The following is a 57,671-nucleotide window of genomic DNA, read 5'->3' as shown; positions in this document are numbered from 1 at the left end:
ACTCATCCGAATAGGGACCAAAAGGATGGTCCATTGGCTTTTTGGAAATATCCGGCCAGTCCTTTGACAAGTCCTTGGAAGGCCTTTCCATGCTATTTACATAAGCTGCTACATCCCATGCTTCTTCGTCCGTAAGCATTGGGTTTTCAAAAGTTGCGCCTAGAGGCATGTTTGCTCTCACATATCCTGCAAATCTCGAAAGTCTAAAGAGACCTGCCCCGGAATTGTAGCTATTCTTACCCCAAAGTGGGGGATAAGTATAGCCTGTTCCATCTGGCTTAGCTATTCCTTCTCCATTTGGCTGATGGCAAACTGCGCACTGACTGTCATACACCAATTTTCCCTTGGAAGGATCTGCTGCACGGTCTAGTAATGGCACCTCGTAAAGCCCCACACCTTGAGGAGATTCTCCCTTTGGTACATCTTTTCCCAACCAATTAATGTAGGCCACCATAGCTTTCATTTCTCTGGAATCTCTGGACAAGGCTTGTCCATTCAAGCTTCTTTCAAAACAATCGTTGATCCGCTTTTGAACATCTTCAGATTGGCCGGATCGTGCTCTGACTTTAGGGTAGGTTGATGCAACGGCGCTATAGTTGTTTCCCAAAGGAGCTCTTCCAGCTTGCAAATGGCAATTCTGACAGTTCATTCCATTTGAAATCGCCTTGACTTTCCCATTTGGACCAAGATATTCTGAGGTGTTTGCAATTAATTCCCGGCCATATTTGATCTCATCTCCGTTTGGATCAGAATCCAAACTTGCCAAATCTGGAGCCTTCCACATACCCGAAGGATCAGCAAGAGCTTTTACCACAGGAACGGCTGCGACGGCCTGAGGGGCTGTAACTTCCTCTTCGCTTAAACTTGGCAGTTGAACTCCCGAATAGGATAAAAATAAAACCAATCCGATCACTCCTATCAAGGCCACGGAAAGACCCAAAAGGGCTACCATGAGCGTGATCAATTTGACAAAAGGCTGCATCATTTGATTCATAGTCGTATAGCAATGTACAAAAGTGCATTAAAATTAAGGCCTAAAGCTGTGACTAGAATCACAGGAAAATCAGGAATTATCTAATTTCACCTTAGCAGAAAAGACCATTCTGTCACCAACCTTCCCTTCCAAAAAGCCAAATTCCTCATCTTTAAAAAGCTTTAATTCTACCTGATCTCCCGACAAGCATTCCGCCAAATAGTTGATTGAAATTTCTTGAGGAAACCAATCTTGGGCTGCCAATGCATTTTCAACCCATCGGATGTAGCTGGTATTATTGACATGGTGGTACAAGTCCAAATCCGAATTTCTGACTTGAATTTTTTCCTCAGAAATGAGTTCACCTGAAAGTGAAATTTTGCCCGGCTGCCAATCCGGCTTTTTGCTAGGATCAAAAAGTTCGGCTGGCAAAACAATTTCTGGTCTGAGAATTTTTTTCGTTTCAGAATGAAGCAATAACCAAGAGGACATGGCTCTAGCCAAAACCTCCTCTTTTTCATTCCAAATCAAAAACTCCCGAAAAGCAAACAACTTTTCAGTTCCTCGTCCACCCGTAAAAATCCTGATCTTATCTCCCCATTTTGGGAATTTTTGGACCTTTATTTCCAGTCTGGAAAGCACCCACATTTGCTGGGTTTCCATCAGGTTTCTTCCAAAATCCCCAGAATCCGCATGTCTCCAGGCAATTTCCTGAAGCAAATCAGCAAGGGAAGTCAGGCAGATATTTCCATTGGGATGAACCTGGAAAGATCCCACCTCAAACTCTTTGGTAAACTGAAACTCCTCCGGTAAAATCATTCTACAGAATTAATCGGCTGGGGTTCAAATACCTTTTTCCTAATGCTAGTCAAAAGGAAAATCCCCAAACCATTGATTGCAATAAGCGCAAAGGAAACTTTCAAATCAAACAAATCTGCCACAAATCCAATCAAAGGAGGACCCAGCAAAAATCCGAAAAACGAAATGGTAGAGACCAAGGCTAGTGCTACACTTGGAGGGTAAAGTTTGGAACGGCCAGCAATGCTATAAGAAACGGGAATGATGGAAGCAACTCCAAAACCGACCAGTAAAAACCCAAGTGCTGCTGAATAAATACCCGGCCAAATCACAGAAATCAAAAGCCCCAAGAAAATCAACACTCCACTTACCCGTAAAACAGGAACTCTTCCAAATCGATGAGTGGATTTATCCGTCATAAATCGACCGGAGGCCATAGCTCCCATAAAACACACATAGCCAAGAGCCACTAAGCCAGGTTCTGCCAAGACTATCTTTTTGAAATAAACCCCACTCCAATCAAACATGCAGCCTTCTGTCATCATTCCGAGGAAAGCTATCAGTCCAATTCGCAGCAGCAAATCATCCGGTCTTTTCAAGACCAATCCTCCTTCATCCGATTGATTTTTGTCGTTTAGTACAAATTTTTGAGAAAGAAGAACGATCACGAAAGAGATCAGCATAATTAGGCCATAATGCCCTGCAGGTGAGATATTCAACAAAATCATTCCTGCCCCAAATCCAGCTCCAGTAAATCCAGCCATACTCCATAATCCATGGAAAGAAGCCAAAATGCTTTTCCCCATTTGATCCTCCAATCCCAAGGCTTGGGTATTGAGCGAGATGTTCATAATATTCCCGAACATGCCAAAAAGGATAAGGATTGGAACTAGCATCCAGGTGGTCGTGGCCAAGCCAATCAAAGGCAAGGTACAGGCATAAGCGAAACTGATAATTAAGATCACCACCCTACTTCCATATTGATGCACTGACCAACCGGCAATGGGTAATCCGAGCATAGAACCTATGGGGAGGCAAAGTAAAATAGTCCCCAATTGGCCTTCAGAAAGCTGAAATTTTGCTTGGATGTCAGGAATCCTTGCCGCCCAACTTGAGAAGCAAAGCCCCATAAAGAAAAACATCGCGCCGAGAGCAACTCTCCTTTTGGAAAGGTAATTCATTGGTTTAATAGGCTGGAAAATCAGGCGAATTTAGGAAGTTTGATCCGGAATTGGAGAAAGAATAAAAAAGGAGAAACTATTCCCCATTGCTCCTAGTTAAACCCCAAACACTTCACATGGAATTTATTATCGTTGGAGTCATTATAGCCTCCATTATCCTTTTGATCAGATTTATAGTCAAAAAGGTCTTTAATTAAAAAAAGCCACCTTCTTACGAAAGTGGCTTTCAATTTTATATCAGAACTTAGTTCGGAAGCTTATGGGCATATTTCCCATAAACCCATGTTCCCGCCAAAGCTGATATTAAGGTCACTAAAACTACCGTATATCCACTGCCAATTTGGGCAAACAAAGGACCTGGACATGCTCCGGTAAGTGCCCAACCCAATCCGAAAATAAATCCTCCGATCACCTGACCTTTTTTGAATACTTTATCAGGAATTTCGATGGTCTCACCGTGGATAGTCTTAACATTAAGTCTTTTGATCAATTGCACTGAAATAATTCCGGTGACAACTGCCGACCCAATTACTCCATACATGTGGAAAGATTGAAGACGGAACATTTCCTGTATTCTAAACCAAGAAATAATTTCTGCCTTAACAAATACGATCCCGAAGATTAGGCCAATAACAAGATACTTTAACAGCTCAAGGCCTTTATCGTGATCTTCTCTCAGATTAGGTGCTGCACAATGTGGATCCTGCACCTCTATTTTCTTTTCTGCTACTTTAGTCATTTTATCAAAAGTTTAGAATCCAACCATTTTCATTAAAGGCTCCATCAAAACGTGGGTCATTAAGAAGCCACCGATCATGAAAAACGTGGTAGCTACTACTGATTGCCACTGCAAGGAGCTAATACCCATAATGGCATGTCCGGAAGTACATCCTCCTGCATATCGGGTACCAAATCCTACCAAAAATCCTCCAAAAACGAAGAATAGAAGGCCTTTTGCGTTTGTCATATTTTCCCAGGAGAAAATATCCGCCGGCATCAAATCCGAGAAATCGGTAATTCCCAAAGCGGCAAGATCAGCTTGTGTTGCCTCAGAAACAACGATTGTTTCTGGGTTGGCGAGAAAATTTGTGGCAATGAAACCGCCAATGGCTACCCCAAGCACAAATAGTAAATTCCAGATTTCCTTTTTCCAATTGTAGGTAAAGAAAGGAATCCCTGCAGGAACGCAAGCCGCACAGATATGTCTGAGCGAGGATGAAATCCCGAAGGTTTTGTTTCCTAAAATCAATAGTGCTGGGACGGTAAGTCCAATCATGGGACCTGCTACATACCAGGGCCAAGGTTGTTTAATCCATTCAATGAATTGCTCCATATATACTTAACTTAATTAGTTGCTATTAAAATCTGTAGTCTAAAATCAAACTGACGTTAGTCATGTTTACCCGATTGATTACATATTCCCGAGGAAGGTCCTGATCGGTATTTTCCCCTTTGTGAGCTACCAAAAGCTGAAGATCCAAACCTTTGAAAAACCCGTCAAATTTATAATCAATCAATCCTGTGAAATGATAATAATGGGGCAAGCCATATTTATTCAGTTTCACATTTTCCAATTTTGGAGTTGAGGCATGCCCCGCTCCTATTGCGACTTTCAATTGATCATGAATCGTTTTTTCATACATCAAGTTGAAAGCATGAACTCCTCCCAATCCTTCAAACCTTTCTCTTTGCATACTCACAAAGAATTGTTCTCTACCCCACTCTCTGGGGAAAAGAAATCGTCCCTGATCTGAAATCCCCAGATAATTAACAGTTAACTGATTATTATCCCAAAGAATTCCCGATCTCAAACCCACACCAAAGGTTTTCTCCCCAGGTAAAATATACGCTTTTTCCGGTTCTGGATTTCCTCCATCTCCTACTGCACTTTGATAAAAGCCCTGAACCCCAAATATTGCTTTGTGGTTGACTCCCAGAGGAATCTTTGTCGTAGCTTCTGCAAAACTGATGGCGAACATCCCTTCGGCTAGGTAATTCCAAGATTTCAAATTCAATCTTTCATCCTGATATTCTACCCCAAGAATTCCAATCCCTTTGGAATGGAGATGATGGGTATAGATTTCATCCGAACCAGTCGGGTTTCTACCTGTGGAATAAAAACCAACAGATTCTTCTACGGGCACCCATTCCAAAGACCCACGAGAGATCAAATGAGTGATCCAAGTCCCTGTCAATTTCCAATTACCTGGACGATAACTCCCCGATACGCCGCTGAATAGATTGGGTCTCATTCTATTGTCTGATGCATTCAACAAAGGACTTTCGATGTGATGACGCCCAATCCAAGCGAAGAATTTCTCCTTTTCATAGGAGAGGAAAAATTCTTCCAGTCGGTCCATATCGTGGTTATTTTCCGGATGATGGACATCATACAGAGTTAATTCATACCGATTTCTAAGGCCTGTCTCAGGATCTAGAATAGTAATATTGTTTTCAAAATGTCTAAAAACAAAGAACCCACTAAACCCTATCCCCAAACCTTTCCATCTCGGACTGAAGTAACCCAAACCAGCCCCTGTACCCCAAGTAGAATAGTCTAAAAGACCAGGCTCATTTCCGGTGTACATGAAGAATGATCTCAGATGAAATTCAAAATGCCCTGAATTCAAGATTTTACCGAACATCTTTTTGTTCGAAAGAGTATCTGGATCGTGTTCAGCATGGTGTTGCGCCAGTACTACTGAGGAATTGGTATTCAACCAGACTAATCCGACAATTAGCCAGATGACTTTAGGTACAAATTTCATTAGGAAAGATTTTTAATCTGGTGACTTTAATCACATCGGATTTCCATAAACTAAAAATGGCAAGTCTTTCGACCTGCCATTTTCTAAGCGACTTTTCTACTGGATTATTAAAGCAAAGTAGTAGGACAAACGTAGTCGGACACTTTGAATTTCCCTGATTCTTTGATGGCCTTAAATCCACCTGCAACGTCGATCAAATTGTCATAGCCTCTTGCTCTAAGGATGGAATTGAAGACCATGGATCTATATCCACCAGCACAATGTACATAATACGTTTTATCCTTATTTACTTTTAGCATGCTGTCATTGATGTAATCCAAAGGTGCGTTTTCTGCATCCATTACATGCTCAGAAAGGTATTCTGAATTCTTTCTCACATCCAAAATGTGGATGTTCGGATCAGATTCCTTGATTTTGGCTAATTCATCAACCGAAATTGAAGTAATTGAATCCACCTCATGGCCTGATTCTTTCCAAGCTTTGAAGCTTCCTTTCAAATAGCCGATAGAATAGTCATATCCAACTCTGGCCAATCTGGTAATTACTTCTTCTTCTCTTCCTTCTTCTGCCACAACCAAGATTTCTTGCTTCAAGTCAGGAATCATTGCTCCTACCCATACTGCAAAACTTCCGTCGATTCCGATATTGATTGAATTTGGAATAAATCCTTTGGCAAAAGTCTGAGCATCTCTTGTATCCAAAATCAAAGCACCAGTCTCATTTGCAGCAGCTTCAAATTCGGCTGGAGTTAAAGGTTTAACACCTCTTTCCAAAACCTCATCTATGCTATCATACCCCTGAATGTTCATCAGAACGTTCTGTGGGAAATAAGCAGGAGGAGGAGTCAATCCAGTCAAAACTTCTTTAATAAACTCTTCTTTGCTCATCGGCTGAAGGGCGTAATTGGTTTTCTTTTGATTTCCTAAGGTGTCTGAAGTTTCTTTGCTCATATTTTTACCACAAGCAGAACCAGCTCCGTGCGCAGGATATACAATCAAATCATCAGACAATGGCATCAGCTTATTTCTCAAGGAATCGTACAGATGAGCTGCCAATTTTTCCTGAGTCAAGTCCTTCACGACTTTTTGAGCTAGATCTGGTCGGCCTACGTCTCCGATAAACAAAGTATCTCCTGTGAAAATCGCCTCTTCTTTACCTTCCTCATTGATCAAAAGATAACAAACTGACTCCATGGTGTGGCCTGGAGTATGGACAACTCTGATTTTGGCTTTTCCCAATTGAAACTCTTGGTTGTCTTCAGCGACTATCGCATCAAAGCCCATTTTCATACCGGTAGGTCCATAAACAATCTTAGCTCCAGTTTTGGCAGCCAAATCCTTATGTCCAGACACAAAATCCGCATGGAAATGCGTTTCAAAAACATATTTGATTTTAGCATTTCTGCGCTCAGCTTTTTCGATATAAGGCTGAACCTCTCTTAGCGGATCAATGATTGCCGCTTCTCCATCAGATTCTAGATAGTAAGCTCCCTGAGCCAAGCATCCGGTATAAATTTGTTCTATTTTCATATCTATATTTTTTTAAGGTCTTTAATATATTCTTGTAAAATTACCTTTCAAGAAAAGGCAATAAAATGACTTTTGTCACAATCAAATCAAGCTTTCGCCAGAAGATTTGATTCAATGATTTGGATCAGCTGGTGCGACGGAACTACTCCCGATTGTCTCCAGACCACATTTCCTTTGTGAAATAAGATCAAGGTTGGGACTCCCCTCACTTGAAATTTACTGGCTGCCAATGGATTTCTGTCTACATCGACTTTGATGATTTTGACTTTATCCCCAAGTTTTTGCGCAGTATCTTCCAAAATCGGTTGCATCATTTTACAAGGTCCGCACCAAACCGCAAAGAAATCCACCAATACCGGTGTGTCTCCGTCGATTAGTTCCTGAAAGGTTTTAGGTTGTGCACTCATGGTTAAAGATTTTAATATGAGTACAAATTTAGCATACCCAAAACCCATAATACAGTAATTTTTGTCACACCGGGAAATCAGTCCAGTAAACCCGAAGTTTTAAAAAGTGCTAAAAACCCCTGACTTGGAGTAAAATTTTATATTTTCGTCCCTCTAAATTTACCGATTTAATGCTCAATTATAAGCAGATCAATAACCTAACCGGATGGGTAGTTTTTGCAGTCGCCACTTTGGTATATATCCTTACTGTAGAACAAACAGCTAGTTTTTGGGATCCGGGAGAATTCATCGCAGTTTCATACAAGCTTCAAGTTCCTCACCCTCCTGGGGCACCATTCATGCTTTTGGTGTACAAGATGTTTGGATTTCTGGCCATGGGGGATGGCTTGCAAGTGGCATATTGGATGAATATCGGAAGTGCTTTATTCTCAGGATTCACCATTCTTTTCTTGTTTTGGTCGATTACACTTTTCGGAAAAAGGATTTTCTCTATCGAGGAAGGCAAGGAATCCAAAGCCCAAACCATTGCGTTGATGGGTGCTGGCTTGGTTGGATCTATGGTTTACACTTTTTCTGACAGTTTCTGGTTTTCTGCTGTGGAAGCAGAAGTTTATGCCATGTCTTCTTTTTTCACGGCTATCGTGATTTGGGCATTCCTGAAGTGGGAGGTTATCAAAGATCCAAAAGAGGAAAACAGATGGATGATTTTTATTGCCTATTTGGTGGGTCTTTCTATTGGAGTTCACTTGCTGAACTTGGTGACTTTGCCGGCTTTGGCTTTGATTTATTATTTCAAAAAGTATCCTGACCCAAGCTTCAAAGGAGCAATTTATGCCATGTTTCTGGGAGGGGTTGCCTTGATTATCATCAACAATTTGATCATTCCGGGACTCCCAAGTTTGGCGGGTTCTATGGAGATTTTCTTTGTGAACAGTCTTGGACTTCCTTTCGGGGCAGGAATCGTGGTGTTTATTATCCTTTTCTTAGGAGCCTTGATTTTTGGAATTCGTTATTCTCTCCAAAAAGAAAAAGCTCTGCTCAATACCATTCTCCTTTCATTGACTTTCATCTTGATCGGGTATTCCAGTTACACCTTGATTATTATCCGAGCCAACCAAGACCCCATTATCAATGAAAATGCTCCAAAGGACATCATAAGTTATGTTTCCTATCTGAAGCGTGAGCAATATGGGTACAGACCACTTCTTCATGGGCAGTATTTCACTGCCCAATTGGTAGATCAAGAAGAAGGAGCTCCGATTTATATGAAGGGAAAAGACAAATACGAAGTCGTAGATTACGAACTCAAAAACACCTACGACCCTTCAAAAACCACAATTCTTCCAAGAATTTACTCTACTCAGGAAAATCACAAGCGAATCTATCGCCAAAAGCTTGGACTTAGAGAAGGACAAGATCCGACCTTTGGTGACAATATCTACTTCATGCTCAGCCATCAGTTGGGTCACATGTATTGGAGATATTTCATGTGGAATTTTTCAGGCCGAGAAAGTGATTTCATGGATGCACCATGGGTAAGCTTATTGGATTCATTTGGAGATAAATACCCGGATTACATCAAGGACAATAAGGGGCATAACACCTATTTCATGCTTCCTTTGATTTTGGGTCTGATTGGCTTGTTTTTCCAGGCTAAAAAGGATCCCAAATATTTTTATGTAAATCTCATGCTCTTCCTGATGATGGGCGTGGTATTGGTTCTTTACCTCAACTCACCTCCTGTAGAACCTAGAGAGCGTGATTATATCTATGTGGGTAGCTTTTATGCTTTTGCCATTTGGATTGGCCTAGGAACTTTGGCAATCGCCCATGCTTTAGGAAAAGCAACCAAAAATCTGGGAACAGGCGGCATAATTGCCACTCTTTTGACCTTGCCTGTGGCTGGCTTGATGGGAGCTCAAAACTGGAATGATCACAACCGCCAGGGAAGATATTTCTCAGTAGATTCTGCCAGAAATTTCCTTGCCTCCTGCGCTCCAAATGCCATTTTGTTTACCGGAGGAGATAATGACACCTTCCCTCTTTGGTATGTTCAGGAAGTTGAAAACTTCCGAACTGATGTTCGGGTAATTGTTCTCAGCTACTTCGATACCGATTGGTATGTAGAGCAAATGACCAAGCAGGCTGATGAATCTGCTCCACTACCTTTCTCCTTGGTTAGTGAACGCTATCAAAAAGGAACCAATGATGTCCTTTATGTAATGGAGCGTGAAAACCTCAATGCCATTTCTGCAAAGGAATATCTTAGACTTTTAAACACTGGTTCTGATCTTCTTAAAATGCAAACCGGAGGAAAAAGCGTAGTGAACATGGTTCCAGCCAGAAATTTGATTTTGGAAGTGGACAGCACCTTTATCAACAATGATGAAATCGTTCCTCCACAATTCAAATCTTTGTTCGCTCCTCAAATGAACCTTCAGGTCAAAGGAAATTACCTAACCAAAGGCAATTTGATGTTGATTGACTTGATCGTGAGCAACAATTGGGAAAGACCGATTTACTTCAACAACACTTCCCTTTCTACCATTGGAATCAATATCGAAGATCACGTGGTGATGGAGGGGATGACATACAGACTTCTTCCTGTTAGAAAGCCTGATTATGTACGAGACGAATTGGTCAATACTGACATAGCCTATAAAAACTACATGGAGAATTTTGCCTTCCGGGGCATGGATAATCCTGATGCTTACTATGACGAGGAATACAGAAGATTCACCTCCAATCACCGAAGTGCGCTCAATAGCATCGCTATGGCACTTTTGGATGAGGACAAAATGGAAGAAGCTGCAAACCTTCTAAACAGAGGCTTGGAAGCCATTCCACATGAGTCAGTCCCATACGATTTGAGCAGTGGACAGTCTGTTCCTTTATTCTTTGAAGTGGGTGAAGATGAAAAAGCACTGGATATCATCGACAAAATCTCCAAACGGTCTTTGGACATGATTGAGTTTTATACCAAAGAAGATCGGGGCTATGACCGAGACATGATGATCTCTATCGAAATGGTCAAATACTTTATCCCATTACTGGAGGAAAGAGGTTATCAGGAAGAAGCTCAGGCTTTAAAACTCCGACTCGAATCCCTAATCGGACAAGAAAGTCAGTCACCAGGGATTTTGAAAAGGGTAGATTAAACAAGAAAAGTCAGGGTTTCCTGACTTTTTTTATGGAAATTATAGGAAATAGAATTCTACCCAGCCATGAAAAATCTATTCTACTTCCTAGCAATCATGCTTTTGGTTTCCTGCCAAAAGACTGAAAATGAGAATAATCTTCACTTATTTCTCGAAGGACAACTCTTAAACTCACATTCAAAAGCGGAATGGTTTGTCCCGATGAATGATGCTTTAAAAGGGTTGTCTTTAGAGCAAGCGAATTGGAAAGATTCTTCAGAAAATCATTCCATAGCTCAGCTTGCTTCCCATCTGCTATTTTGGAATAAAAGACTTCTTTACTCCTATCAGGGACAAAATGTGGAAGAATTCGAAGGAGACAATAGGGAAACTTTTGCTCAACTTGACAGCTTAACTTGGTCAACTACCCTAAAAGAGCTAGACCAAGTTATGATCGATTGGGAAGCTGAGGTTGCAAGTGCAGAAGACAAACAATTGGCTGATTGGACTACTACTATTGCCAATATTTCAGCGCATAACGCCTACCACACCGGACAGATTATTTACATCCGAAAGATGAAAGGCTGGTGGGATTCGTCCCAAGGGGTTCAATAGACTATTTTTTCCAAAGGATATAGAAAAGATCCAAGCCTCTAGAAGGATCTTCCACCACAGGATAATCTTCGTGGGTAATATCCAAAACCGAATTTCCTTGCTGCTTATGAAGCTTGTTTCGGTTTAGTCTATTTAGAATTTCATAAGGCATTCTAAGAATCGATGCAGGCAGTTTGTGCTGCAAATCAAAAATATCGAAGCGCATAATCTTCTGAACTGAAGCTCGATTTGCCTCATGGTAAGCCCAAACTTTCTCATTTCCTCCGATTCCTTTTGCCTCCACTCGGTCAAAAATTCCAGCTGATAAGTCAATCAATTCCTTTGGAATATATTCTCTTACATGCCAAGGATTTCTGGAAAGCGTATGGGTATTGTTTGGAGTTGAAATGATTGCTTTTCCACCCGGCTTTAGCATTCGGTAGATTTCCTGAAGAAAAAGTCGGTCATTTTCGATATGCTCGATGACCTGAAAACTCACAATGGTATCGAAAGAATTATCAGCAAATCCTTCAAATGGGGGTATTACAGCCTGTCGGAAATCCACTCCTGGAAATTTTCCCTGAAGCATAGAGATCACCTCACCGATTTTATCCAAGCCAATATAGCTATCTGCCAAAGGTAAAAGTTCTTCCACTCCTCTTCCTTCTCCACAACCCACTTCCAGCAAATCCCCTGAAACCCAGGGCTTCGCAGCAATGTAGGCTTTCAATAAGCGTTGATGGATCGGATTGTCACTTTGCAACTTGTCAGAAGCGATTTCCGTGGTATAGGTAGCCATTTGAAATTTTAGTATTTTGGCAAAAGTAAGGCTAATTTTTAAAACCTGAATCGCTTCCCAATGAATCACAAATCACCCTTAAGAATAATTATACTATCTTTTTTCTCTTTGCTTTCCATTTCCACTTTTGGACAAAAGTCGCTCAGCGAAACAGATCAAGCACTTAGGTATTCCTTGTACTCGAGGTTGGGGCTGAAAATCATTCCGGTGAAAGTTTCTGATTCTCAATACAAACTTCAATTAGTTGTCGAAAAAATTGAAGAAAAGCCAGAGTTCAATGCCTACAGTTTTTCCTTTGCAGTGCTTAATTCCTATGATGAACAGATTACTTCCGATAAAATCAATTTACTGACCAGCGCCGATCTGAAAGCAGACACCGAAAGGCATTGGTATTTTGAAAAAACTGTAGATATCCCTTCTTCTCAAACCACAGCTATAGCCTATTTATCAGCTTTGGATACCCGACAGGGCGATGAATATGTATACCATATAGATTTGAAAAGCAAATTTGTAGAGGAGGTGCCGAACTTTGGAGCCTACTTTGCCAACGAGGTAGCATTTGATCAAACCTTTATCAATACCAATGAGTCCCTTCTTTTCAAATCTTCCGGAGGGCCTTCTATCCAGAGCTTTTTCTATCCCATGGTATTTGATGTGCCATTCCCTCCTATGGAAACCCGTCCGGCTGATGTTCCAAAAGAACTTTCAGTGGTTAATGAAGGAGACTTTTTATCCAACCTTCCCAAAAAATTTGAGAAGGAAGGGTATTATTTCTTTCAAACTGATACGACAGCCGCCTCAGGATTACTCCTAAAATCAAGCCATGAAGCCTTCCCGAAAGTGAAGGATTGGGATGAAATGGTTCAAATGGTGACTTACATTTCTACTAGAAAAGAGCACGAAACCTTGCTTTTAGCTGAAGATAAAAAGAGGGCTTTAGATCAGTATTGGATCAATCTGACCCGAAGTCCAGAGCTAGCTCAGCAGCTGATCCGGAACTATTTCAAGATGGTTGAATTTGCCAATATCCTTTTCACGGACTTTAAAGAAGGATGGAAAACCGATCGTGGCATGGTCTATATTGTGATGGGACCTCCTCAAGAAGTCAACTTTTTCGAAGATCGTGAAGTGTGGTCTTATGCCGGGATGGATGCCAGCTCGAAAATTAAGTTTACTTTTGTCCGGGCAAAAACAATTTTGACCCCACATTTCTACACCTTGAACCGATCAAGAGCCTACCAGCCGATTTGGTTCAAAAACATTTCCCAATGGAGAAGCGGAAGGATGGCTTTCTGATAGACAAAGGAGCCCACGAAAAGGATTATATTTTTGGCACAAGAGCGATCATGGAGGCTATTCATGCCAGCAAAGAAATTGACAAAGTTTTAGTCCAGAAAGAACTCAACAATGACCTGATCAAAGAATTACTTCAGCTTTGCAAAAGCTCTAATATCCCTGTGGTCAGAGTTCCGGATGCCAAACTGAACAGAATCACCAGAAAAAACCATCAGGGAGTCGTCGCTCAAATGTCGGCGATAGAATACGCTTCCCTGGATAATGTAATTGACAATTGCTACGCGATTGGAAAGGCTCCGTTTATTTTGGTTTTGGACCATATCACCGATGTGAGAAACTTTGGAGCTATTGCCCGAACAGCTGAATGCGCCGGAGTTGATGCCATTGTAATCCCGGAAAGAGGCAGTGCCCAGATCAATTCTGATGCGGTGAAAACCTCTGCTGGAGCCTTGAATTTCATGCCTGTTGCTCGCGTTAAAAATCTTTTTTATGCTTGCCGAGATCTTCAAAAAATGGGCTTAAGCTTAATTGCAGTTACAGAAAAAACCGAAAGTCTGATGTATGAGGCGGATTTCTCTTCTCCTACTGCCCTTGTTTTAGGTTCTGAGGAAGATGGAATTTCTCAGGAAATCATGGGAATTGCTGACGCGAAAGTTAAAATCCCGATGATCGGGAAAATTGAAAGCTTGAACGTTTCTGTCTCGGCAGGTGTGGCGATTTACGAAGTAATCAGACAGCGAAAATAAATTCAGACTTTGTTTGATTTGGAAATCAAACAAAGTCCTCTCCTTTTTTCTTAGCTCCGGCTACGAATTCCCTAAACTTCTCCTCCCCGTCTAATTTGCAGATCAAAAGGACGTTTTCTGATTCATTGACTAGGTAGTTGTCAAGTCCTTGCACCACAACCAATTTGTCAGAATCTGTTTTGATATAGGAATTAGTGGTCTCGAATAAAAGAGCATTTGCTTCCACGGCATTGTTATATTCATCCTTTTCCTTGAGTTCATGAAGGCTAAGCCATGAACCCAAATCAGACCAGCCAAAATCTCCCAAAATCACATAGACTTTGTCTGATTTTTCCATGATCCCATAATCGATGGAAATATTTTTGACCTGGGTATAAGCTCGATTGATAAAATCACCTTCGCTTTCCTTCCCAAAATGGTTTTTTCCTTCTTCAAAAACCTCGGCTACATCAGGCAAGTATTTATGAAAAGCATGCAACAGGCTTTTTGCCTTCCAGACGAACATCCCAGAATTCCACACGAAGTCTCCGCTTTCCAAAAAGGTTTTTGCCAGCTTTAAATTGGGCTTTTCTGTAAAAGTTTTGACCTTTTTTGTGCCATCAGCCTCTTCTTTTTCATGGAATTGAATGTATCCATAGCCAGTTTCAGGGCGATTCGGTTGAATTCCTATAGTAATCAGTTTTTTATCAGATTTGGAAGCTTTGACGGCCTTTTGGATGGTGTCAATAAATTTTTGCTCCTGAAGAATCAAATGATCCGCTGGAGTCACTACTAAGCTTGCATCAGGATCTAGTTGATGAATTCTAAAAACAGCATAAGCAATGCAAGCAGCAGTATTTTTTCGAAGTGGTTCGGTCAAAATCTGCTCAGGTTTCAAATCCGGTAATTGCTCAGAAACCAAATCAAAATAACCTTGGCTGGTTACAACCAAAAACTGCTCAGGATCTGCAATTATTCTAAACCTATCGTAAGTGCTCTGAAGAAGGGTTCTTCCTGTGCCCAATACATCTAAAAATTGTTTCGGTTTATGATTCCTGCTGTATGGCCAAAAACGGGATCCAATTCCCCCTGCCATAATGACGATATAGGGTTTTTCTTGCATGATTAAATTATACGATGCCTTCTTTCATCAGATCGTGAATATGAACAAATCCGGCAATTTTTTCCCCATTCATTGCTACCAGCTGAGTTATATTATGATTACGCATCAAATTTAAAGCTCGAATGGCAAACTCATCAGCAGAGATGGTTTTGGGGTGTATTGTCATGATATCCTTTGCTTTTAAATTTTGAATATCCAGCGATTTTTGGAGCATTCTTCTTAAGTCTCCGTCCGTGATAATTCCTTTCAGATTTTCTGAATCATCAATGACGGCGGTGGCTCCAAGTCTTTTCCCAGAAATTTCTACGATGACTTCAGCTAGTGAGGCATTTTCAGATACCACTGGCAATTGACTTTTTGAAAGCACATCTCCAACTTTGAGATACAATTGTTTCCCCAAAGATCCCCCTGGATGGTACTTTGCAAAGTCATCTGAAGTAAATCCCCTTGCTTCCAAAAGACATACTGCCAAAGCATCACCCATTGCCAAGTGAACTGTTGTGCTGGTAGTTGGGGCTAAATTATGAGGACAAGCTTCTTCCCCAATGGTTGCATTGAGCACAAAATCTGCATGTTCTGCCAAGTAAGATTGGGTATTTGAAACTAAAGCCACTAAGACTGAGCCTAGCTTTTTCAGCAAAGGGACAAGGACTTTAATTTCTGGGGTATTGCCAGATTTGGAAATACAAATCACGACATCATCCTCCTGCACCATTCCCAAATCTCCATGAATAGCATCGGCAGCATGCATGAAAAGAGCAGGTGTGCCTGTAGAATTTAGGGTGGCAACTATTTTATTGGCGATAATCGCACTCTTACCCACACCTGTTAAAACTACCCTTCCTTTTGAAGATAAAATCTTCTCAACACAAGCTTCAAAATCGCCATCAATGTAATCCACAAGTTTAAGGATTGCATTTGCTTCATTTTCCAAAACCCGAGCGGCTGTATTTCTAATATTTTTAGCTAAATTCAATTTTACCTTCGTTAATCACTAATTTTGTACAAAGGTAAAAAACTAATCGTTCATTCCTGTTCACAGGTTTTGTTCACCCTTAAAGCCCTTTCTTCTCGTGGAGGAAAAAGTAAAAGAAGACCTTAAGAAAATCTTTGGATTCAGCCAGTTCCGTGGGAATCAAGAACCCATTGTGGACAATTTGCTCAATCAAAGAAATACGTTTGTCATCATGCCAACCGGGGCTGGCAAATCTCTATGCTATCAACTTCCGGCTGTAGTCAGTGAAGGAACTGCCATTGTCATTTCCCCCCTGATTGCCTTGATGAAAAATCAGGTCGATCAATTGAATGCGGTTGGAGTAAATGCCCATTTCTTGAACTCGACTTTGACTAAATCAGAAGCGACTAAAGTAAAAAATGAGGTAATTAAGGGAAAAACAAAGCTGCTTTATGTCGCTCCGGAATCCCTGACCAAAGAAGAAAATATTGCTTTCTTAAAGTCAGCAAAGCTGAGTTTCGTGGCAATTGACGAGGCCCATTGTATTTCGGAATGGGGACATGATTTCCGTCCAGAATACCGAAAAATCAAAACTATCGTCGCCCAGATTGCGCCAAATCTTCCGATTATCGCTTTGACTGCTACGGCAACCCCCAAGGTGCAGCAGGATATTCAGCGAAACCTTCAAATGGAAGAAGCTGACCTTTTCAAATCCTCATTCAACAGAACAAACCTGTTTTATGAAGTGAGACCAAAGGTTAAGAATGAATCCAAAAAGGCTTTGATCAAATTTATCAAGCAACACAAAGGAAAATCAGGAATTATTTACTGCCTCAGCAGAAAGAAAGTCGAGGAAATAGCCGAGTTGCTTAAAGTCAATCAAATCAATGCCGCTCCTTACCATGCAGGTTTGGATTCTTCGGTACGAATTAAAACTCAAGATGACTTTTTGAATGAGGAATTGGATGTGATCGTGGCGACCATTGCATTTGGGATGGGAATTGACAAGCCGGACGTCCGCTATGTGATCCATTACGATGTTCCTAAATCATTGGAAGGCTATTATCAGGAAACTGGTAGAGCTGGCCGTGATGGTTTGGAAGGTCATTGCTTGATGTTTTACAGATATGAAGACATCATCAAACTGGATAAATTCAACAAAGACAAGGCGGTAACTGAACGGGAAAATGCAAAAATTCTCCTTCAGGAAATGTCTGCCTATGCTGAAACTGGAGTTTGTCGAAGAAAATTTATCCTCAATTATTTTGGCGAAACTTTAAATGATGATTGCGGTTTCTGTGACAATTGCAAACGTGATCGGGAGACATTCGAAGGAATGGATTTACTGATTAACGCACTTGAAACCGTCAAACAAACCAACCAGAGATTTGCATTAAATCATTTGGTCAAAGTGATCAGAGGGGAAATGGATGAATATGTTCAGAGTTACAACCATGACACCCTTGATGTATTTGGAAAGGGAAAAGAAGAGGATGAAAAGCTTTGGATTTCAATAATCCGTCAGGCCATGATCCTTGCTTTCCTAGAAAAGGATATTGAGAATTATGGGGTTTTGAAGTTGACTAAAAAAGGCGAAGAATTCTTGGAAGCGCCTTATTCAGTCGATTTGGTAAAAGACCATGACTTTGAAAAACTTGCGATTTCAGAAACTCCAGAGGTACAGATCAGTTCAGGGCCTGCTTACGACGAAAAGCTTTTTGAACTGCTAAAAGCAGAACGAAAGCGGATCGCAAAAACCAAGAACCTTCCTCCATACGTGATTTTCCAAGATCCTTCCTTGGAGGAAATGGCAACGGTTTATCCTACAACTCGGGAAGAATTAGCCCAAATCAATGGGGTTGGAATGGGAAAAGTCGCCAAATTTGGTGCACCTTTCCTAAAGTTAATAGCCACTTATGTGGAAGAAAATGAAATCGAAACTGCTTCTGAAGTAGTTGTCAAAACTTCCGGAACTCGCTCCAAAGTAAAGATTTCAATTATCCAGCAGATTGACCGCAAAATCGACCTGGATGAGATTGCCGAAAATCTCAATATCAGTATGGGTGAATTGCTTCAAGAAATTGAGCAGATTATCTATAGCGGAACTAAACTAAATATCGATTACTACATTCAGCACATTATGGACGAAGAGCGAGAAGATATTCTCCATGATTATTTTATGAATGCAGAAACCGATCATATAAAAGCGGCATTGGAAGAACTTGCTGATGAGGATTTCGCAGAAGATGAACTTCGCGTCTACCGAATCAAGTTTATCTCCGAACATGCCAACTAAACTAGAACCGAGTCAATGAATATACCCTTATTGGGAAGCGGAGGCAGAGAGCATGCTTTTGCTTGGAAGATTGTACAAAGTCCCAAATGCTCGCGTCTTTTTGTCGCTCCTGGTAATGCAGGAACGGCCCAAATAGCCCAGAATGTGGCACTTTCTGCCACAGATTTTCCAGCAATTCATCAATTTATTTTGGACAATTCCATTGAAATGGTGGTGGTTGGTCCTGAAGAACCATTGGTTAAGGGTTTGGTAGATTACCTGCACACCCAGCCAAAAACTGAAAATTTGCCCATCGTTGGTCCATCTCAGTTAGGAGCGACTTTGGAAGGAAGCAAGGATTTCTCCAAGCGATTTATGCAGAGAAATGGAATCCCAACTGCTGCCTACGAGACCTTCATAGCTGATCAAATCAATGAAGGACTTGCCTATTTAGAAAAGCAGAAACTTCCCATCGTACTAAAAGCTGATGGACTTGCTGCTGGCAAGGGTGTTTTGATTTGTCAAACTTTGGAGGAAGCTAAAGAATCCCTCAAAGAGATGTTGCTTGACGCAAAATTTGGCGATGCATCTTCGAAGGTGGTGGTCGAGGAGTTTCTAACAGGAATCGAGCTTTCTGTTTTTGTAGCAACTGATGGCAAAAGCTATAAAATTCTTCCGGAGGCTAAAGACTACAAGCGAATTGGTGAAGGAGATACCGGCTTAAACACCGGAGGGATGGGTGCGGTAAGTCCGGTGATTTTTGCAGATGCAGAATTTATGCAAAAGGTAGAAGACCGGATTGTAAAGCCTTCAATATCTGGACTAGCAAAAGAAAAAATTGACTACAAAGGATTCCTTTTTATCGGTTTGATGAATCAGGATGGAGAACCCTATGTCATTGAGTACAATGTCCGAATGGGAGATCCAGAAACCGAAGCTGTTTTACCGAGAATAAAAAGCGATTTTGTGGACTTACTTTCTGGAATCGCGAATGGAACTTTGGACAATTACCAAATAGAAATTTCTCCAAATTATGCCACAACCGTGGTGATGGTTAGCGGAGGATATCCCGGAAATTATGAAAAAGGATTTCCGATTTCTGTCCCTTCACAAACTGAAAACAGCGTGATTTTTCATGCCGGAACGAGCAGAAATGCAAAAGGAGAATTAGTAAACCAAGGCGGAAGAGTAATTGCAGTAACCGGTTTTGGAGAAAAACTGGAACAGGCCCTAGCAAATGCCTTTTCAACGGTAGAAAAAATTTCTTGGGAAAAAGCCTACTTTAGAAGAGATATAGGCCAAGATATTTTGAAGCTTATCAAATAAACCCAAAGGACTAAACGAGGCGAAAGCCCTGAATATAGATTATGGCTGGATGTAGTACCTGCTCTACCACCTCAGGTGGTACCGGTGGATGCCAAAACAATGGCACCTGCGGCACGAGCGATTGCAATAAAATGAATTCCTTCGATTGGCTTGCCCACATGGGAATACCTCAGGTGGATAACTTTGATATTGTCGAAATCAAGTTTAAGGGAGGAAGAAAGGAATATTTCAGAAATGTAGATTACCTAAGCCTGAATACAGGTGATCCTGTAGTGGTAGATGTTCCAAATGGACACCATATAGGATATGTTTCCCTTCAAGGCGAATTGGTAAGATTGCAGATGCAAAAGCGTAAAATACGGGATGATGACAATATCACTCGAATCTATCGCATTGCTAATCAAAAGGATATGGAAAAGTGGGAAGAAGCCCGTAATAGGGAGATGCCTACGCTATATCGATGTAAGCAAATCGTAGATGAACTCGGGCTTCAAATGAAAATGTCTGATGTGGAATACCAGGCTGACAATTCCAAGGCGACTTTTTACTACTCTGCCGAAGACCGGGTTGACTTCAGAGAATTGATCAAAGTATTGGCAGGGGAGTTTAAAATCCGGGTAGAAATGCGTCAGATTAGTTTGAGGCAAGAAGCTGGAAGATTAGGGGGAATTGGTGTATGTGGACGAGAGCTTTGCTGTTCTACCTGGCTGGTAGATTTCAAAAATGTCACCACCTCAGCTGCACGATATCAAAACCTTTCTCTGAATCCAACCAAACTTAGTGGGCAATGTGGAAGACTAAAGTGCTGTCTGAACTATGAATTAGACACGTACATGGATGCCATCAAGGACATTCCTCAGGTCGAGAAGCCACTTCAAACCGAACAAGGTCCAGCTAAACTTCAGAAAACAGACATTTTCAGAAAGTTGATGTGGTTCAGCTACAACAATGACAATGACTGGATCAGTATCACCTGTGATCGGGTTAAAGAAATTCAGGAGCTGAACGAGCAAGGCATAAAAGTCTTTAATCTTCAAGTGGATAAATCTACTGATGTGGAAGACCTAGTTGCTCAATCTACTAGGGAACTGGAGCTTTTGGATCAAAAGTTTGCCAAAAACAAGAAGAAGAAAAAGAAGAAAAAATCTCCTTCAAATGGCAATTCACCTTTCCCACCAAGGAATGGAAGAGAAGAAAATTCACCTAAGCCTAGCCCATCAAATCCAAGACCTGAAGGCAAAACTACCTCTAATGAATCCAAACCTTCTAACCAACCAAAACTGGAGGCTAGCGGGAATCAGGAGAAAAAAACAGGTGGAGAAAACAGAAGAAGAAAGAAAAACCGTAACCGACCAAACCCTAAAAATGGTCAGGTACCTAATCCACCGAAAGCTGAAAATAAGAGCACTGATTCCGGAAATGAAAAGCCTGAATCAAAAAGAAGATTCCCTCCAAGACGTAACCAAGGCCCTGGAAATGAAAACAAGGAATAAACTAGTTATCTGGGGTCTTTTATTGAGTTTCGGGGCTTTGGTTTCCTGCGACGGAAACCGGGCCTTTGAGGAGTTTCATGCCTTTCCTGGAGAAACTTGGACTTTAACCGACACAGTTAAATTCGAATTAAATAAAGAGCCAAATGAACTTGGAGAGACATTAATTGGAGTAAGATTTAATGAGAATTACCCCTTTTCTAATCTTTATGTCAACTTTTGGGTCAACGATTCTTCGGGGAATGTACTTGAGACCAAGCTATTGAATATTCCCCTTTTCGATTCAAAATCAGGAAAACCCATTGGAAAAGGGTTCGGAGATACATTTACAAAATTTGACACCTTAAGATTTCCTCTGAATGAAAAAGGAAGAAGCATAACTATCCTTCAATACATGAGAAAAGAGGAGGTCGAGGGTATTGAAGCGATCGGAATTAAAATATTAAAAAAGTAAAAAGACCGATTCTTTTACTTCCAACTGCTAATCGTTTTAGCGTATTCTCGGATTTTATCATCCATCTCCATCGCCAGGGGTTTGAGATACCCGAAAAGCTTCTTGTTTTCTTCCGATAAATCCTTTGGATCTATTAATTCCAAAATCCCCAACATACTGGATAAGGGGCCTCTAAGGATATGAGATGGTTGGATCGCCATTTCCTTTAGTTTGTCATTCTCCTGATACAATTCAAAAATTTGCTTCTTATAGGAGGTAGTTTCCAAAAGGTGAATGATGATACCTTTCATTTCTCCTTTAAAATTTTGAACAGGACGAATACTCACCTCCCAAAATCTAATCTCATCCTTGGAAATAAATATGCTTTGCTCAAACTGGGAGGAAATACCTTTTTTAGCTGAATCAATCGCACTAAAAAACTTTAAAAACTTTTCTGGAGCAGCTGAAAAATTCAAGTGATATCCAATTGTATTGGCTCTACCTAAACAATCCGCTCCAAATTTTTTAGCCTCCAAGTTCTGTTGAACCAAAATACCCTCGTGGTTCAAGACAAACATGGGACCTTTTATCAGATTAATATCTCTGTCTGAGAAAACTTTAGCTTCTTGAGATTTACTTTTCGAATTTTCCTTTGGAACTAGAAAGAATTGGTATCCATTATTTCCACTGGCCAAAAGGGCAGCAAAATCGGATTTATTCTCTCCTTTATTCTTCAGCAAAAAGCAAAATGGCTTAGGATTATCCAAAACAGCATGAAGCCCTTCAAAAATCACCGTTTCCTCCCCAAAATCTTTGGTTTGAGTTAAGGCTTTCTTCTTCCACTCTTGGACATTTTCTCCAAACCAATTTTCAATTCGATCATCCCAGTCAATAATTCTGAAATTCCTATCCAAAGAAATTTTACCAAAGCCCAATACATCTACCAGATTAGTCCAAGGCATTTCCTGCTCAAGCAGATGAACACCGATACCGATACCAATCACGGCGGAAATATCCATTTCCGGGGTGGTAATTACAGAAAACTCCCACCAAATCTGAGAGAATCTGTTCTCATCCCAACCTGGATGCTCCAATAAAAGGTGTCTTCGGATTTTTGGACTGCTAAGCATCAACTCAAATGAGTAGCAAAATTCCTCGGCAGTTTCTAAGGAAAGAGATTTCCAAAACTCCTTACCCAAAGGACTTGGGCTAATTTTCTCAAAACTTTTATTTGACTTTAAAACACGACCCTCAACATCCAAAATAACAATATGGAAATGGCCAAAATCCATAACGGACTTTGGAATAAGGTTTTCAATGTTTTCAGTACAGATCAAGTGTTAAGTTTAAATCGGGTGACGGTCCGAAAGATGGATAAAAAATTTTAATTAGAAAAAACATTTTTTTGTAGAATTTTATACCAATTTTTAAATTAAATCAGTATTTTATTTTGATCTAGAAAAAAAGGTATCTGTTTTCAACAAAAATGTTTTTCATCCCAAATTGCGGGAAATAAAAAAAATCTCTCGAAATAATAATTTTTTAGAAAGGTTAGACGAGCAAGGATTTAAATCCTGGAAAATGCTTGTAATCAATCTCCTTAACCAATTGGATTAAAGCATGAGCAAAGTCCTGCTTGCACGTTTTAGTTCTGAATTTCCATCCAGAACCTACAGGCAATTCAATGATTTTAGAGCCAAAAAAACGCTCCAACTCTTCAGATTCATTACAATAAATGTAGACGCAGCCCACCCCTGATTCACAGGCTTCAATTAAAAATTCGGAGGACGTAGTGCGGATTACCATAAAAATGTATTCTTATTCAAAAGTAAAAAAGAAGTCATCGTAAAAAATACCAAGTAGTGGGTATTTTTTGGGCTTAAAAAAATTAAACTTGATATAATTGATTTGTTGCCACTTACTAACTGAAAAGGGTTTGAGGATAGATTTTACGTGCTGTCGTCTGCGGTCTGTGGACTAATATCCGCTTCATTCGAAATCCTAAATTCTCTTACTAATGGAATTGCGGATATTTTTAATTCATAAATATTCAAATTGATAATCAAGGGATTAATTCTAATCTTTCTTTAGCACACATCTTATTAGGCTTCTATTTGTTTAAATATTGCCAATTGGTTTATATTTGCAACACTTTAGCTAAAGGCTAAAAGGAAACAGAGAGTTGGGTGAGTGGCTGAAACCAACAGTTTGCTAAACTGTCGTACGGGTTAAACTGTACCGGGGGTTCGAATCCCCCACTCTCTGCAGTATTTAGTTCGGGGTGTAGCGTAGCCCGGTATCGCGCCACATTTGGGATGTGGAGGTCGTAGGTTCGAATCCTGCCACCCCGACTTTAGTTTTCTTGTCAGTTTGCGGACGTGGCGAAATTGGTAGACGCACTGTCTTCAGGCGGCAGCGCCTCCGGGTGTGAAAGTTCGAATCTTTTCGTCCGCACAAAAAAGCCCAATAGATCAGTCTATTGGGCTTTTTTGTCGCTATATTTTTTTCAAATGGACCTCAGCCATTTTAAATAATCGCTCACTTCGTCCGGCACTTTCTCTAGGTTACCAGTTGGTAAAGGAGGGTTAAATTCAAATGTGGAGTCTTTTATCGTCAAACCTTGGGTAATTCCCGACCCACCAGAATTTCGGTGATAGCCTAACCCATGATAATTTTCGATAAATCCTGAAAACTCTTCGTTGTACCAGGTCCATCCGTAGCCATGAGAAATTGTTATGACTCCGCTTTCCCAATAATCATCACCAAATTTAGTTTCCTTAGTCACTGGCACAGAAAATAGGGCATTGCCTTTAGAAACAATAAAGGCATCAAATTCTCCATCTGTACTTTGTCTATAGGAAAGTTTAATTTCAGTCTCAAATGAAGGTCTATCCATCTCATAAACCCAGTTAAACCTTCTAGTTTCATCAATTTGTTTAGAGACCACAATTCCCAAATTAGTTTGGTCTAAAGGCTGAAGTTCAAAATTAGTCCGGATTGATTGAGGAGAAATTCGTTCAAGATTTCCGCGTTGATCCCAGAGTTTAAGGGTTTTCTGATCAATTAACTGAACTTCAGAGATATCAAAAACAAAGCGATCAAAATGGAGTATTGACCTTTGAGAACCTATGTTATATCCCCAATGGGTTAAGATCTGATCAAAAGTATTGTCTGATATGATTGTAGCAATTCCATCTTTCACACTTACCCTTACTTTAAATCGGGTTGGAGAATAATAATGACTTCTGGGCTGTTCAATGACCGGATTATAAATACTTACATTCCTCAGAATTAACCATAGGTTTCCTTTCTCGGGATTTTTTATTTGGGTGAAATTAAATCCATTATGATGAATGTTTTCTGCTATTAAATAAATCCTATCGGGAGAATCTGAAGAATAGCAAAATCTTGAAAGTCCATAGGTGACCCTTTCTTTGTCCTTGATTTCTTGTCCATCGATGTAGGCAAACTTCCCTTTAAATACTGAATCTCTTTTCCATCCAAACAATTCTTTGTCGGGAAAACCTGTCCTCATTGGCCTATTGGGGGGACAAAGAAAAGTACATCCACGAATTCCCAGCTCTTGGCAGTTTTCCAAATCAAAAAGCTGGGTGGGTGAACTATTCCATTCTGCAAAGGTCAATCGCGTCTCATTCCCGATAATTGCCTTTACTTTTCCAGGCTTGATCATCCCATTTGATCGAATAGAGATTTCTTTTCCATACCATGATTCCGGAAGACGAATAATTTCCTCCCCTGAAGAAAAGAGCTCATCAAAGTTTTCAATTTGGTTAGAGGCCACAGAGGCAGCTACTGCAGGCTTTATTACCTCATTTTCCACAAGACTTTCCTTTTTTTCTTCCGAACTGGAAAATTTGGAATTAGGAGCTAGCCCCATCTCCTCCAAGATTTCACGGATTATTTTTTTGATGGAATCTGAATCTATTGTTCCATCGGGATTAATTGGAATTTTCATAGTTCTAAAAATTAAATGGATAAAAAACAGGTCTAGTACACCCTAATTCAAGGGAAAAGGAAAAAATTGATTCTAAAATTCAAACCTTATCAATATTTCCTTAATCCTTTCAAAATTTAGAAAATAAAGCTTAAAATTTTTCAATTAACCCTGAAAATCAAATAAATAAATCTCCAAATTCATCCTATCAATTGTGTGGATTTGGATTTTTCTTTTTCATCTTCCTTCCCAAAATCTTCAAAAAATTCTCATTCAATTCAGTGACAGGAACTTCATCTCCCAATAAATATGCAAAGGGATGAAGACTCTCATTTCTACTCAGAGTAATTTTTAATACGCCAACTAGGGGTATGAAAAGAACCATTCCTGAAATCCCCCAAAGCCATCCTCCCAATAAAATAGCCAAAATCACCGCCAAGGCATTCACTTTTACTTTAGACCCAACCACAAGTGGAGTAATAATATTATTTTCCAAAAGCTGGATTCCCCAAAGCGTAAAACCGGTTACCAAAGGATAGAACAAACTATCCGTTGTCAAAAACACGTAAAGAATTACAAAAAAGGAAGAAATCACGACGCCGACATAAGGAATCAGATTCATTATTGCCAAGAAAACTGCGAATAGAAGAAAGTATTTGACTCCTATTGCTAAAAAAAACAAACCACACAGAACGGCAACTATTCCAGTAACACGAATAATTCCAGCCAAATATGATTGAATTACCTGACCAGAATTCTCCACCCACAAAATGAGCTCATCCTTATTATCCTTTGAAAGCCTGAAAAGAAACTCAGTAAAGAAATCTTTGTAATAGAGAAAAAGGAAACTATAAAGTGGAATTACTCCGGCAAGGGCCAAAGATTTTCCAGTTTCAAATAAGGTGCTTTGGAAATTTTCAGGCGTAATGACAGCTAGAATATCTTGATTGTGATTCGGATTTAGCCATTCTTTACCCAAAATCAACGACAACTCATCCGAGTACCTATGAAGCTTCATTTCAAGGTTTTCCCCTATTTCAGGGATTTCTCGGATCAGCCCTACCATTTGATTTAGCAGAAGATAAAAAATTGAAAAAGCGAAAATCGTAATCAAAAGGATGGATAGGATAATTGCCATTCCTCTTGGGATTCTTTTGTTTTCAAACCACCTTGATATAGGATAAAGCGCAAAGGCAAAAAACACTCCCCAGACCAGAGGAACCAATATAAAAGCGCCCTCTTTAAGCACTATTGCGCCAAAAACAATTACCATTAGAAAATAGGCCGTTTTTTGGAGATTGCTCATCTAGTATCGGATAGATTACTGGAAGATACATTTTCAATTTAGGATTCTCAATGATAAGCAGTACAAATCTGGTTCAATCCTGACTTTTAATACTAACTTTAATGACCCAAAAAAGCACAAAATCCCTTGAAATGAGCGCCAATATTTTATCCAAGAAACTGATAGAAAACTATTTATCTATGCGCAGAAGCCGAATAGTAAAGACTATTATTCTTCTTCTATTTCTGTCTATTCCTTTGCTATCCATTGGACAGGCAAAGGTGGATAGCATAGAAGTGTATAGTCCTACCATGAAGAAAAATCTTCGAGCAGCTGTGACCCTTCCATCTTCCTATTCCAACTCTGATAAAAAGTTTGCAGTCATCTATCTCCTCCACGGTGGATCTGGTTCTTTCAGTGATTGGCATCAAAAAGTCACTCAAAAAGGCCTGGTCAATCAATTGGCAGAGCAATATGACTTAATTATAGTTACTCCTAGTGTTGGTCCTGCCAGTTATTATTATGACAGTCCAAAAATGGATTCTGTGAAATACGAGACCTATTTCATCAATGAATTGATTCCTCATATTGATAGAAATTACCGAACTCTAGCTCAAAAAGAATCCCGAGCCATCACCGGACTTTCCATGGGTGGACATGGTTCACTCATGCTTTCTGCCAAACATCCAGAATTATTTTCAGCAGCTGGTAGTATGAGTGGAGTGATGAATATTGATACTAGAATGTGGGAAGTTCCCGAAGACTTCCGAAAGTTGAGAGCGGATGGACAAAAGGAAATGCTTGGTGAGAATCTGAATTATGATGGCCCTGCCTTCAACCCTTTTACAGTCGTGGGATTGGTGAATCAAATGAAAGCAAATGGATTGGCTTTGATCATTGATTGTGGAGTTGATGATTTCCTGATTGATACCAATCGACAGATGCACCAATTACTTTTGGAAAATGGAACTCCCCATGAATATACCGAACGACCCGGTGCCCATACTTGGCAGTATTGGACAGATGCTCTTCCGGTCCACTTCCATTTTCTAAATAAGTATCTTAAAAGAAATTAATTCTTTCGGTTGACTGCCCGTCTATCTAAAAAAGTCTTACAATTTCCAGGTTAATTTTGCTTTTTGCAGCGAGACACCCAACATTATGTCCAAATTTGACCCTATCAGACCCTTTTACGATGCGGAAGCCAATGCTGCTATCAAGCAGATCATTGATGAACCAATGCTAGAAGCAATGATGAATTTCACTTTTCCCAATGACACTGAAAACCATTGGAAAAAGCAAATGCTACATACTCATTCCCTTCGTGATTTTCAGATCAATTTTATTTATCCTGCCCTGCAGAAAGTTTTAGAAAAAAGTTCAGATGGCCTTTTCACCGGAGGATTTGAAGTATTAAAACCAAATACCGCCTACCTATTCATTTCCAATCACCGGGACATTATTCTGGACACCTCATTGCTAAATTCCTGCTTATATGAGAAAGGCTTGGTAATGACTACCTCTGCAATTGGGGATAATTTGATCAGGCAGCCTTTTTTGCATATCCTTTCTAAGCTCAATAGAAACTTTGCCATTAGAAGAGGATTGTCGGGAAGGGCTTTATTCGAAAGTTCTAAATTGGTTTCAGAATTCATCCATAAATCCCTACTGAAAGAAAACCGCTCAGTGTGGACCGCTCAAAAAGAAGGCAGAACCAAGGATGGCAATGACTCCACGCACAAGGGAGTTTTGAAAATGCTAACCTTGGCTGAGGAAAGTGCAAATCCATTCGATTTCTTCGAGAAAATCAATTTGGTTCCGGTGTCTATTTCTTATGAATATGACCCAACTGATGCCTTAAAAATGCCTGAATTAATTGCAAAGGCAAGGGATGAAAAATATGTGAAATCCGAAAATGAAGACTTTCTAAATCTCCTGAGGGGAATCATGGGCACCAAGAAAAGGATTCACATTCAGGTAAATGGCACACTAAATCATGAAATTCGGGAAATCAATCGGTCCGAGGCTAATTTGGGAGAAAAGCTATCCCAATTAGCGGAAGTGATAGATTCCAAAATCTGGTCGGGATATAAGCTTTGGCCTAGCAATTACATTGCTTATGACCTACTAAATGATTGCTCAACCTTTTCAAACTTCTACACAGAAGAAGAAAAAAACTCCTTCACCAAAAGGCTGAATGATAAAGTCGATGCCAAGAATGAATTTTTGGTAAAAAACTTCCTGGCCATGTATGCAAATCCGGTAGTCAATCAAAACCAGTTAAAAATTCCGGAAAAGTAAATGGAGAGCGCGCCTAAGTTCAAAGGGTTTTGTAACTTGATTTCCTAAGAAAAGCCCCAAAAGCTAGGCATGAAAAAAACACTGACCTCCCTCTTCTTTTTTCTTTTATTCCTCGGTAATCTATGTTTTGCGCAAGAAACGCTTCCCGTCGGAAAAATCAGCACCCCTTTGGGAGAAATTCTTATTTCTTTGGATGACCGCACTCCAAATCACCAAAAAAGCTTTATCCAGCTCGCAGAATTAGGGTATTGGGATTCGCTTTCGTTCAATCGGGTCATTCCCAATTTTGTAGCTCAAGGTGGATGTCCGGATACTCCTGAAGGATTTAAGGATCCCGAATATTTACTGGAACCTGAATTTGATCCAGAGCTAACGCATGTTTATGGAGCGGTTGGAGCTGGAAGGGATGATAATCCAGGCATGCTTTCTGCCAGGTGCCAATTCTATATCGTCCAAAATAAGGAAGGCTTACATCGGCTTGACGGGAAATACACGGTCTTTGGAAAAGTCATCAAGGGTATGGAAATAGTGGATCAGATTGTAAGTGTCAAACGGGACGAAACTGACCAACCGCTCAATCCTATTACGCTTGACATCGATATAATTTATCTTTCAAAAGATGAATTAATTAAGCTTATTGAACAATAAACCCAATCAAACCTATTCTAACAAATGAGTGATAAAATTAAAATTTTGGTGGTTGGCTGTGGAAATATGGGAGCTTCTCATGCAACTGCCTATCATCATATGCCTGAATTTGAAATCTGCGGACTAGTGGCCCGAGGGGAAAGTAAAGTCAGATTAAACCAAAAATTAGGTGGGAAGTACGACCTATTTGAAGATTTTGAAGAGGCGCTAAATGCCACGCAACCCCAAGCCGTTTGTATCTCAACTTATCCAGATACCCACGAGGAATTTGCTCTAAAGGCACTGGAAGCAGATTGCCATATTTTTATAGAAAAACCCCTGGCTGATTCTATTTTGGGATGTGAGAAAATCATAGCCAAAGCGAAAGAGAAGCAGAAAAAAGTGGTGGTGGGCTACATATTAAGGCATCATCCTTCTTGGATTCGCTTTATTGAAGAAGCCCAAAAGCTGGGAAAACCTTTGGTGATGCGCATGAATCTAAACCAGCAAAGCCATGGTTTCATGTGGGATGTTCACCGCAACCTAATGAAATCCCTCAGTCCAATTGTGGATTGTGGAGTTCACTATATTGATGTGATGTGTCAAATGACCAGATCCAAGCCAGTTTGGGTATCAGCCATTGGAGCAAGATTGACAGAAGATATTTCTAAAGACAACTACAACTACGGCCAACTACAAATTCGATTTGAGGATGGATCTGTGGGTTGGTATGAGGCGGGTTGGGGTCCGATGATCAGTGAGACTGCTTTTTTTGTCAAAGACGTATTTGGACCAAAAGGAGCAGTATCCATAGTCGCCAAAGAAGCTGGAAAAGCAGGGAAATCAGACGATGTGGATTCCCATACCAAAACCGAATCAATTCGGGTACATCATGCAGATTTGGATGAGAAAAACCACTTTATAAAACCCGATGAATGGATAGACATGACCGATGAACCTGGGCACCAGGAACTTTGTCATCGAGAACAAGCCTATTTCTTGAAGGCAATTCAGGAAAATTGGGATTTAACAGATCATTTGGATGATGCTTTAAACAGCCTCAAGATTGCTTTTGCCTGTGACGAATCTGTGAAAACTGGAGAGGTGGTTCGACTTTAATCCCATAAAAACTCAGCTATGAAACATAAAACAGTTTTGATCACGGGAGGAGCCAGCGGTATCGGGCTCGCAATGGTGAAAAAATTCGCAGCGGAAGGATCTCAGGTCTATTTTATCGACACCAATCACATAGAAGGTACCAAGGTCCAAATGGAAGAGCATGAGAAAGGTCTCTCCGTAAAATTTCTGGAAGGGAATCTAAGTGATGAAGAAAATGTGCGCCATTTGGTCCATTCTATTCCGAGTAAATTAGACGTCCTTATCAACAATGCTGGAATCTCCCATATCGGGAAAGTTGAGAACACCACTGGAGAGGACTTTGATCGCCTTTATTCGGTAAACATCAAAGGAGTATTTCATGCAATCAAAGCGGCTTTACCCAAACTCCTGGAAAAAGGCGGAGGTTCTATTTTGAATCTCTGCTCGGTTGCGGCCACCATCGGGATTCCGGATCGCTTTGCCTACAGCATGACCAAAGGAGCTGTTTTATCCATGACCTTAAGCATCGCCAGAGATTATGTAGATCAAGGCATACGTTGCAACTGTATTTCTCCGGGTAGAGTACATACCCCATTTGTGGATGGTTTTTTAGCTAAAAATTATCCCGGACAGGAAAAGGAAATGTTCGCCAAACTCGCTGCTACCCAACCGCTAGGAAGAATGGGAACACCGGAAGAAATTGCTGAATTGGCGTACTTTATAAGTTCCGATGCTGGCAGTTTTATTACTGGAGCCAATTACACCATTGATGGAGGATTTATGGGCTTAAAGATGTAAATCCAAGTCCTCCTTTTTCACCAAACTTTAAAACCATTACCCTATGAAACTTATACGATTTGGAGAATTTGGCTCAGAAAAACCCGGAATTCAAACTTCCGAGGGAGTAAATCTCGACTGCAGCAGTTTTGGTGAGGACTGGAACGAAGCATTTTTTGCAAAAGACGGATTGGCAAGATTGTCTGCTTGGCTTAAAACTAATCAGAACCAATTGAAGGAGATTCCCGCTGGTTCGAGGATCGGATCGCCTATTTCCCGGCCTTCTAAAATCATCTGCATTGGCTTGAACTATAGAAAGCATGCAGAGGAAGCTGGAATGGCGGTTCCTGAAGTTCCGATTATTTTCATGAAGGCCACTTCTTCACTTTGCGGCCCTTACGATCCCATTTTTATTCCCAGAAATTCTGTAAAAACAGATTGGGAAGTAGAACTCGCTGTGGTCATCGGCAAGCGAGCAAAGTATGTGAAAAAAGAAAATGCCTATGAATATATCGCTGGCTATTGCCTTCACAATGATGTCAGCGAGCGGGATTTCCAGTTGCACCATGGAGGACAATGGGTAAAAGGAAAAAGCGCGGATCATTTCGCTCCGCTCGGACCAACTTTAGTTACAAAGGATGAAATCCCTGACCCACACAACTTGAGACTTTGGTTGAAACTGAATGGCAAAATCCTTCAGGACAGCAATACCTCAGATCTTATTTTTGATATCCCTACTCTTATAGAGCACCTAAGCCAATACATGACCTTGCTACCAGGAGACGTCATTTCCACAGGAACACCAGCCGGAGTAGGCATGGGTCTCAAGCCTAATCCTCGCTATTTGGAGTATGGGGATATTGTGGAGTTGGGTATTGAAGGCTTAGGAATTTCAAGACAGGTAGCTCTCAAAGATCCTGAAGCATGAGAGTAGACTCCCATCAGCATTTTTGGAATTATGATCCCCAAAAGCAGGACTGGATCACTCCTGAAATGAATCGGATACGAAGAAATTTCGCACCGGGTGACCTTTATCCACTTTTGCAAGATGCCAAAATCGATGGGTGCATTGCTGTTCAGGCTGATGAGAGTTTAAGAGAAACCGACTTCCTTTTGGATTTAGCCGATCAGCATGAATGGATACTTGGTGTGGTAGGATGGGCTGATTTAGCAAAAGATGACTTGGATGAAATCTTGGATAACTATTCGCAAAATCCTCATTTGGTGGGATTCAGGGAAGTTCTTCAATCCAAGGATCCAGGGTATATGCTGCGAAAAGATTTTATCCGTGGAATCCACAAATTGGAGAAAAGAGGTTACACTTATGATATTTTGACTTTTCCCCATCAATTATCGGCTGCTTTGGATCTGGTGAAAAATTGTCCAAATCAGCGATTTGTAATTGACCATTTGTCGAAACCCTATATCAAAGATGGGGAATGGAAAGAATGGAAAAAGGCTATGATTCCACTAGCTGAAAGAGAGCTCATTCATTGTAAGCTTTCCGGAATGATTACTGAAGCGGATTGGAAAAAATGGAATCCCTCCGAACTTTTCCCCTACTTAGAAATTGCCTTGGAACTTTTTGGACCTGAAAGGTTAATGTTTGGAAGCGACTGGCCAGTTTGTTTGGTAGCTGGAGAGTACGAACAGGTTTTTCAAGTGGTGGAGGATTTTAGTAATGCTCTTTCGGCAGGAGAAAGGGACAGGATTATGGGAGAAACAGCAGCTGAATTTTATCAGATCAATTAAATCCGAAGAACTTCATGGACCTGAACTTAAAAGACAAAGTAATTTTAGTCTCTGGTGGGGCAAAAGGAATCGGAGGTGCGATTTCCAGAGGGTTGATTGAAGAAGGGGCTATTCCAGTACTCATTGATCCCTCTGAAAAGGAGGGGAAAGAACTTGTAGCTCTTGCTGGAGGAAAGGCATTGCAAATCCCTATTCGACTTTTTTCACCGGAACAGGCTCAAGAAGTTGTTCAAACAACCATAAAGAAGTTTGGCAAAATCGATGGAGTCGTAAACAATGCTGGGGCAAATGACGGTGTTGGATTAGAACATGGAACTCCCGAGAAATTTGCCCAATCTATTGCCAACAATCTGTTCCATTATTATCATTTGGTTCACTACGCCCTTCCTTTTCTCAAAAAAAGTAAGGGGGCTTTAGTCAATATTTCTTCCAAAACTGCCGTGACCGGCCAAGGCGGGACTTCCGGCTATGTAGCAGCCAAAGGGGCTCAACTTGCATTGACAAGAGAATGGGCAGTAGAACTCCTTCCCTACCAAATCCGGGTCAATGCGATATTGCCTGCAGAAGTTTACACTCCCATGTATGAATCCTGGATAAACTCTTTCCCAAATCCTGAAGAAAAACTTCAGGAAATCAACCGAAAAATTCCCTTGGGAAAAAGAATGACCACTCCAGAAGAAATTGCTTCCATGGCAATTTTCCTACTTTCAGATAAAGCCTCCCATATCACCGGACAGCATCTCTATGTAGACGGTGGCTACACTCATCTCGACCGATCTTTATGACCCAAAAGCACGCTCTAGTACCCAAAAACCTAATCGTCCCCTTCATCCTGATCACATCACTTTTTGCTTTGTGGGGATTTGCGAATGATATCACCAACCCGATGGTAGCGGCTTTTAAGCGGGTTTTAGAACTGAATAACACCCAGGCCTCTTGGGTCCAACTGGCATTTTACGGTGGGTATTTTACCATGGCCTTGCCTGCTGCTTTTTTTATTAAAAAGTACAGCTATAAAATCGGAGTATTATTAGGATTAGGCCTTTACGCCTTTGGGGCTGTCCTTTTCTACCCTGCTGCAGCATGGGAAAGCTATGGATTCTTTTTAGCGGCTTTGTACATCCTGACCTTTGGATTGGCATTTTTGGAAACTACTGCAAATCCATACATCCTTTCAATGGGCCCCGAGTCCACAGCGACTCAAAGACTAAATTTGGCTCAAGCTTTCAATCCTATGGGAGCTTTGGCTGGGCTTTTTGTAGCCAAAACATTCATTTTAAATGCCCTCGAATCAAACAATACCGACGAAAATGGAAACATCATTTTTGACTCCTTGGATGAGGTTTCAAAAGCAGCCATTCGAACTAATGATTTGATGGTCATTCGAAATCCATACGTGATTTTGGGCTTGGTGGTACTGGTTATTTTGGTTGTGATTGCCTTGGCAAAAATGCCGGAGAATAAGGATTCACATGGGAAAATTGATTTTGGAGCTACCATGAAACGACTCCTGAAAAACAGGAATTTCGTAGAGGGAACTTTGGCTCAAATGTTTTATGTGGGAGCTCAGATTATGGTTTGGACCTACATCTACCAATATGCAGAGTCGATTGGTATCTCTACCTATGATGCAGTAAATTATGCCTATGCTTCTTTGGGAGTTTTTTTGATTGGAAGATGGATTTGCACGGTACTTCTACGAGTAATTTCCCCAACCAAATTATTAGCAGGCTTTGCAATTCTTGCCATGGCATTTACTGTCGGCGCTATTTTTATCCAAGGAATTTTAGGCCTGTATTCCTTGGTTGGGATCAGTTTCGCTATGTCTTTGATGTTCCCAACCATCTATGGAATTGCATTGGAAGGACTGGGTGAGGACTCGAAGTTTGCAGCTGCTTATTTGGTAATGGCTATTGTAGGCGGAGCAATCATGCCCACCCTTCAAGGAATGATTTTAGACTGGGGTGGCAAGGGGTATACCGATACGTTGATACTCGGAGTTCCGGAGGTAAACTTCTCCTTTTTCCTCCCTTTTCTCTGCTTCCTGATGGTTTTTGCATTTAGTGTTAGGGTAAAAAAGCCCATTTTAATTTCATAACTAAACACGATCTAATTTTTTCTTAAGGCTGTAATCAGTTAAAAATTACTTATGCGTATATTTGTTAAATTATACGTATACCTAATGAAAAAGAAACTGAATATTACTATTGAGGAAAAGCTTTTAGATAAAATAAAAGCTTATGCCGAGAGCCAAGAAAGATCAGTTTCTGACTTGGTTCAGGAACATTTTGAATCCTTACTTAAGCCTCGTCCACTCTTTCCCAAAGGGATGACCTTAATCGAATTCATGAAATCTTTACCTAAGTCTCAAGTTGAATTTCCAGAAGAAATAAACTGGAAAGAAGAATACAGAAAAAGTAGAGGAGCAGAAGGATAGACTATGAAGGTTTTTTTTGATGTCAATGTGATTCTTGATTTTTTCTTAGAAAGAAGTCAAGAACAAACCCTTGTCAATGAAATATTTCAAAAATTAGACGAGGGAGAAATAAAGGGATTCATTTCCATTTCAATTCTTCAAACGGCTTGTTATTTTCTCCAACTGGCCAAAGGAACCGAAGTAACCAAAAGCATAGCCAGCATTATTTGTTCCAGGTTTGAATTTTTAGAAGGCTCGAAAAATGAGATTTTAAGTGCATTGGATTCACAGTTTACAGATTTGGAGGATGCGATCCACTACTTTATCTGTATCACTCACGGGACAGATTGTATTTTGACAAATGATAAAAAGTTTTTGGGCCACTCCCGTCCTCATCTTCCAATATTGACGCCAAAACAAGTTTTAAAAAACCTTTAAGAAAAAACAAAAACAGGGTCACAAAGGAACCCTGATAAAGCATTTATACTAATTGCCCTTCAATGGAGCTTATTGAACAAGGTGGTCTCTAGAAAAGATTTTCCCCGTCTTCTTTTCTTTCAAAATCACCTTCTTATCCCCATTCGGGAGCACTTCTTCTTTGATCAACCAATGGTCTTCGTCATAGGAATTATATACGGAAGGCTTGGTTAATCCTCTTTTTCCTCTCCAAAGTGGCAAATCTACCGGTTCCCAAAGTTTCGTTTTTGCAGACTTATAGGCTGCATCCAAGATGGCATTTACCACATAGCCATCGTAGAAAGTTTCCCTAGGTTGAGTGCCTTTTTCCAAGGATTCAAACATATCGATAAACATGTTTGGGTAGCCTAATTCATGGGCCTCATCTCCCACTGGAAAGAGCCATCCCGAGGAAGTTTCCGCTTTTTCAGCCACGTAGCCTTGACCTTCTCCACTGCTGAACATTTCAAAACCTGTTCTCAAAAAGGAATTGATCCAAATTGTCCCCTCGGTTCCCATTACCTCATCCCGCAAATCCATTCCTCCCCTGAAAGTCCAGGAAACCTCAAACTGCCCTATCGCTCCATTTTCGTATTTGACCAATCCGATGGCATGATCTTCTGCTTCGATGGGTTTGACCTGCGTATCCGCCCAACACATGACCTCTACAGGAAGGACATCTTTGCCAATAAAATTCCTGGAGATTTCAACACAATGGCAGCCCAGATCAACAATGGCTCCACCCCCCGCTTTCTCCATATCCCAAAACCAATCCGAATGTGGTCCGGGGTGAGTTTCACGGGATTTGGCCCAAAGTACCCGACCAATCGCTCCAGCCTCCACGCTTTTAATTGATTTAAGGAATTTTGGAGTGTAGCAAAGATCCTCCAAATAGCCTGCGAATACCCCTGCTTCCTCGACTGCTTTGGTCATTCTCAAGGCTTCCTCCGCATTTCTTCCCAATGGCTTGGTACACAAAACAGGCTTTTTATGCTTCACGCAAAGCATCACTGCATCCTCATGGACATGATTGGGTAAGGCAATGATGACTACATCTGTTTTGGGATGAGCGATTGCCTCTTCCATATTTGTGGTCCAGACAGGAACATCATAATCTTTGGAAAAGCGCTTAGCTGTTTCTTCTCTTCGAGCATAGACTACGGAAACCTGATCTTTCCCCCTTCTTCCAATCAGGGATTCCGCATAAAATCTTCCGATAAAACCTCCTCCAAGAATACATAAGTTTAGCATGGTTATTTCACGTTTAGGGTTATCTCTTTTTCCTTTACTAAAAAATCTGCTCCACTGACCTTTCGCTGTCCGCTTGCCAAAATGGCCTCATCTTGCACCATTTCTACAGGAGTAATACAGGAGGTATTCTTTTCCCTAAATGGCTTATTGTAAGAAAGATTATAAGCTGAAATTACTGACCATCGAGCCTTATCGCTGAGGTTGGCTTCTGAGCGATGAAGTAGATTTGGATGAAAAAAGAGCACATCCCCAGCCTTCAATTCGCAATAAATCAGTTCCGAAATTTTCTCAGCCTCAGCTACAAAATCCAAATCTGCCCCTTGTTGCTCTCCAACAAAAGTATGCTCAAACCGCTGCATCTTGTGTGTTCCTTTCAATACCTGCAGACAACCATTTTCCTTGGTCGCGTCTGTTAGGGCAAGCATGACAGAAATCATTGCTTCTGGATAAAGGAATCCGTTTTTGTACCAATACCCATAATCCTGATGCCATTCCCAAGCTCCCCCAACCCGAGGTTGTTTTTGCATAATCTTGGAGTGAAAATGGCAAACTTCCCCAGGCCCTAGCAGACTTTGCACTGACTGGATCATTCGCTCGCATCTTGACATCAAGCCGAAAGAATCATCTCCAGCTGTAAACCAAAGCGTCAATTTGGTCTTTTTACCATCTTGGTCATTAAGATCGAAAGAGTTGCCAGTAACTGTATCATCCGTGGCAACTGAATACAAGAGCGCTATTTCTTCTGGACTGAAAAGCTCTCGAACTATAAGAAATCCATCCTGATGGTAGGATTCCTGCTGTGAAGGAGTAAGCATCTTTGAGGTATTTTGGGTTTGAAAGTCTATGAAGACTTTATGTCAATAAGTTGGAAAAAAATATGGAAGATCAAAAGACCCAAAAGGGTAAACCTCTAAAAAACGAAAAGCTCGAAATTAATCGAGCTTTTAAATTTTCAATTCTACATTCTTAATTCTTCATTTATTAAGCGCTTCCCAAAGTATCTCCACGGGATGCTTGGCCTTTCTACCTGTACCGTCTGCAATCTGATGCCGACAGGAAGTTCCTGGAGCAGAGATCAAGGTCTCCGAATCTGCTTTTCTAACGGCTGGGAAAAGAACCAACTCCCCCACTTGCTGGGAAACCTCATAATGCTCTGCCTCATAGCCAAAAGAACCAGCCATTCCACAGCATCCGCTTGGGATGGTTTCTACGGTATAATTCACCGGAAGAGTGAGTAGTTTCTGAGTCCAGCTGAGGGAAGAAAGTGCCTTTTGATGACAATGCCCATGAAGCTTAATCTTCTGGGTTTTGGTAGTAAAAGACTCTGCCTTTATGTTTCCGGCAGCTATTTCTTTCCCCAAAAACTCATCGATCAATTGTACATGAAACTTCAGCTTTTTGGCCGCTGGAACTAAGTCCGGACTTACAATCCTTGGATATTCATCCCGGAAACTCAAGATGGCCGAAGGCTCGATTCCAATCAAAGGAGTATTGCCATCGATTAGCTTTTCAAAGATTTTCACATTGGCTTCCGCATGCTTTTTTGCCTTTGGCAAAAGTCCTTTTGAAAGGGCCGATCGCCCACTTTCTTCATGCTGAACAATTTTAATATCGTAGCCCAATTTTTTCAAAAGGGAAATTGCCTTAATCCCTATTGAAGTATCATTATGATTGGTAAACTCATCCACAAAGAAGTAAACTGTCTTGATCGGCTGACTCGAACCCGGTAAAAGCTCATAGTTTTTGGCATACCACTTTCTCAGGCTTATTGGGCTGATTTCTGGCAGATTTCGATCTGGAGCTACACCCAAAAAGGATTTCATCAAACCGCCAGTAAACGAGTGACTCAAGAGAAAATTAGCTATACCCGGGATTTTTGAACCCAATTCATTCAACTCATTGATGTAGGCAAAAGCTCTAGAACGAAGAGGAATCCCATTGGTTTTTTGGTATTGAAAGAGAAATTCCGCCTTCATGCTGGCCATGTCCACATTTGATGGACATTCTGCCGTACAACCTTTGCAGCTGAGACATAAGTCTAATGCTTCCTTGATTTCAGGATGATCAAAGGCATTTTCCTTTTTATCTAAAGTCAGAAATTCCCGAAGCGTATTAGCTCGTCCTCTAACCGTATCCCGCTCGTTTCGGGTTGCCATATAAGATGGGCACATCGTCCCTCCAGAACCCGGAAGTTTTCTACAATCTCCAGAACCGTTGCATTTTTCAGCAAGACGCAGTATACCTCCGACATTCGAAAAATCTATGACCGTTTCATGCTCTGGAGTTTGCATTCCCGGTTCATAGCGAAGGAATTTATTCATCGGAGCGGCATCCACGATTTTTCCCGGATTAAAAATATTCTTGGGATCCCAGGTGTATTTGATCCTTCGAAAAAGCTCGTAATTCTTTTCGCCAACCATCAATGGGATAAAGGCTGCACGAACCCGTCCGTCTCCATGTTCACCTGAGAGCGATCCCTGATATTTTTTAACCAATTGAGCTGAGGCCAAGGAAATCTTGTAAAACTCCTCGACATCCTCAGCTTTTTTCAAATCCAAAATTGGTCGCAAATGGATCTCCCCCGCTCCTGCATGTGCGTAATGCACAGGCTTTTGATTAAAGCCTTCCATCATCGCATCCACTTCATAAATGTAGTCCGCCAAGTCTTCAATATCGACTGCCGTATCTTCTATACAAGCTACGGCCTTAGGATCTCCCGGAATATTCCCCAACAAACCCAAGCCTGCCGCGCGCAGAGCCCAGGCAGAAGCCACTTTTGCAGGTTCTATGATCGGATAGGCATAGCCATAGCCTGCTGATTTTAAGTCATCAACTAAGGCTTCACCCTTTGCCATGGCCTCTTCAAGGGTTTGACCTCGAAATTCTATCATTAAAATCGCCGCCGGGTCACCCTCCACGAAGTAGCGGTTTTTGGAGTATTCGATGCTTTCTTTTGTACAATCCAGGATGATTTTATCCATCAATTCCACCGCTGTTGCCGGGTGCTTCATGGCAACTTGAGCAGACTTCATACTTTGATGGATACTCTCAAAGTGCGCTGCAACCACGATTTCAACAGGATCGGGAAGCGGATCGAGGCTGATTTTGATTTCAGTAGTAAACGCCAAAGTACCCTCCGAACCAGCCAGAAGTTTACAGAAGCTGAATTTTTCCTTTCCTTCAAAAAGTTCTGCTTTTAGCAATTCATCTACGGCATAGCCAGTATTACGTCTATGGATGGACTTTTTGGGAAATTGGGCATGGATTTCTTCCCGGATTTCAGGGTTGTTGAGTTCGTCAAAAATCTGTCGATAAATTTCTCCCTCCAGGTTTTTCTGTCCACACTTCCGGTCAAAATCATCCTGTGAAATTTCTCCAAAAACGACCTTTTCCCCGTCGCTGAGAATGGTATTTAAAGAAATCACCTTATCCCGTGTTACCCCGTAGACGATGGAAGTAGTCCCGGAGGAATTATTCCCCACCATGCCGCCAATCATAGCACGGTTAGCAGTGGAAGTGATCGGACTGAAAAAGAGCCCATGCGGCTTGAGGAATCGGTTTAACTCATCCCGTACCACCCCTGGCTGCACACGAACCCATCTTTCTTCTTTATTAAATTCCAGAATTTGAGTAAAATGCTTAGAAACATCCACCACAATCCCATTTCCTACGCATTGCCCAGCCAAAGAAGTTCCGGCTGTTCGAGGAATCAGGGAAGTTCCATTTTCTGAGGCAAAGTGAATCAATTTTTGGATATCGGATTCGGTCTTTGGAAAAGCGACCGCCAAGGGCATTTCTCGATACACGGAAGCATCGGTAGCATAAAGTGTTCGGCTAAGTTGGTCTACTTGTAAACTTCCCTCCAACTGGGTGGCAAGTTTTTCCAATAAAGGCAATAGGTTAGGCTGGTCTGAAAGCATGATCAAAAATAGCTTTCTGCCTAGATTAAAGAAATGATGTGGAAAGAAATAAAATGATCTAAGTATCCATAGCCAAAGGAATCTTATCTACTTGAAAATTATACCTTGATCATTGAGTTTGAAAATTCCATCCATCCCGCTTTTCTTTGTTCCAAATAAAATCCAGCATGTTCTTCTACCTCTCCAAGTTTTTGAGTTTTTTGGCGATGCCACTGACTGTGATACTCCTGTTATTGATCGGTGGAGCAGTTTTTATTCGGAGAACATGGGGTAAAAAGTTGCTTTGGGCAGGAATTGTGCTTTTACTGTTTTTCACCAATCCATTTTTATCAAATCTGGCTTTATTGGCTTGGGAACCCGAACTCAAATCTTTCGAAGAAATAGAAACTCATGAAATCGGCATTGTTCTTACGGGAGTTACTAACCTGAGCAAAACCGCCTACGACCGCACTTTTTTCAACAAAGGCGCTGACCGAATCACCCATGCCCTTCAGCTCTACCGAATGGGGAAAATCAAAAAAATCCTGATTACCGGAGGTCAAGGGCTAAATCCTTCCAATCCTCAAACTGAAGCAGAGATATTAAAAAGATTTCTGATCATGACGGGGATGCCTGAATCGGATATTTTGATTGAAGATCAAAGTAAAAACACAAGGGAAAATGCCTTGTTTACCAAGGAGTTTTTGGAGGAAAATGGAATTGCCACAGATCAGGAATTTCTTTTGATCACCTCAGCTTTTCATATGTATCGGGCTAAGGGCTGCTTTGATAAGGTAGGATTGAAGACAGAAACTTTTCCAGTGGATTACTATTCCCATGATGTGAAATACGATATTCCAGCCCTACTTTTCCCCGACCCTTTTTCTCTGGAGTATTGGACCAAATTATTCAAGGAATGGATTGGCATCATCGTTTACAAAATGACTGGGTATATTTAAACCAAAAGCGTAGCTTTTATCGACTCCCTTAGTTTTGGCTCCAAATTTACCTCCTCCGTAAATTCATTCCATCGCTTCACAGCATTTCTGACCCGCTCAATCTTTTCATCTGGCTTTTTTATATTCATCTTACGGGCTACTTCCAAAAAATCCATTTCATTGATGCCTTCTCTTTTGCCATTGACTTGTAAGGATTGACTGCTCACCCAAAGACTACCAGGCCTATAAGCATGGCAAATATCATAAGCCGGAGATAAGGTCCATTTTCCACTTTGATCCATCAAAAAAGCAAAGTTTTTGGTATGATCGTCGCAGTTTCTAGCGAGAACGTTGAATACCATTCTAGAAAACATCTGCTCCGCCTCAGGATAAGTCAAACGCAGCATGCGCATGGTCTCGAAGACTTGCTCATAACTGAAAACACCCACTTGATTGAAATCAAAATGCCGAATTCCGCAAAGACTTTGCATGTGGATTTTCTCGCCTTCATCAGTTCGGTCAAAACGCTTAGTCATAAAATGAGCACGACCGTTTTCTTCTAACAGCCTGCATTCATTCATTTCTATTCCTGCTTCCTTAGCCATAAGATAGTAGGCCATTTCTACCCGACCGTATCCTACCGTAGCTCCAAATTGGGAATCATGCACTCCATCAAACTTGATGATCCAGTAGGAAAAGCCTTTCGGCGCCGGAACTTGACCACTTTTCACTTCTCCGGTTTTTGGATTATAAGCAATGACTGCTTTGGCTCTTGCTCCGCCAGCAGAGGTACCAATTTTCAGGATATCAGCTAACGCTAACTCCTCCTCTTTGGAAAAATCTGTTTCAAAATCCGCCTTGGCATTCAGGATTTTATTGGCTATCCCCACCAAACTCTCCAACTCCAAATTGCTTGCTCTTGCAGTATCCTGACGTAGCGAAGGCTTGATCTCCAAAGCCCCCACCCCTCTTTTGCCAATGAAACAAAGTAATTCTACCGGATTCAGACTATCGGTAGGACGCCCATTCTGGACCAGCCAAGCATTAATCAATTGGTTCCCATACTTATCCGGCAGCATATCAGCCAAAAGCCCTGGCAAGCCTTTGAAGGTATCAAAGGGTTCTTTTCGATTTTTTCTGAGTTCGGGAAAGGAATACAACCGCTGTCCTTGGGACAATGGCATCTTAACCGGAGCAATATCCCAACCCGATTTTAAAAAACTTCGATCAAATTCAAAGCTACCAACTTGCTGACTTTCATCCCATAGGATAGCTCCGACCAACTGATCCCAAAGCCAGATTTCTGCTGCGATTACCATTCCAAAGGAGGATTATCGGCAGCTAAATCGGAATTACGGACACGCTGCCGCTCCTGCTTTTTTTGGAGCTTGATGTATTCGATGGGGCTGATTTGATGCTTTACCTCAAAAATCTCCAAAAGCTGCAACTGATCCAATACACGCAAGACCTGAATCAAAGTGATCAGATTTACCTTTTCCCCACGCTCAAGTAAACTCAAGGTAGAGCGGCTAATCCCAGCCTCTGACGCCAAAGTATCCTGAGTCTTATTGGCGTCCATTCTTTTTTTCTTGATAAAGTCACCTATCAATTGAAGAATAGCTAAATCCGATAATTGAGAAATATTCATGTATGATTAATCATTTATTATACCCAAATATACAACTTAATGAATGATTTATCAATCATAAATAGAAAAAAGAATCCGAGACAAAAAGTAAGGCAGAGGAATAATACCTGAAACATAATGAATTATATCTCATTTATTATGTCGATAAAATCAACTTAATGAATGTTTTTTCATTCATATTTAAATAAATTAATTGATAGAGGATTCTACCATTTGGATTTAGATTTATTTTCTAAAAATCCAAGCCCCTTCACCCGGCCATCCACTTGATTCTAATCTCTCACTTCTTAATCCTAGATACTCCTTTTTCAAGTCACCTCTGGCTTATCGCATCTTAATACTAAAACCTCCTGCTCCACTTCCATTCCCAATTCCAGCCTTTTTCTTCCAGCAAAATGGGATGATATGCCAAAGCTGCTTTAGCAGACGGAGCCTGAAAAAATCGCTGGTCATCCGTCAAAATAGCCTTTTGATTTCCTTCAGCGTCTGTCCAGATTAAATCCATCACTGCAGAGGGGATATTCTTGGAGTATCCTTTATCCTGATCGATCAGTTGATTTTTCAAACTCCAGTCAATTTCAAAACCAGCCACTCTAGCTTCTGGGGCAGGGATGGATCGATTATGACTTTGGACTTTTACAAAAGTTAAAAACTCTCGAAGTAAGGCAAGACCTGGATTAGTCAGCTGACGGGAGCGAAAGTCTTCAGGTTCAATGGAACTGATCACATGAAGCATTTTTCTTGCCCGGGTAATGGCTACATTAAGTCGATTCTCTGCTCCAGATTTTCCCAAAAGACCAAAATTGGTAACCAGTTTTCCCTCCCGATTTGGAGCATAACCCAAAGAAAGAATCACCTGATCAAACTCATCGCCCTGCACATTTTCAATATTTCTAACTTTTATCCCTTCACCCTGAAATCCAGCTTTCCAAAGCAATTCCCGAATCAATTCCATCTGAAAATAATTTCCGGTCACTATCCCAATTGAGTCCTTGGAAGCTTTTTCAAAAATCTCCCGAACTCGATCCAAGACAGCCTCAGCCTCGATTTTATTGATTTGATTCTCCCAAATTCCTTCTACTTTTTCCCAAGAAAAAGGAGTTTTTCCAGCTTGAATCGTGGTATAATCCGGAAGTGTCTCTAAGCGATTTCCATAAAAATGTTCGTTTGAAAAATGAATCAAGGCAGGATCTGCCGAGCGATAATGTCCCCTTAAAGGATTGTTTTCAAAGAAATGTGAAGCCAATTCCAAAAGTGATTCAGCCTCATATTCCATACCTTCCTCCTCGCTTTCCCATTTCACCTGATAAAAATCCGAAGGACGTAATTGCTTGGAATCTCCAGCGATTACTATCTGCTTTCCACGAAGCATGGCAGGCAAGCCTCGCTCAACCGGACATTGCGATGCTTCATCAAAAATCACCAAGTCAAATAATTGTTGGGAAGGAAAAACGGCAGAAACAGTTTCCGGACTACCCAACCAGCAGGGCATCAATCGGAAAAGATCTTCTCCCAATTCCTCAACCAATTTCCGGATGGGCCATCGTTGCCGCTTTTTACTCACTTGATACAGCAGATCCCGATAAGTGACTCTATTTCCAAGACGATTGAATTCCAAGTGCTCAGCCAACTGTTCCCGAAGCCGAAGCAAAGCTAAATGCCGGGCATTTTTCCGCTTCTCAAGAATAGCTGTCTTGAGTTGGTTCATTTCATTACCCAAGGTTAAAGAACCCATTTCTGCCAAAATAGGATGCTGTCGCTCAATCTCTCCAATCCAAGCCAGCCTCCATCCATTCCAAAACGCGTCTAGCTTTTCCTCTAAAGCTAAATGACCAACATCTTGAAATAGAGCCGCACCCAAATCCCTGAATTTCCAAGAGTTCAAAAACTGATCAAAGGCAATCAATTCAGAAAAAACAGTTGGCCATTGAAATGGATTTTCAGGAAATACTTGCTCAAGCCCTTTTTCCAAAAGCTCTAAAAACTGCTCCTCAGTAAAACAAAGCTGATAAGACAGGTGGTCAGGAGTAAAGCCTTCCAACCATATTTTGAGTTTGTCTAATGAAGATCTGAAATCAACATGAGACAAATTTTTCCAATCCATCAGCCTATGGATTTCAGGAATCTGCCCCCACTTTTCCGCCCAATTCAATAGCTTTTCAAGTAGAATAATATCATTCCTGAAATCCCCAGAATGGTTGAAAAATGAGGATGAGGGCAATTGGGAAATCTTGGACTGAACCTCAAGTTTTGACTTGCATTCTTCCTGTAGATCAAGAAGAATATCTAATTGAAAAGACAGGTCATTGTCGGAAAGGACCTGAAAAACGAGGGGGAATTTGGACTTGGAAAATTTTGCCCTGAGGTTTCCCAAGAAAGATTTCGAAAGAACAATTGCACCTTCCAATTCACCTTGAAGCTGGTCTAGGGAATCACCCAATTCAAACTTCCACCCTTCCGAAATTTGAACTGACTGGATCAAGACTTTTTGGATTTTCTCCAATGCCTTTTTCTCCCCCGCTTTAAAAATTAAGGAAAAGTCATTCTCAGGTTTGGACAACTGATTCAAAGCTAAAATGAGCAGTTGAACCCTCTCCAATAATCCCGAATCAGACCAAGCGGATTGTAAAAAATCCCTGCCATTTATTCCTTGAAGCATTTCGGGAAGAAGTCTTCTTTGTTCATCAAGACTCTTCAGTGCACTTGAAATCTGCGGGAAATCCTTTGCCTGAACCGAAGAAAAAGGCCTCCTCTTTTCCCAAAATCCTCCTTCAAATTTGGTTTGATAATCTGTGAAAACCCGAAACTGCTGTTTAAAGGTTTTTGCCTCTTCAAAATTTAACTGAATTAAATCTGGTGAAGAAAAAGCCTGCTCGTGAATGGCAGCATCCAAATACAATTTCTTTATGGGAATTCCCGCAGGCTTATCGTCAAAAATAGCAGTTCTGAGTTCTTCAAATTTTCCAGAAAGTCGTGAAATAGTCTTGGACAATTGACTGAGTTCCCGCTCAAGTTGAATGGAATTAATTCCCCGATTTTGACTTTGGTAATCCTCTATGGCCTCGATCTGATTTTTGACTTTTTCAAAAAGGATCTTTTGATCCGCCCTAAAATCATGAACCAATGCCAGAAATGCACCAAAACCCGCTTTTTCCAATCGAGCAAATACCACATCCAAGGCGGCCCTTTTTTGAGAAACTACTAGGACTTTTTTGCCTCGAGCAATGTAGTCGGAAACCAAATTGGCTATCAATTGAGATTTGCCTGTACCTGGAGGACCTTGGATAACCAAACTTTTCCCTTGCCTGACCTTGATCAAAGCGCTTTCTTGGGAAGCATCAAGAGGAAATACGGGGAAAAGATTTTCCTCCCGAATTGCCAATTCATTCTGCTGAGGAAGAAAAAAGTTTTGGAACAAATCCTCCAAGGAAGCTTCTCCATGATTTTGAATCAAGTCCTCATAATCCGAAAAAAGGAAACTTCCCTTTTGGGCAATTTGCCCTAAAACAGCATAGGGTTTTAGAACCACTTTTCCTTCGGAAAATTTTTCCTGATCTAAAGAGATTTGGGATAAAGGAAAAGGAAGAATTTGGTCTTCAAAGAGATTTGATTGAACCTGAATGGAAAAGTGCTCCGGAATCAATTTTGCCAAGGCTGTTCGGAACTCAAGCGCATCTTTTGGAAGATTTTCCAAAAGTTCGTCCGAAAATGACTCATCCAAACTTTTTCCATGGGCATGTCTCCAAGCCAAAGCAAAAGCGGGATTCCATTGCCATCCTTCTTCCGAAATCAGGTTCCAAAAACCGTTTTCTTTTTTCAATTGAATCGGCTTCAAAAGTAAGGGAGATCGAATCAGCTGCCCATTGATCAATTTCCCCTCTGCAAAGAGCCAGGCTATATAAAGGCTTTGCTCCCCTGTTTCTTCCTGAGTCAACTGATCCCGAAAAGCCATTCGGGAAAGTAATTTGGAAACCTGATTGGAATCTCCCGATCGGGGATCTAGTTCAGGAGCGAGTGTAATTTTCTTTTTCCCTTCGAGCAATTTTCTAATCAGCTCAAAAGAGGGTTCGTTCATCAAAAAATCAAACTCCCTCAAATCCAGCATACCAAAACCATCCAACTTAGGCAGATACAAGGATCTGTTTTTGGTAGACAGATCAGTCAGCCGATTGAGGTAGGTTTGAAAGATGGATTCGGGCATTTACTTGAATGGCGAGTCTTTTTCTTTTGCCATCTGATTATAGACAATTCCGTCGAGAATTCCCGGCATCCACTTATTTAGAAACACGGCTAATTTCCCTTGAGAAGTCAACACAATATCCCGCTTGCGTTTCAGGGTAGCTTTCAAAATATGCTCCGCAACCTCCTCAGAAGTCATCATTTTTCCTTCATCGCGAGGAGATTCCCCTTGAGAAGACCCATCAGCGGTCAAGGCAATATTTCGAATGTTGGAAGCTGTAAAGCCCGGAGCGACAACTAAAACGTGAACTCCTTTTTTCATCACCTCAGTCCGAAGGGATTCAAAAAATCCATTCATCGCAAATTTACTGGCTGTATAGGCTGTTCGGGCTGGGGTACCCCGATAGCCATTGATCGAGGAAATACCGATGATCGAACCCTTAGACTTTAGGATTTCGGGCAGGCAATATTTGGTAGCATAGACAGTCCCCCAGAAATTGGTATCCATCACTTTGTGAAAAACCTCCAAGTCCATATCCTGAAATAAGGCTCTCATCCCAATCCCGGCATTATTGATCAAAATGTCGATTTTACCAAAATGCTTGAGCGTATCCTCGGCGATTTTTTGGTTATCCTTTTCCGAAGCTGCATCTGCGAGAATCGCGATCGCTTCGATTCCTTTTGACTGAAGGTTAGCTAAGGATTTTTGGAGCTTTTCAGGATTTCGGCCGGTGATGGCGATTTTCGCGCCTTCCCGTCCAAAGACTTCTGCGCAGGCTTCCCCGATTCCAGAGGTGGCACCGGTGATGATGACTACTTGGTTTTTGAATCTCATGCTAATTAATTGATGGGTAAAGATAGGCAATCAGAGTTTTTAATCGCCAAAAGGTCTTCTCCCCCTTTTTCCCTAATTTTGCGCCCATGTCGAGAAAAATGAAAAATAAGGTCATCACTAACCTTGCGATCGAACGCATTGCCTCTGAAGGCAAATGTGTCGGACATCATGAGGGAAAGGTGGTGTTTGTCTCCAATGTGGCGCCGGGAGACGTGGTGGATGTGCGGATTACCAAGGGGAAGAGTTCTTTTATGGAAGGGGAAGCTATTCACTTCCACGAGTATTCCAAAGATCGGATCGAGCCCTTCTGCTCCCATTTTGGAACTTGCGGAGGCTGCAAGTGGCAACACATCAATTACGACCTTCAGAAAACCTACAAAAGGCAGCAGGTTCTCGACCAATTTCAGCGAATTGCGAAAGTTCCGATTCCTGAAGTCATGCCGATTTTGGGCTCTGCCAAAACTCAATACTATAGAAATAAACTCGACTTTACTTTTTCAAACTCACGCTGGCTGACCCGAGAAGAAATCAATTCCGGGGAAGAATTCGAGAGAAATGCCTTGGGCTTCCACATTCCCAAGATGTTTGACAAAATCATCGATATCGAACATTGCTACCTGCAGGGTGGCCTTTCCAATGAGGTAAGAAACACCTTGAAGGAATTTGCCCGAGAAAAAAACTTGAGTTTCTACGACATCAGAAAGCAAGAAGGACTCCTTCGGAACCTAATCATCCGTACCACCAGCACGAATCAGACGATGGTAATTGTTCAGTTCGGAGAAAATGACCCTGAGTCAATAACCTTGGTAATGGATTTTTTGAAAGCTAAATTTCCAGCCATTACCTCACTCCTTTATGTGATCAATACCAAAGGAAATGAGACTTTCCACGATTTGGAATTAGTCACTTTCTCAGGTCTACCCTATATCGAGGAAGAAATGGAAGGTCTAAAATTCCGGATTGGACCTAAATCCTTTTACCAAACTAATTCCGAACAGGCATACGAACTTTACAAGGTGGCAAGAGATTTTGCTCAGCTTAAAGGAGACGAAGTAGTTTATGACTTGTATACAGGAACAGGCACTATCGCCAACTTTGTTGCGAAACAAGCCAAGCAGGTAATCGGCGTGGAATATGTCGAAGCAGCCATCGAAGATGCAAAGCTTAACTCTCAAATCAACGGGATTGGAAATACGCTCTTCTATGCGGGAGATATGAAGGATATCCTGAATGATGAATTCATAGCCAATCATGCTAAACCCGATGTGATCATCACCGATCCTCCTCGAGCTGGTATGGATGAAAAAGTAGTCCAGATGCTCCTTAGATTGGAGGCTCCTACAATCGTATATGTCTCTTGTAATCCTGCAACACAGGCAAGAGATCTGGCTCTTTTGGGAGAAAAATATCAGGTGGAAAAAGTCCAGCCTGTGGACATGTTTCCACAGACCTACCACGTAGAAAATGTCGTACGCTTAACCCTCAAATCATGATCTCAGATTTCAACGATCCCGAACTCAGCGGAAAGTATCTCGGCACCATTACTAGCGACTTTGTCAAGATTTCAGATGTGTTAAAGGAAGCCTCCTATCAGGTTCGATCTAGAGGTTTTTCGGACTATCCGATTTTCCCGATTTCCAAGGATATGCAACCCATTGGAAAAATCTTTATCGGCAAGGCCGAAAAGGATTTGGACTGGAATTACTTCATCACCTACGTAGATGAATTTGTGCAAAGGAAATTGATCGCTGAGGAGGCCTTGGAGGATTTCAAAAAAGCATACAAAGATCCGGATGAATTTTGTTGCCTCTTCGTTATCGATGGGGCGTTCACCAGTTTTGTGTACATCCCTTATCCGAATGATTGATTAAAAAAAGGTCTTTATTGATAGTTTCGATAAAGACCTTTTTTAATTTGATTATCAATATTATATAAATATCTATCTAGAAATTAATTTGAAGTAAAAATTATAGACTTTTCTATTTCAGGCCAAAAGACCTAATTTGAGAATATTATAAAATCCACAAGTTCTTGAATCCCAAAGTACTCCTTCAAATCTCACAAGCCCAGGTCAACTTTCTTGGAAAAACCACTTTTCGAAATCTGAATTTCACTTGGGAATCTGGACAACATTGGGCGATAATAGGAAATTCAGGTCAGGAGCTAACCGCATTTTTGGAGACTATTCGAGATACCACTCATCTATCACAAGGAAAGATTTCCCGGTATTTTGCTGAGGACTATGTAGCAAAAAAAACTTCAGAAGGAAGTGTTCATAGCTTCCGGGATTTGATTTCTTATGTCTCCCAGCAATACAAATTTCGAAACAAATCCAACCTCCAGAACTTCTATTTTCAACAGCGTTTTAACAGTTCAGAAGCAGATGAAGCGGCCTCGGTCAAAGAGTATATTTTAGAAAATTCACCGGCTGTTCCAGGTCCTTGGAATCTGGAAAATGTATCGAAACTTTTACGTCTAGATCATCTTCTGGATTCGTCAATTTTGAAGTTGTCCAACGGAGAAACCCGGAGACTTGCCTTGGCCTTGGGATTGATGAGACAGCCACTACTCTACCTGATGGACCAACCCATGACCGGGCTTGATGCCGAAAGCAGGGAAGCTTTTGGGGACTTTTTGAAAGTAATTATTTCTTCGGGAATTCAGGTTTTACTTACCACCTCCTCCCATGAAATACCTGATGGAATCACGCATATCGCAAATCTTTCAAATGATGGAATTACTGCTTCATTGGAAAGGAAAAACTACAATTTGAATCAAGTTCAAGCCTATGCTTTGCCATGGGATATGAACTTATTGGGGTACCTTTTGAAAAGCCCGGAATTTGATGCGGAATCTGTGGTGAAATTGGAAAATGTCAGCATAGGTTATGGGGAAAGGAAAATATTGAATTCTGTAAACTGGGTAGTTAAACCTGGAGAACGCTGGCAATTAAAAGGGAAAAATGGCTCCGGAAAATCCACTTTGATCAGTTTGTTGATTGGGGAAAACCCACAAGCCTATTCCCAAAACTTCTCCCTTTTCGGGAGAAAAAGGGGTACTGGAGAAAGCATCTGGGATGTAAAAAGGCCTACAGGATTTGTGGCCCCTGAGTTAGTTCGATTTTTCCCATCCAATCAAACAGTCAAAAAAGTAATCGCTTCAGGCCTCTTTGATACCATGGGATTGTTTAAAAAATTAAATCCTGAACAAGAGTCAAAAGTCAATCAATGGCTAACCCTATTTAATCTTCAAACCTTCTCGGATTTATCAATTCATCGAGTTCCGCTGGAAAAGCAACGTTGGGCCATTTTGGCAAGAGCCTTGGTTAAGGGGCCAGAATTGTTGATTTTGGATGAGGCGTCCCAGGGAATGGATGAAATGCAGCGGATTATTTTCAGAGATACCATCCAGGCAATTCTGGAAAAGATCCCGATCACCCTTATTTATGTCAGTCACTACCAAGAAGACATTCCAAAGGCAGTGACAAAAACCTTTGAATTGAGCTGAGGATTATTTCTTCTTCTTTTGTTCAGCTCTTCTTTGAGCCTCCTCTTTTCTAAAAAGCGCAATATGAATGATCAATTCCTCTGGCAAGGGCTGATCATAAGGAAACTGAATTGCTCCTTTAGAAGTCACATAACCTGCCAATTCTTTCTTAAATTCTTCAACACCTGAATTGGTTGGGTAAAATCCCAAGTGATTTTTTGCTCCTGCGAAATAGACCAAAACCTCAGTAGTCCGATAAGCTGGCATATGGTAACTAATCACCTCTTTAGCTTCTGGAAGTGCTTTTCGAAGAATTTCACGCATTTGATCCAGCTTTTCCCGAATGGGGCTTTTGTACCAGCTCAAATATTCTTCAACAGATTCTGCTTTGGGGTTCATCATAGGGCAAGAGATTTACTTATCCAATATCCGAATTTGACCCAAGTTTGCCTTGAGAATTCCAGAAAATTCAAAATTTTGGATGGGCGGAATAAAAAGAAAGTTAGGATTCCTTAGCTTTTTGAATTGAAAAGTGATGAATATGAATGCAAGACGCACCTTTCTTCAAAAACTCGGATTCGGAATAGCTCTCCCTGGAATTTTGGGTATGGACTTTAAGAGCCACCAAAAATTTCGAATAGATCACAGCCTACTAGAAAATGAATTCTGGCAGCTAGTCAGATCCTCTTTTCCACTGTCCAAAAACCGTGTTTATTTCAATAATGGCACATTTGGTCCAGCCCCTTTTCCAGTTTTACAAAAACTAGAAGAAGTAAATCTGAACGTAAGTACCACGGGAGAATACGGGAATTCAGATCAGGAAAGAAAGGAGCTAGCCAATTTTTTAAGAATATCCTCAGAGGAACTTTCCCTAACCCATAATACCACAGAAGGCATTAATATCATGGCTTGGGGCCTACCTTTGAAAGCCGGGGATGAAGTAATCCTCACCTCCCATGACCATGCCGGCAACGCTTTACCTTGGCTCAACCGAGCCAAATTGCATGGGATCACTTTGAAAACTTTTGAACCCAAAAATACCCAAGCTGAAAATTTCGATTTAATCAAATCCCTTTGTACTGCGAAAACCAAGGTAATTGCCATTCCTCATGTCACCTGCACCACAGGTTTGGTCTTTCCAATTCAAGAAATTTCAGAGTTTGCCCGACAAAAAGGAATCTTCACGGCTATTGATGGAGCTCATGGTGCTGGAACATTCGATTTGAATCTGGAAGAATTGGGATGCGATTTTTATGCTGGATGTTTTCATAAATGGGTCCTTGGACCGAGTGGAACAGGTTTTTTGTATGTCAGAAAGGATATGCTTGACCAACTTCAAGCAATCCAAATCGGGGGTTATTCAGATTCCGGATGGGACATGACAATCAACCCTCCAACTTTAAATGGGTATGTAGAAACAGCCCATCGATACGACTATGGAACCCAGAGCAAGGCCTTATTTGCAGGAGTGGTGGCTGCCACGAAATTTCATGAGGAAATCGGAAGACAAAAAATCCAAAATAGAATTCAAGAGTTAAGCGACCGACTTTATGAAGGGATCAAAGAACTATCCAAAACTTATGATTTACTGACGCCTGAAGAGTCCGAATCAAGGATTTCTATGGTGACCTTTCGCTCCAAAAATATGGACTCCAAAGAACTTGCTGATGCAATTAACAGGGAAGGCTTTCGAGTAAGACTGATTCATGAAGCCAAGTTAAATGCCATTCGGATTTCAACTCATATTTACAATCAGGAAGATGAAATCGATAGATTCCTTGAGGTCATTCAGGAATCCTGATTAACAGATTCTAAAGACCTCTTTTCTGATGAGTGTATCATTATCCCAAGCGGAAAGAATAGGGCTGTAATTTGCCAAGATTCAACGAAATAGACTTGTTTTTTAATTTTTAAACTTGCTGTAGTGAAGCATAGTTTGGCTACTTTTGATTGAGAAAATTTAAACCAAATCATAAATGAAAAAACTAAGCCAAATCATTTGGGTAGCCCTGCTGGCTTTTTTCGGCGGTTGCTATCCTGGAGGTATCCAGTTCTATGAGGATACAGACATTGTCTATACTACCTCAAAAGAAGAATTTGACTTCAACTCCAGATCTACCTATGCCATGCCTGACAAGATCGTCATTGATGTAGAGATCAAAGATGGAGACACGACCTACATCTACATGAAGGATCAATTCGCCCAACCTATCCTCCAAAACATCGCTTCCAATCTCCAAAACTACGGTTGGAACCGTGTAGGGATCAATCAAAAACCCGATATGGTCATGACGCCATCTGCGACCAAATCTACTACGGTATTTTATTCTTGGTGGTATGATTGGTGGTATGGAGGCTGGTATCCGGGATGGGGTTGGTATTATCCACCTTACTACAACGTCTCTGCTTATACGACAGGTACGGTAATTTTGAATTTCAGTGACCCAGATGATACCAATATCGTAGGAGAATCTCCCACCGCTTGGTTGATGGTCGGCAATGGACTGATGTCCAATAGCAATGATGTCACACGAGTGACCAAAGCTATCGACCAGGCCTTTGTTCAATCTCCTTATCTAAACACCAAATAATCGAGGCCATGAAAAAATATCTCATACTTACCGTAATAGCATTGACCTTGTCGTTGGGAACCCTTTCGGCCCAAAGTCTCACCACTACCTCCTACTCCATTGGGATTCCAACCGGAAATCTCGGGGATTATATCTCCAATGTGAGTGGTAGAGGGATCACCTTTGACTATCGAAAACTTGTCCAACCTAATATCGGTGTGGGCTTCTATGTGGGATGGAATGTTTTCTATGCTGAAAAACCTTACGATACCTATACTTTGAACAATCAATCTATCAGTGGAAAGCAATACCGCTATACCAATAGTGCTCCATTCATGTTTGCCACAGATTATTACCTCAAACCAGGAGGTGATTTTAATCCATTTATCGGCGCAGCCGTAGGTGGAGTCTATACACAAAGAGCCACAGATATGGGCTTGTATCGTTGGGAGCAGGACGCTTTTAGCTTTGGAGTTACCCCACAGATCGGATTTTATTACAAAATCAAAACTTTTGCAGCGCTTTCTGTCGCAGCTAAGTATAATGTGGTGACCAAAGCAGGTGATTTCGATGCCGGACAAAACTACTTGTCCATCAACATCGGTTACCTTTTTATGGGTAATTAATTCCTTTTACACCTCAAATGAAACTCAGGGGAAATTTAATCTCCTGAGTTTTTTTATCTTTAAAACCATGCGAAATCTCCTTTTATCTTTCTGCGCCATCCTATTTTTCCTAATGTTTTCCGGCTGTGGATCGGTCATGAAAACCTATTCTTATCAGCCTAAAGGGCAAAAGTTTGATGAGTATAAAACCTATGCATGGGTCAATCTCAAGCACTTTATCAGCGAAGATCAGGAAAACGAAAAGCGCTATGCCAGATTCATTTTGGAGCATGCCGATGCCGAAATTAGAGCAAAAGGTTTTAAGCTGGACACAATCAGTCCTCAGGTAGTTTTTCAATTTGATACTAAAATCGAAAAACGGGTAAGCTACAACCGAACCCCTTCCGTAAGCGTGGGCATTGGTTTTGGAGGACCGGGTTATTATGTAGGTGGAGCAGTTCCGGTATCTGGCGGACAAGTAATCGCCAACCAGTACGAGGAGGGTGTTTTGACCATAGAAATGCTCGAAACCCAAACCGGAAGAGTCCTATGGAGAGGATGGGCAGAAGAGCAACTATCTTTTGAAACCAACCTAGAAGAAGACCTTCAGCGAGCCATCAAGCAGATTTTCATGAGACTACCTGTCAAGCACAAAAACTAATCAACCACAAACAAGAATCATTATGGAATCTCAAGAAATCACCCTCTCCCAAGCTCAGGAACTTGTCGATCAGTGGATCAAAACTGTTGGCGTACGCTATTTCAATGAGCTGACCAATATGACCATCTTGATGGAGGAAGTGGGTGAATTGGCTAGGATTATGGCAAGAACCTACGGGGAACAATCCTTCAAGGAGTCCGATAAAGGCAAGGATCTGAGCGATGAACTAGCTGATGTGCTTTGGGTATTAATTTGTTTGGCAAACCAAACCGGTGTGGATCTAACGCAGGCTTTGAAAAAGAATTTTGATAAAAAAAATATCAGGGATCTGGATAGACATCGGAATAATGAAAAGCTCAAATAAGTAAAAACCCGAGACTCTAAGCCTCGGGTTTCTTTTTTATTTCCCAAAAACCTCATTCGAGCTTTTCATCCACCTCACACTCAAATCCGGCTCAGACATATCCATATCGAGAGGAAACATTGGGCGATTAATTCGCTGGTAACCCAATCTCTCCAAATCCTGATCTACCCCACCAGGAGTCAAAGCCATCACCCAATCCCCTCTCAAATCATAAAGTTCTGGGACCAAATACCCAATCTTAACCACCAAAACGTCTGTTTTCCGTGGATTTAAACCCAAATCAGTAAAGTCCTTTTCGTAATGATATGGCTTTCTTTTCTTGGTCACAATCACTTTTACCGAACCCACTTTGACGACCACTTCCACTTCAGCATCCTTGTCTCCCTCCTTGATATGCATCACGGTTCCTTTGAGCAAAATCGGCTGGGCAAATCGATCATCTACCATCGCTCCGACCTTGCCTTCTACCTGATTTCCCACTCCAGCCTTCAGCGCATTTTCAATCAATTCAGGCCCGGGTATCGAAGCATAAATCAATTCGGGGCCATTTTCGGATTTAAACTCTGACCTTTTCAAAATCTCATTCAAAGTCCAAGTCACATCCCCTGCTCCTCCAGCAGTAGGATTATCTCCCATATCAGAAATCACAAAAGGCTTTTTCTCGCTCTTCAGGGCCATTTCCAGACTTTCATCGAGATAGGCTACCGGTGCTACAAATTCAAATTCATTTCTAACCTCCCAGAAACTCTCAGCTAAATA

General features: G+C 41.1%; 52 protein-coding genes and 3 tRNA genes (2 of these 55 cut by a window edge). 31 read left to right on the top strand and 24 right to left on the bottom strand.

Annotation, left to right across the window (positions count from 1 at the left end):
- The 8 genes from DFQ04_RS01320 to trxA all read right to left on the bottom strand — a co-directional run.
- Positions 1-994 carry the 5' portion of a c-type cytochrome gene (locus DFQ04_RS01320; RefSeq protein WP_133551929.1) on the bottom strand. 68 nt of this gene lie to the left of the window's left edge, so 994 of the gene's 1,062 nt are visible here — the first part of the coding sequence; its start codon is at positions 992-994; its stop codon lies beyond the left edge, outside the window.
- Between the two features lie 69 nt (positions 995-1,063).
- Positions 1,064-1,792, bottom strand: a complete 729-nt coding sequence (locus DFQ04_RS01315) for an acyl-[acyl-carrier-protein] thioesterase (protein WP_133551927.1) — start codon at positions 1,790-1,792, stop codon at positions 1,064-1,066.
- On the bottom strand, positions 1,789-2,952 hold the full coding sequence (locus DFQ04_RS01310) for an MFS transporter (RefSeq protein ID WP_133551925.1): 1,164 nt from the start codon (positions 2,950-2,952) through the stop codon (positions 1,789-1,791). Before DFQ04_RS01310 ends, DFQ04_RS01315 begins: the two co-directional genes overlap by 4 nt.
- 244 nt (positions 2,953-3,196) lie before the next feature.
- The gene (locus DFQ04_RS01305; protein WP_133551923.1) at positions 3,197-3,691 is read right to left on the bottom strand and encodes a YeeE/YedE family protein; all 495 of its coding nucleotides are present in this window, start codon (positions 3,689-3,691) and stop codon (positions 3,197-3,199) included.
- A gap of 12 nt (positions 3,692-3,703) precedes the next feature.
- Positions 3,704-4,285 carry a YeeE/YedE family protein gene (locus DFQ04_RS01300; protein ID WP_133551921.1) on the bottom strand — a complete coding sequence of 194 codons (582 nt, stop codon included), beginning with the start codon at positions 4,283-4,285 and terminating at the stop codon, positions 3,704-3,706.
- Between the two features lie 25 nt (positions 4,286-4,310).
- Complete coding sequence (locus tag DFQ04_RS01295) at positions 4,311-5,720, bottom strand: hypothetical protein (RefSeq protein WP_133551919.1); 1,410 nt, start codon at positions 5,718-5,720, stop codon at positions 4,311-4,313.
- 107 nt (positions 5,721-5,827) lie between these two features.
- Positions 5,828-7,249 carry an MBL fold metallo-hydrolase gene (locus DFQ04_RS01290; protein ID WP_133551917.1) on the bottom strand — a complete coding sequence of 474 codons (1,422 nt, stop codon included), beginning with the start codon at positions 7,247-7,249 and terminating at the stop codon, positions 5,828-5,830.
- Positions 7,250-7,335: 86 nt separating this feature from the next.
- On the bottom strand, positions 7,336-7,656 hold the full coding sequence (trxA, locus tag DFQ04_RS01285; protein WP_133551915.1) for a thioredoxin: 321 nt from the start codon (positions 7,654-7,656) through the stop codon (positions 7,336-7,338).
- 170 nt (positions 7,657-7,826) lie between these two features.
- Between trxA and DFQ04_RS01280 the strand changes: the two genes are divergently transcribed.
- Positions 7,827-10,814, top strand: a complete 2,988-nt coding sequence (locus DFQ04_RS01280; protein ID WP_133551913.1) for a glycosyltransferase family 117 protein — start codon at positions 7,827-7,829, stop codon at positions 10,812-10,814.
- A gap of 66 nt (positions 10,815-10,880) precedes the next feature.
- On the top strand, positions 10,881-11,408 hold the full coding sequence (locus DFQ04_RS01275) for a DinB family protein (RefSeq protein ID WP_133551911.1): 528 nt from the start codon (positions 10,881-10,883) through the stop codon (positions 11,406-11,408).
- Between the two features lies 1 nt (position 11,409).
- Here DFQ04_RS01275 and DFQ04_RS01270 read toward each other — a convergent pair whose 3' ends face one another.
- Positions 11,410-12,186, bottom strand: a complete 777-nt coding sequence (locus tag DFQ04_RS01270; RefSeq protein WP_133551909.1) for a class I SAM-dependent methyltransferase — start codon at positions 12,184-12,186, stop codon at positions 11,410-11,412.
- Between the two features lie 60 nt (positions 12,187-12,246).
- On the opposite strand from DFQ04_RS01270, the gene DFQ04_RS01265 reads away from it, so the two are divergent.
- Positions 12,247-13,482, top strand: a complete 1,236-nt coding sequence (locus DFQ04_RS01265) for a GWxTD domain-containing protein (protein ID WP_133551907.1) — start codon at positions 12,247-12,249, stop codon at positions 13,480-13,482.
- Positions 13,455-14,228 (top strand): 23S rRNA (guanosine(2251)-2'-O)-methyltransferase RlmB, encoded by a 774-nt coding sequence (rlmB, locus tag DFQ04_RS01260; protein WP_133551905.1) that lies wholly within the window; start codon positions 13,455-13,457, stop codon positions 14,226-14,228. Before DFQ04_RS01265 ends, rlmB begins: the two co-directional genes overlap by 28 nt.
- Before the next feature lie 25 nt (positions 14,229-14,253).
- Here the strand turns inward: rlmB and DFQ04_RS01255 are convergent, their stop codons facing one another.
- Together DFQ04_RS01255 and DFQ04_RS01250 are read right to left on the bottom strand one after the other, a co-directional pair.
- A complete protein-coding gene (locus tag DFQ04_RS01255) occupies positions 14,254-15,330 on the bottom strand; it encodes a mannose-1-phosphate guanylyltransferase (protein ID WP_133551903.1) in 1,077 nt (358 codons plus the stop codon).
- A gap of 7 nt (positions 15,331-15,337) precedes the next feature.
- Positions 15,338-16,306: a KpsF/GutQ family sugar-phosphate isomerase gene (locus DFQ04_RS01250; RefSeq protein ID WP_133551901.1), complete on the bottom strand. Its 969-nt coding sequence runs from the start codon at positions 16,304-16,306 to the stop codon at positions 15,338-15,340.
- Positions 16,307-16,403: 97 nt separating this feature from the next.
- On the opposite strand from DFQ04_RS01250, the gene recQ reads away from it, so the two are divergent.
- From recQ to DFQ04_RS01230, 4 genes are all read left to right on the top strand, one after another.
- Positions 16,404-18,581 (top strand): DNA helicase RecQ, encoded by a 2,178-nt coding sequence (recQ, locus tag DFQ04_RS01245; RefSeq protein WP_133551899.1) that lies wholly within the window; start codon positions 16,404-16,406, stop codon positions 18,579-18,581.
- A gap of 15 nt (positions 18,582-18,596) precedes the next feature.
- A complete protein-coding gene (gene purD, locus DFQ04_RS01240; protein ID WP_133551897.1) occupies positions 18,597-19,886 on the top strand; it encodes a phosphoribosylamine--glycine ligase in 1,290 nt (429 codons plus the stop codon).
- A 131-nt stretch (positions 19,887-20,017) separates the two neighbouring features.
- Positions 20,018-21,379 carry a regulatory iron-sulfur-containing complex subunit RicT gene (locus DFQ04_RS01235; protein ID WP_133554290.1) on the top strand — a complete coding sequence of 454 codons (1,362 nt, stop codon included), beginning with the start codon at positions 20,018-20,020 and terminating at the stop codon, positions 21,377-21,379.
- Positions 21,363-21,830 (top strand): gliding motility lipoprotein GldH, encoded by a 468-nt coding sequence (locus DFQ04_RS01230; RefSeq protein ID WP_133551895.1) that lies wholly within the window; start codon positions 21,363-21,365, stop codon positions 21,828-21,830. The genes DFQ04_RS01235 and DFQ04_RS01230 overlap by 17 nt, the downstream gene beginning before the upstream one ends.
- 14 nt (positions 21,831-21,844) lie before the next feature.
- Here DFQ04_RS01230 and DFQ04_RS01225 read toward each other — a convergent pair whose 3' ends face one another.
- On the bottom strand, positions 21,845-23,146 hold the full coding sequence (locus DFQ04_RS01225; protein WP_133551893.1) for a PAS domain-containing protein: 1,302 nt from the start codon (positions 23,144-23,146) through the stop codon (positions 21,845-21,847).
- A 214-nt stretch (positions 23,147-23,360) separates the two neighbouring features.
- Positions 23,361-23,615, bottom strand: coding sequence for a hypothetical protein (locus DFQ04_RS01220; RefSeq protein WP_133551891.1), 255 nt, complete (start codon positions 23,613-23,615; stop codon positions 23,361-23,363).
- A gap of 370 nt (positions 23,616-23,985) precedes the next feature.
- Between DFQ04_RS01220 and DFQ04_RS01215 the strand changes: the two genes are divergently transcribed.
- The 3 genes from DFQ04_RS01215 (at position 23,986) to DFQ04_RS01205 (ending at position 24,263) form a co-directional block, all read left to right on the top strand.
- Positions 23,986-24,074, top strand: a tRNA-Ser gene (locus DFQ04_RS01215).
- Between the two features lie 12 nt (positions 24,075-24,086).
- Positions 24,087-24,160: transfer RNA gene (locus tag DFQ04_RS01210), tRNA-Pro, on the top strand.
- Positions 24,161-24,181: 21 nt separating this feature from the next.
- Positions 24,182-24,263, top strand: a tRNA-Leu gene (locus tag DFQ04_RS01205).
- 52 nt (positions 24,264-24,315) lie between these two features.
- Here the strand turns inward: DFQ04_RS01205 and DFQ04_RS01200 are convergent.
- On the bottom strand, positions 24,316-25,785 hold the full coding sequence (locus DFQ04_RS01200; RefSeq protein ID WP_133551889.1) for a hypothetical protein: 1,470 nt from the start codon (positions 25,783-25,785) through the stop codon (positions 24,316-24,318).
- Between the two features lie 187 nt (positions 25,786-25,972).
- Positions 25,973-27,070: an AI-2E family transporter gene (locus tag DFQ04_RS01195; protein WP_133551887.1), complete on the bottom strand. Its 1,098-nt coding sequence runs from the start codon at positions 27,068-27,070 to the stop codon at positions 25,973-25,975.
- Positions 27,071-27,201: 131 nt separating this feature from the next.
- Here DFQ04_RS01195 and DFQ04_RS01190 point away from each other — a divergent pair, with 131 nt between their 5' ends.
- From DFQ04_RS01190 to DFQ04_RS01140, 11 genes are all read left to right on the top strand, one after another.
- Positions 27,202-28,125 (top strand): alpha/beta hydrolase, encoded by a 924-nt coding sequence (locus tag DFQ04_RS01190; RefSeq protein WP_317129581.1) that lies wholly within the window; start codon positions 27,202-27,204, stop codon positions 28,123-28,125.
- A gap of 85 nt (positions 28,126-28,210) precedes the next feature.
- Entirely contained in the window at positions 28,211-29,350 is a 1,140-nt protein-coding gene (locus DFQ04_RS01185) for a 1-acyl-sn-glycerol-3-phosphate acyltransferase (protein WP_133551885.1), read from the top strand.
- A 69-nt stretch (positions 29,351-29,419) separates the two neighbouring features.
- Entirely contained in the window at positions 29,420-29,998 is a 579-nt protein-coding gene (locus DFQ04_RS01180) for a peptidylprolyl isomerase (protein ID WP_133551883.1), read from the top strand.
- A 24-nt stretch (positions 29,999-30,022) separates the two neighbouring features.
- Positions 30,023-31,096 (top strand): Gfo/Idh/MocA family protein, encoded by a 1,074-nt coding sequence (locus tag DFQ04_RS01175; RefSeq protein ID WP_133551881.1) that lies wholly within the window; start codon positions 30,023-30,025, stop codon positions 31,094-31,096.
- An 18-nt stretch (positions 31,097-31,114) separates the two neighbouring features.
- Complete coding sequence (locus DFQ04_RS01170) at positions 31,115-31,873, top strand: SDR family NAD(P)-dependent oxidoreductase (RefSeq protein WP_133551879.1); 759 nt, start codon at positions 31,115-31,117, stop codon at positions 31,871-31,873.
- A 43-nt stretch (positions 31,874-31,916) separates the two neighbouring features.
- The gene (locus DFQ04_RS01165; protein WP_133551877.1) at positions 31,917-32,780 is read left to right on the top strand and encodes a fumarylacetoacetate hydrolase family protein; all 864 of its coding nucleotides are present in this window, start codon (positions 31,917-31,919) and stop codon (positions 32,778-32,780) included.
- Positions 32,777-33,604, top strand: a complete 828-nt coding sequence (locus DFQ04_RS01160; protein ID WP_133551875.1) for an amidohydrolase family protein — start codon at positions 32,777-32,779, stop codon at positions 33,602-33,604. Before DFQ04_RS01165 ends, DFQ04_RS01160 begins: the two co-directional genes overlap by 4 nt.
- Before the next feature lie 14 nt (positions 33,605-33,618).
- Entirely contained in the window at positions 33,619-34,389 is a 771-nt protein-coding gene (locus tag DFQ04_RS01155) for an L-fucose dehydrogenase (protein WP_133551873.1), read from the top strand.
- Positions 34,386-35,702, top strand: coding sequence for an L-fucose:H+ symporter permease (gene fucP / locus DFQ04_RS01150; RefSeq protein ID WP_133551871.1), 1,317 nt, complete (start codon positions 34,386-34,388; stop codon positions 35,700-35,702). Before DFQ04_RS01155 ends, fucP begins: the two co-directional genes overlap by 4 nt.
- Before the next feature lie 84 nt (positions 35,703-35,786).
- Complete coding sequence (locus DFQ04_RS01145; RefSeq protein WP_133551869.1) at positions 35,787-36,041, top strand: DUF6364 family protein; 255 nt, start codon at positions 35,787-35,789, stop codon at positions 36,039-36,041.
- A 3-nt stretch (positions 36,042-36,044) separates the two neighbouring features.
- Complete coding sequence (locus DFQ04_RS01140) at positions 36,045-36,458, top strand: type II toxin-antitoxin system VapC family toxin (RefSeq protein ID WP_133551867.1); 414 nt, start codon at positions 36,045-36,047, stop codon at positions 36,456-36,458.
- A 69-nt stretch (positions 36,459-36,527) separates the two neighbouring features.
- Here the strand turns inward: DFQ04_RS01140 and DFQ04_RS01135 are convergent, their stop codons facing one another.
- The 3 genes from DFQ04_RS01135 to DFQ04_RS01125 all read right to left on the bottom strand — a co-directional run bounded on the left by DFQ04_RS01135 (position 36,528) and on the right by DFQ04_RS01125 (position 41,647).
- Entirely contained in the window at positions 36,528-37,727 is a 1,200-nt protein-coding gene (locus DFQ04_RS01135; protein WP_133551865.1) for a Gfo/Idh/MocA family protein, read from the bottom strand.
- Positions 37,728-37,729: 2 nt separating this feature from the next.
- Positions 37,730-38,542 carry a phytanoyl-CoA dioxygenase family protein gene (locus DFQ04_RS01130; protein WP_133551863.1) on the bottom strand — a complete coding sequence of 271 codons (813 nt, stop codon included), beginning with the start codon at positions 38,540-38,542 and terminating at the stop codon, positions 37,730-37,732.
- Between the two features lie 159 nt (positions 38,543-38,701).
- Entirely contained in the window at positions 38,702-41,647 is a 2,946-nt protein-coding gene (locus DFQ04_RS01125) for an FAD-binding and (Fe-S)-binding domain-containing protein (RefSeq protein ID WP_133551861.1), read from the bottom strand.
- Between the two features lie 167 nt (positions 41,648-41,814).
- On the opposite strand from DFQ04_RS01125, the gene DFQ04_RS01120 reads away from it, so the two are divergent.
- Positions 41,815-42,585 (top strand): YdcF family protein, encoded by a 771-nt coding sequence (locus DFQ04_RS01120; RefSeq protein ID WP_133551859.1) that lies wholly within the window; start codon positions 41,815-41,817, stop codon positions 42,583-42,585.
- Here the strand turns inward: DFQ04_RS01120 and DFQ04_RS01115 are convergent.
- From DFQ04_RS01115 to DFQ04_RS01100, 4 genes are all read right to left on the bottom strand, one after another.
- Positions 42,582-43,883 (bottom strand): type II toxin-antitoxin system HipA family toxin, encoded by a 1,302-nt coding sequence (locus tag DFQ04_RS01115; protein ID WP_133551857.1) that lies wholly within the window; start codon positions 43,881-43,883, stop codon positions 42,582-42,584. The genes DFQ04_RS01120 and DFQ04_RS01115 overlap by 4 nt on opposite strands.
- Positions 43,877-44,212 (bottom strand): helix-turn-helix domain-containing protein, encoded by a 336-nt coding sequence (locus DFQ04_RS01110; protein ID WP_133551855.1) that lies wholly within the window; start codon positions 44,210-44,212, stop codon positions 43,877-43,879. The genes DFQ04_RS01115 and DFQ04_RS01110 overlap by 7 nt, the downstream gene beginning before the upstream one ends.
- 340 nt (positions 44,213-44,552) lie before the next feature.
- Positions 44,553-48,413 (bottom strand): DEAD/DEAH box helicase, encoded by a 3,861-nt coding sequence (locus DFQ04_RS01105; protein ID WP_133551853.1) that lies wholly within the window; start codon positions 48,411-48,413, stop codon positions 44,553-44,555.
- Positions 48,414-49,226 carry an SDR family oxidoreductase gene (locus DFQ04_RS01100; protein ID WP_133551851.1) on the bottom strand — a complete coding sequence of 271 codons (813 nt, stop codon included), beginning with the start codon at positions 49,224-49,226 and terminating at the stop codon, positions 48,414-48,416.
- 86 nt (positions 49,227-49,312) lie between these two features.
- Between DFQ04_RS01100 and rlmD the strand changes: the two genes are divergently transcribed.
- From rlmD to DFQ04_RS01085, 3 genes are all read left to right on the top strand, one after another.
- A complete protein-coding gene (rlmD, locus tag DFQ04_RS01095; RefSeq protein WP_133551849.1) occupies positions 49,313-50,719 on the top strand; it encodes a 23S rRNA (uracil(1939)-C(5))-methyltransferase RlmD in 1,407 nt (468 codons plus the stop codon).
- Positions 50,716-51,093, top strand: a complete 378-nt coding sequence (locus tag DFQ04_RS01090; protein ID WP_133551847.1) for a hypothetical protein — start codon at positions 50,716-50,718, stop codon at positions 51,091-51,093. Before rlmD ends, DFQ04_RS01090 begins: the two co-directional genes overlap by 4 nt.
- 164 nt (positions 51,094-51,257) lie before the next feature.
- Positions 51,258-52,733, top strand: coding sequence for an ATP-binding cassette domain-containing protein (locus DFQ04_RS01085; RefSeq protein WP_133551845.1), 1,476 nt, complete (start codon positions 51,258-51,260; stop codon positions 52,731-52,733).
- A 3-nt stretch (positions 52,734-52,736) separates the two neighbouring features.
- Here the strand turns inward: DFQ04_RS01085 and DFQ04_RS01080 are convergent, their stop codons facing one another.
- Complete coding sequence (locus DFQ04_RS01080) at positions 52,737-53,114, bottom strand: iron chaperone (protein WP_243739609.1); 378 nt, start codon at positions 53,112-53,114, stop codon at positions 52,737-52,739.
- A gap of 139 nt (positions 53,115-53,253) precedes the next feature.
- Here DFQ04_RS01080 and DFQ04_RS01075 point away from each other — a divergent pair, with 139 nt between their 5' ends.
- The 5 genes from DFQ04_RS01075 to DFQ04_RS01055 all read left to right on the top strand — a co-directional run bounded on the left by DFQ04_RS01075 (position 53,254) and on the right by DFQ04_RS01055 (position 56,912).
- A complete protein-coding gene (locus tag DFQ04_RS01075; RefSeq protein ID WP_166637227.1) occupies positions 53,254-54,513 on the top strand; it encodes an aminotransferase class V-fold PLP-dependent enzyme in 1,260 nt (419 codons plus the stop codon).
- A 175-nt stretch (positions 54,514-54,688) separates the two neighbouring features.
- The gene (locus DFQ04_RS01070) at positions 54,689-55,303 is read left to right on the top strand and encodes a DUF4136 domain-containing protein (RefSeq protein WP_133551841.1); all 615 of its coding nucleotides are present in this window, start codon (positions 54,689-54,691) and stop codon (positions 55,301-55,303) included.
- Positions 55,304-55,311: 8 nt separating this feature from the next.
- On the top strand, positions 55,312-55,908 hold the full coding sequence (locus DFQ04_RS01065) for an OmpW family protein (RefSeq protein ID WP_133551839.1): 597 nt from the start codon (positions 55,312-55,314) through the stop codon (positions 55,906-55,908).
- A 67-nt stretch (positions 55,909-55,975) separates the two neighbouring features.
- Positions 55,976-56,548 (top strand): DUF4136 domain-containing protein, encoded by a 573-nt coding sequence (locus tag DFQ04_RS01060; RefSeq protein WP_166637226.1) that lies wholly within the window; start codon positions 55,976-55,978, stop codon positions 56,546-56,548.
- Between the two features lie 22 nt (positions 56,549-56,570).
- A complete protein-coding gene (locus DFQ04_RS01055) occupies positions 56,571-56,912 on the top strand; it encodes a nucleotide pyrophosphohydrolase (RefSeq protein WP_243739608.1) in 342 nt (113 codons plus the stop codon).
- Between the two features lie 36 nt (positions 56,913-56,948).
- On the opposite strand, the gene DFQ04_RS01050 is transcribed toward DFQ04_RS01055, so the two are convergent.
- Positions 56,949-57,671 carry the 3' portion of a M81 family metallopeptidase gene (locus tag DFQ04_RS01050; protein WP_133551835.1) on the bottom strand. The gene runs 843 nt beyond the window's last position, so the window shows 723 of its 1,566 coding nt (coding positions 844-1,566); the start codon falls outside the window, past its right edge; its stop codon occupies positions 56,949-56,951.

It is taken from the genome of Algoriphagus boseongensis (genome assembly GCF_004362805.1).
In the GTDB taxonomy this organism is placed as follows: Bacteria; Bacteroidota; Bacteroidia; order Cytophagales; family Cyclobacteriaceae; genus Algoriphagus; species Algoriphagus boseongensis.
This window is presented reverse-complemented; position numbering and strand designations above follow the sequence as displayed.

Coding starts and splice junctions, on each gene's coding strand:
- DFQ04_RS01315 (WP_133551927.1), bottom strand. CDS start 1,792: ATGATTTTACCGGAGGAGTTTCAGTTTACCAAAGAGTTTGAGGTGGGA.
- DFQ04_RS01310 (WP_133551925.1), bottom strand. CDS start 2,952: ATGAATTACCTTTCCAAAAGGAGAGTTGCTCTCGGCGCGATGTTTTTC.
- DFQ04_RS01305 (WP_133551923.1), bottom strand. CDS start 3,691: ATGACTAAAGTAGCAGAAAAGAAAATAGAGGTGCAGGATCCACATTGT.
- DFQ04_RS01300 (WP_133551921.1), bottom strand. CDS start 4,285: ATGGAGCAATTCATTGAATGGATTAAACAACCTTGGCCCTGGTATGTA.
- DFQ04_RS01295 (WP_133551919.1), bottom strand. CDS start 5,720: ATGAAATTTGTACCTAAAGTCATCTGGCTAATTGTCGGATTAGTCTGG.
- DFQ04_RS01290 (WP_133551917.1), bottom strand. CDS start 7,249: ATGAAAATAGAACAAATTTATACCGGATGCTTGGCTCAGGGAGCTTAC.
- trxA (WP_133551915.1), bottom strand. CDS start 7,656: ATGAGTGCACAACCTAAAACCTTTCAGGAACTAATCGACGGAGACACA.
- DFQ04_RS01280 (WP_133551913.1), top strand. CDS start 7,827: ATGCTCAATTATAAGCAGATCAATAACCTAACCGGATGGGTAGTTTTT.
- DFQ04_RS01275 (WP_133551911.1), top strand. CDS start 10,881: ATGAAAAATCTATTCTACTTCCTAGCAATCATGCTTTTGGTTTCCTGC.
- DFQ04_RS01270 (WP_133551909.1), bottom strand. CDS start 12,186: ATGGCTACCTATACCACGGAAATCGCTTCTGACAAGTTGCAAAGTGAC.
- DFQ04_RS01265 (WP_133551907.1), top strand. CDS start 12,247: ATGAATCACAAATCACCCTTAAGAATAATTATACTATCTTTTTTCTCT.
- rlmB (WP_133551905.1), top strand. CDS start 13,455: ATGGAGAAGCGGAAGGATGGCTTTCTGATAGACAAAGGAGCCCACGAA.
- DFQ04_RS01255 (WP_133551903.1), bottom strand. CDS start 15,330: ATGCAAGAAAAACCCTATATCGTCATTATGGCAGGGGGAATTGGATCC.
- purD (WP_133551897.1), top strand. CDS start 18,597: ATGAATATACCCTTATTGGGAAGCGGAGGCAGAGAGCATGCTTTTGCT.
- DFQ04_RS01235 (WP_133554290.1), top strand. CDS start 20,018: ATGAATTCCTTCGATTGGCTTGCCCACATGGGAATACCTCAGGTGGAT.
- DFQ04_RS01230 (WP_133551895.1), top strand. CDS start 21,363: ATGAAAACAAGGAATAAACTAGTTATCTGGGGTCTTTTATTGAGTTTC.
- DFQ04_RS01220 (WP_133551891.1), bottom strand. CDS start 23,615: ATGGTAATCCGCACTACGTCCTCCGAATTTTTAATTGAAGCCTGTGAA.
- DFQ04_RS01200 (WP_133551889.1), bottom strand. CDS start 25,785: ATGAAAATTCCAATTAATCCCGATGGAACAATAGATTCAGATTCCATC.
- DFQ04_RS01195 (WP_133551887.1), bottom strand. CDS start 27,070: ATGAGCAATCTCCAAAAAACGGCCTATTTTCTAATGGTAATTGTTTTT.
- DFQ04_RS01190 (WP_317129581.1), top strand. CDS start 27,202: ATGAGCGCCAATATTTTATCCAAGAAACTGATAGAAAACTATTTATCT.
- DFQ04_RS01185 (WP_133551885.1), top strand. CDS start 28,211: ATGTCCAAATTTGACCCTATCAGACCCTTTTACGATGCGGAAGCCAAT.
- DFQ04_RS01180 (WP_133551883.1), top strand. CDS start 29,420: ATGAAAAAAACACTGACCTCCCTCTTCTTTTTTCTTTTATTCCTCGGT.
- DFQ04_RS01175 (WP_133551881.1), top strand. CDS start 30,023: ATGAGTGATAAAATTAAAATTTTGGTGGTTGGCTGTGGAAATATGGGA.
- DFQ04_RS01170 (WP_133551879.1), top strand. CDS start 31,115: ATGAAACATAAAACAGTTTTGATCACGGGAGGAGCCAGCGGTATCGGG.
- DFQ04_RS01165 (WP_133551877.1), top strand. CDS start 31,917: ATGAAACTTATACGATTTGGAGAATTTGGCTCAGAAAAACCCGGAATT.
- DFQ04_RS01160 (WP_133551875.1), top strand. CDS start 32,777: ATGAGAGTAGACTCCCATCAGCATTTTTGGAATTATGATCCCCAAAAG.
- DFQ04_RS01155 (WP_133551873.1), top strand. CDS start 33,619: ATGGACCTGAACTTAAAAGACAAAGTAATTTTAGTCTCTGGTGGGGCA.
- fucP (WP_133551871.1), top strand. CDS start 34,386: ATGACCCAAAAGCACGCTCTAGTACCCAAAAACCTAATCGTCCCCTTC.
- DFQ04_RS01145 (WP_133551869.1), top strand. CDS start 35,787: ATGAAAAAGAAACTGAATATTACTATTGAGGAAAAGCTTTTAGATAAA.
- DFQ04_RS01140 (WP_133551867.1), top strand. CDS start 36,045: ATGAAGGTTTTTTTTGATGTCAATGTGATTCTTGATTTTTTCTTAGAA.
- DFQ04_RS01135 (WP_133551865.1), bottom strand. CDS start 37,727: ATGCTAAACTTATGTATTCTTGGAGGAGGTTTTATCGGAAGATTTTAT.
- DFQ04_RS01130 (WP_133551863.1), bottom strand. CDS start 38,542: ATGCTTACTCCTTCACAGCAGGAATCCTACCATCAGGATGGATTTCTT.
- DFQ04_RS01125 (WP_133551861.1), bottom strand. CDS start 41,647: ATGCTTTCAGACCAGCCTAACCTATTGCCTTTATTGGAAAAACTTGCC.
- DFQ04_RS01120 (WP_133551859.1), top strand. CDS start 41,815: ATGTTCTTCTACCTCTCCAAGTTTTTGAGTTTTTTGGCGATGCCACTG.
- DFQ04_RS01115 (WP_133551857.1), bottom strand. CDS start 43,883: ATGGTAATCGCAGCAGAAATCTGGCTTTGGGATCAGTTGGTCGGAGCT.
- DFQ04_RS01110 (WP_133551855.1), bottom strand. CDS start 44,212: ATGAATATTTCTCAATTATCGGATTTAGCTATTCTTCAATTGATAGGT.
- DFQ04_RS01105 (WP_133551853.1), bottom strand. CDS start 48,413: ATGCCCGAATCCATCTTTCAAACCTACCTCAATCGGCTGACTGATCTG.
- DFQ04_RS01100 (WP_133551851.1), bottom strand. CDS start 49,226: ATGAGATTCAAAAACCAAGTAGTCATCATCACCGGTGCCACCTCTGGA.
- rlmD (WP_133551849.1), top strand. CDS start 49,313: ATGTCGAGAAAAATGAAAAATAAGGTCATCACTAACCTTGCGATCGAA.
- DFQ04_RS01090 (WP_133551847.1), top strand. CDS start 50,716: ATGATCTCAGATTTCAACGATCCCGAACTCAGCGGAAAGTATCTCGGC.
- DFQ04_RS01080 (WP_243739609.1), bottom strand. CDS start 53,114: ATGATGAACCCCAAAGCAGAATCTGTTGAAGAATATTTGAGCTGGTAC.
- DFQ04_RS01075 (WP_166637227.1), top strand. CDS start 53,254: ATGAATGCAAGACGCACCTTTCTTCAAAAACTCGGATTCGGAATAGCT.
- DFQ04_RS01070 (WP_133551841.1), top strand. CDS start 54,689: ATGAAAAAACTAAGCCAAATCATTTGGGTAGCCCTGCTGGCTTTTTTC.
- DFQ04_RS01065 (WP_133551839.1), top strand. CDS start 55,312: ATGAAAAAATATCTCATACTTACCGTAATAGCATTGACCTTGTCGTTG.
- DFQ04_RS01060 (WP_166637226.1), top strand. CDS start 55,976: ATGCGAAATCTCCTTTTATCTTTCTGCGCCATCCTATTTTTCCTAATG.
- DFQ04_RS01055 (WP_243739608.1), top strand. CDS start 56,571: ATGGAATCTCAAGAAATCACCCTCTCCCAAGCTCAGGAACTTGTCGAT.